The 56,628-nt window shown below is 60.1% G+C and carries 51 protein-coding genes, 6 tRNA genes and 3 pseudogenes (2 of these 60 only partly in view); 19 read left to right on the forward strand and 41 right to left on the reverse strand.

The genetic code is table 11. The features are described 5' to 3' along the window. Positions 1-191 carry the beginning of a YceD family protein gene (locus LOY43_RS20675; protein ID WP_038364482.1) on the reverse strand. Its footprint begins 337 nt before the window's first position, so the window shows 191 of its 528 coding nt (coding positions 1-191); its start codon is at positions 189-191; the stop codon falls past the left edge of the window. 105 nt (positions 192-296) lie between these two features. Here LOY43_RS20675 and LOY43_RS20680 point away from each other — a divergent pair, with 105 nt between their 5' ends. After that, on the forward strand, positions 297-875 hold the full coding sequence (locus tag LOY43_RS20680; RefSeq protein WP_258708667.1) for a nucleoside triphosphate pyrophosphatase: 579 nt from the start codon (positions 297-299) through the stop codon (positions 873-875). 86 nt (positions 876-961) lie between these two features. Here the strand turns inward: LOY43_RS20680 and LOY43_RS20685 are convergent, their stop codons facing one another. Genes LOY43_RS20685 through rluC form a run of 3 tightly spaced genes read right to left on the reverse strand, consistent with a single transcriptional unit; the run spans position 962 to position 3,584 of the window. After that, positions 962-1,951 carry a S49 family peptidase gene (locus tag LOY43_RS20685; RefSeq protein ID WP_093435437.1) on the reverse strand — a complete coding sequence of 330 codons (990 nt, stop codon included), beginning with the start codon at positions 1,949-1,951 and terminating at the stop codon, positions 962-964. A 24-nt stretch (positions 1,952-1,975) separates the two neighbouring features. Further along, positions 1,976-2,638 carry an HAD-IA family hydrolase gene (locus LOY43_RS20690; protein ID WP_099756910.1) on the reverse strand — a complete coding sequence of 221 codons (663 nt, stop codon included), beginning with the start codon at positions 2,636-2,638 and terminating at the stop codon, positions 1,976-1,978. Further along, complete coding sequence (gene rluC, locus LOY43_RS20695; RefSeq protein ID WP_034155359.1) at positions 2,625-3,584, reverse strand: 23S rRNA pseudouridine(955/2504/2580) synthase RluC; 960 nt, start codon at positions 3,582-3,584, stop codon at positions 2,625-2,627. The genes LOY43_RS20690 and rluC overlap by 14 nt, the downstream gene beginning before the upstream one ends. Before the next feature lie 699 nt (positions 3,585-4,283). Here rluC and rne point away from each other — a divergent pair. After that, positions 4,284-7,193, forward strand: coding sequence for a ribonuclease E (gene rne / locus LOY43_RS20700; RefSeq protein WP_408980810.1), 2,910 nt, complete (start codon positions 4,284-4,286; stop codon positions 7,191-7,193). Next, positions 7,190-7,522: a hypothetical protein gene (locus tag LOY43_RS28900; protein WP_408980811.1), complete on the forward strand. Its 333-nt coding sequence runs from the start codon at positions 7,190-7,192 to the stop codon at positions 7,520-7,522. Before rne ends, LOY43_RS28900 begins: the two co-directional genes overlap by 4 nt. Positions 7,523-7,791: 269 nt before the next feature. Here the strand turns inward: LOY43_RS28900 and LOY43_RS20705 are convergent, their stop codons facing one another. From LOY43_RS20705 to LOY43_RS20760, 12 genes and pseudogenes are all read right to left on the reverse strand, one after another. Beyond that, positions 7,792-8,388: a nucleotidyltransferase family protein gene (locus tag LOY43_RS20705; protein ID WP_220556711.1), complete on the reverse strand. Its 597-nt coding sequence runs from the start codon at positions 8,386-8,388 to the stop codon at positions 7,792-7,794. Further along, a complete protein-coding gene (locus LOY43_RS20710; protein WP_095048619.1) occupies positions 8,385-9,365 on the reverse strand; it encodes an XdhC family protein in 981 nt (326 codons plus the stop codon). Before LOY43_RS20710 ends, LOY43_RS20705 begins: the two co-directional genes overlap by 4 nt. Beyond that, complete coding sequence (locus LOY43_RS20715) at positions 9,365-11,686, reverse strand: xanthine dehydrogenase family protein molybdopterin-binding subunit (RefSeq protein ID WP_095125206.1); 2,322 nt, start codon at positions 11,684-11,686, stop codon at positions 9,365-9,367. Before LOY43_RS20715 ends, LOY43_RS20710 begins: the two co-directional genes overlap by 1 nt. Next, positions 11,683-12,153: a (2Fe-2S)-binding protein gene (locus tag LOY43_RS20720; protein ID WP_258708668.1), complete on the reverse strand. Its 471-nt coding sequence runs from the start codon at positions 12,151-12,153 to the stop codon at positions 11,683-11,685. The genes LOY43_RS20715 and LOY43_RS20720 overlap by 4 nt, the downstream gene beginning before the upstream one ends. Positions 12,154-12,398: 245 nt before the next feature. Continuing rightward, a complete protein-coding gene (gene murB / locus LOY43_RS20725) occupies positions 12,399-13,418 on the reverse strand; it encodes a UDP-N-acetylmuramate dehydrogenase (RefSeq protein WP_095125207.1) in 1,020 nt (339 codons plus the stop codon). Then, positions 13,415-13,879: a low molecular weight protein-tyrosine-phosphatase gene (locus LOY43_RS20730; protein WP_093435454.1), complete on the reverse strand. Its 465-nt coding sequence runs from the start codon at positions 13,877-13,879 to the stop codon at positions 13,415-13,417. Before LOY43_RS20730 ends, murB begins: the two co-directional genes overlap by 4 nt. Continuing rightward, complete coding sequence (gene kdsB, locus LOY43_RS20735; RefSeq protein WP_095125208.1) at positions 13,879-14,643, reverse strand: 3-deoxy-manno-octulosonate cytidylyltransferase; 765 nt, start codon at positions 14,641-14,643, stop codon at positions 13,879-13,881. Before kdsB ends, LOY43_RS20730 begins: the two co-directional genes overlap by 1 nt. Beyond that, positions 14,640-14,825 (reverse strand): Trm112 family protein, encoded by a 186-nt coding sequence (locus LOY43_RS20740; protein ID WP_003174668.1) that lies wholly within the window; start codon positions 14,823-14,825, stop codon positions 14,640-14,642. The genes kdsB and LOY43_RS20740 overlap by 4 nt, the downstream gene beginning before the upstream one ends. 21 nt (positions 14,826-14,846) lie before the next feature. Next, positions 14,847-15,857: a tetraacyldisaccharide 4'-kinase gene (gene lpxK / locus LOY43_RS20745; RefSeq protein WP_258708669.1), complete on the reverse strand. Its 1,011-nt coding sequence runs from the start codon at positions 15,855-15,857 to the stop codon at positions 14,847-14,849. Next, the gene (locus tag LOY43_RS20750) at positions 15,857-16,285 is read right to left on the reverse strand and encodes a biopolymer transporter ExbD (RefSeq protein ID WP_093435463.1); all 429 of its coding nucleotides are present in this window, start codon (positions 16,283-16,285) and stop codon (positions 15,857-15,859) included. The genes lpxK and LOY43_RS20750 overlap by 1 nt, the downstream gene beginning before the upstream one ends. Further along, a pseudogene (locus LOY43_RS20755) lies at positions 16,282-16,916 on the reverse strand (MotA/TolQ/ExbB proton channel family protein). Before LOY43_RS20755 ends, LOY43_RS20750 begins: the two are co-directional and overlap by 4 nt. A 101-nt stretch (positions 16,917-17,017) precedes the next feature. After that, a pseudogene (locus LOY43_RS20760) lies at positions 17,018-19,251 on the reverse strand (DNA internalization-related competence protein ComEC/Rec2). A gap of 136 nt (positions 19,252-19,387) precedes the next feature. Between LOY43_RS20760 and LOY43_RS20765 the strand changes: the two are divergent. Beyond that, a complete protein-coding gene (locus tag LOY43_RS20765) occupies positions 19,388-19,906 on the forward strand; it encodes a DUF2062 domain-containing protein (protein WP_095048627.1) in 519 nt (172 codons plus the stop codon). A 143-nt stretch (positions 19,907-20,049) separates the two neighbouring features. On the opposite strand, the gene LOY43_RS20770 is transcribed toward LOY43_RS20765, so the two are convergent. The 4 genes from LOY43_RS20770 to LOY43_RS20785 all read right to left on the reverse strand — a co-directional run bounded on the left by LOY43_RS20770 (position 20,050) and on the right by LOY43_RS20785 (position 23,208). Next, complete coding sequence (locus LOY43_RS20770; RefSeq protein WP_008087860.1) at positions 20,050-20,829, reverse strand: ABC transporter permease; 780 nt, start codon at positions 20,827-20,829, stop codon at positions 20,050-20,052. Beyond that, the gene (locus LOY43_RS20775; RefSeq protein WP_093435472.1) at positions 20,826-21,758 is read right to left on the reverse strand and encodes an ABC transporter ATP-binding protein; all 933 of its coding nucleotides are present in this window, start codon (positions 21,756-21,758) and stop codon (positions 20,826-20,828) included. Before LOY43_RS20775 ends, LOY43_RS20770 begins: the two co-directional genes overlap by 4 nt. Positions 21,759-21,881: 123 nt before the next feature. Continuing rightward, positions 21,882-22,505 carry a glutathione S-transferase family protein gene (locus tag LOY43_RS20780; RefSeq protein ID WP_095048628.1) on the reverse strand — a complete coding sequence of 208 codons (624 nt, stop codon included), beginning with the start codon at positions 22,503-22,505 and terminating at the stop codon, positions 21,882-21,884. A 43-nt stretch (positions 22,506-22,548) separates the two neighbouring features. Beyond that, entirely contained in the window at positions 22,549-23,208 is a 660-nt protein-coding gene (locus LOY43_RS20785) for a transglutaminase family protein (protein ID WP_093435478.1), read from the reverse strand. Between the two features lie 248 nt (positions 23,209-23,456). On the opposite strand from LOY43_RS20785, the gene LOY43_RS20790 reads away from it, so the two are divergent. Both LOY43_RS20790 and LOY43_RS20795 read left to right on the forward strand, forming a co-directional pair. After that, positions 23,457-25,904: an acyl-CoA dehydrogenase gene (locus tag LOY43_RS20790; protein ID WP_093435481.1), complete on the forward strand. Its 2,448-nt coding sequence runs from the start codon at positions 23,457-23,459 to the stop codon at positions 25,902-25,904. Positions 25,905-25,978: 74 nt separating this feature from the next. Beyond that, the gene (locus tag LOY43_RS20795) at positions 25,979-26,386 is read left to right on the forward strand and encodes a PA2817 family protein (RefSeq protein WP_095048630.1); all 408 of its coding nucleotides are present in this window, start codon (positions 25,979-25,981) and stop codon (positions 26,384-26,386) included. Positions 26,387-26,494: 108 nt separating this feature from the next. Here LOY43_RS20795 and LOY43_RS20800 read toward each other — a convergent pair whose 3' ends face one another. Then, positions 26,495-27,493 (reverse strand): LysR family transcriptional regulator, encoded by a 999-nt coding sequence (locus LOY43_RS20800; RefSeq protein WP_095048631.1) that lies wholly within the window; start codon positions 27,491-27,493, stop codon positions 26,495-26,497. Between the two features lie 90 nt (positions 27,494-27,583). On the opposite strand from LOY43_RS20800, the gene LOY43_RS20805 reads away from it, so the two are divergent. The 3 genes from LOY43_RS20805 to LOY43_RS20815 all read left to right on the forward strand — a co-directional run bounded on the left by LOY43_RS20805 (position 27,584) and on the right by LOY43_RS20815 (position 29,709). Then, entirely contained in the window at positions 27,584-28,210 is a 627-nt protein-coding gene (locus LOY43_RS20805) for a hypothetical protein (RefSeq protein ID WP_095048632.1), read from the forward strand. 88 nt (positions 28,211-28,298) lie between these two features. Next, positions 28,299-29,069, forward strand: coding sequence for a 2OG-Fe(II) oxygenase (locus LOY43_RS20810; RefSeq protein WP_258708670.1), 771 nt, complete (start codon positions 28,299-28,301; stop codon positions 29,067-29,069). Between the two features lies 1 nt (position 29,070). Then, complete coding sequence (locus LOY43_RS20815; protein ID WP_095048634.1) at positions 29,071-29,709, forward strand: LysE family translocator; 639 nt, start codon at positions 29,071-29,073, stop codon at positions 29,707-29,709. A 127-nt stretch (positions 29,710-29,836) separates the two neighbouring features. On the opposite strand, the gene LOY43_RS20820 is transcribed toward LOY43_RS20815, so the two are convergent. The 6 genes from LOY43_RS20820 to LOY43_RS20845 form a co-directional block, all read right to left on the reverse strand. Next, positions 29,837-29,912 (reverse strand) — tRNA-Gly (locus tag LOY43_RS20820). Between the two features lie 2 nt (positions 29,913-29,914). Continuing rightward, positions 29,915-29,990: transfer RNA gene (locus LOY43_RS20825), tRNA-Glu, on the reverse strand. A gap of 57 nt (positions 29,991-30,047) precedes the next feature. Then, positions 30,048-30,123, reverse strand: a tRNA-Gly gene (locus tag LOY43_RS20830). A 3-nt stretch (positions 30,124-30,126) separates the two neighbouring features. Beyond that, positions 30,127-30,202, reverse strand: a tRNA-Glu gene (locus LOY43_RS20835). A 104-nt stretch (positions 30,203-30,306) separates the two neighbouring features. Then, positions 30,307-30,382 (reverse strand) — tRNA-Gly (locus LOY43_RS20840). Between the two features lie 2 nt (positions 30,383-30,384). Next, a tRNA-Glu gene (locus LOY43_RS20845) sits at positions 30,385-30,460 on the reverse strand. 383 nt (positions 30,461-30,843) lie between these two features. Here LOY43_RS20845 and LOY43_RS20850 point away from each other — a divergent pair. Continuing rightward, complete coding sequence (locus tag LOY43_RS20850) at positions 30,844-31,602, forward strand: hypothetical protein (protein ID WP_176471267.1); 759 nt, start codon at positions 30,844-30,846, stop codon at positions 31,600-31,602. 631 nt (positions 31,603-32,233) lie between these two features. Here LOY43_RS20850 and LOY43_RS28905 read toward each other — a convergent pair. The 4 genes and pseudogenes from LOY43_RS28905 to LOY43_RS20865 all read right to left on the reverse strand — a co-directional run bounded on the left by LOY43_RS28905 (position 32,234) and on the right by LOY43_RS20865 (position 36,663). Further along, the gene (locus LOY43_RS28905) at positions 32,234-33,115 is read right to left on the reverse strand and encodes a methyl-accepting chemotaxis protein (RefSeq protein WP_371917961.1); all 882 of its coding nucleotides are present in this window, start codon (positions 33,113-33,115) and stop codon (positions 32,234-32,236) included. Next, positions 33,095-34,378 (reverse strand): annotated as a pseudogene (locus tag LOY43_RS28910) (HAMP domain-containing protein); the annotation flags it as partial. The gene LOY43_RS28905 and the pseudogene LOY43_RS28910, both read right to left, overlap by 21 nt. Beyond that, positions 34,311-35,711, reverse strand: coding sequence for a PLP-dependent aminotransferase family protein (locus LOY43_RS20860; protein ID WP_095048637.1), 1,401 nt, complete (start codon positions 35,709-35,711; stop codon positions 34,311-34,313). The gene LOY43_RS20860 and the pseudogene LOY43_RS28910, both read right to left, overlap by 68 nt. Before the next feature lie 190 nt (positions 35,712-35,901). Continuing rightward, complete coding sequence (locus LOY43_RS20865; protein ID WP_016983635.1) at positions 35,902-36,663, reverse strand: SDR family oxidoreductase; 762 nt, start codon at positions 36,661-36,663, stop codon at positions 35,902-35,904. Positions 36,664-36,900: 237 nt separating this feature from the next. On the opposite strand from LOY43_RS20865, the gene LOY43_RS20870 reads away from it, so the two are divergent. After that, positions 36,901-37,905, forward strand: a complete 1,005-nt coding sequence (locus LOY43_RS20870; protein ID WP_095048639.1) for an NADP-dependent oxidoreductase — start codon at positions 36,901-36,903, stop codon at positions 37,903-37,905. A gap of 125 nt (positions 37,906-38,030) precedes the next feature. Here the strand turns inward: LOY43_RS20870 and pyrF are convergent, their stop codons facing one another. After that, positions 38,031-38,729 carry an orotidine-5'-phosphate decarboxylase gene (pyrF, locus tag LOY43_RS20875; RefSeq protein WP_176471268.1) on the reverse strand — a complete coding sequence of 233 codons (699 nt, stop codon included), beginning with the start codon at positions 38,727-38,729 and terminating at the stop codon, positions 38,031-38,033. Positions 38,730-39,013: 284 nt separating this feature from the next. Between pyrF and LOY43_RS20880 the strand changes: the two genes are divergently transcribed. From LOY43_RS20880 to xopAW, 3 genes are all read left to right on the forward strand, one after another. Beyond that, positions 39,014-39,775: a response regulator gene (locus LOY43_RS20880; RefSeq protein ID WP_095048649.1), complete on the forward strand. Its 762-nt coding sequence runs from the start codon at positions 39,014-39,016 to the stop codon at positions 39,773-39,775. Then, positions 39,775-40,824, forward strand: coding sequence for a HAMP domain-containing sensor histidine kinase (locus LOY43_RS20885; RefSeq protein WP_095048641.1), 1,050 nt, complete (start codon positions 39,775-39,777; stop codon positions 40,822-40,824). Before LOY43_RS20880 ends, LOY43_RS20885 begins: the two co-directional genes overlap by 1 nt. A 235-nt stretch (positions 40,825-41,059) precedes the next feature. After that, positions 41,060-41,911, forward strand: a complete 852-nt coding sequence (xopAW, locus tag LOY43_RS20890) for a XopAW family type III secretion system calcium-binding effector (protein ID WP_258708672.1) — start codon at positions 41,060-41,062, stop codon at positions 41,909-41,911. A gap of 572 nt (positions 41,912-42,483) precedes the next feature. Here xopAW and LOY43_RS20895 read toward each other — a convergent pair. The 9 genes from LOY43_RS20895 to LOY43_RS20935 all read right to left on the reverse strand — a co-directional run bounded on the left by LOY43_RS20895 (position 42,484) and on the right by LOY43_RS20935 (position 50,660). After that, a complete protein-coding gene (locus LOY43_RS20895) occupies positions 42,484-43,536 on the reverse strand; it encodes an AI-2E family transporter (RefSeq protein ID WP_258708673.1) in 1,053 nt (350 codons plus the stop codon). Between the two features lie 69 nt (positions 43,537-43,605). Continuing rightward, positions 43,606-44,412 (reverse strand): DUF4892 domain-containing protein, encoded by an 807-nt coding sequence (locus tag LOY43_RS20900; RefSeq protein ID WP_093442271.1) that lies wholly within the window; start codon positions 44,410-44,412, stop codon positions 43,606-43,608. Between the two features lie 115 nt (positions 44,413-44,527). Continuing rightward, on the reverse strand, positions 44,528-45,382 hold the full coding sequence (locus tag LOY43_RS20905) for an alpha/beta hydrolase (protein WP_095051072.1): 855 nt from the start codon (positions 45,380-45,382) through the stop codon (positions 44,528-44,530). Beyond that, positions 45,379-46,185 (reverse strand): alpha/beta fold hydrolase, encoded by an 807-nt coding sequence (locus LOY43_RS20910; RefSeq protein ID WP_095051071.1) that lies wholly within the window; start codon positions 46,183-46,185, stop codon positions 45,379-45,381. Before LOY43_RS20910 ends, LOY43_RS20905 begins: the two co-directional genes overlap by 4 nt. A 291-nt stretch (positions 46,186-46,476) precedes the next feature. Continuing rightward, positions 46,477-46,920 carry a hotdog fold thioesterase gene (locus tag LOY43_RS20915; RefSeq protein WP_095051070.1) on the reverse strand — a complete coding sequence of 148 codons (444 nt, stop codon included), beginning with the start codon at positions 46,918-46,920 and terminating at the stop codon, positions 46,477-46,479. A gap of 31 nt (positions 46,921-46,951) precedes the next feature. Beyond that, positions 46,952-48,607, reverse strand: coding sequence for an AMP-binding protein (locus tag LOY43_RS20920; RefSeq protein ID WP_258708674.1), 1,656 nt, complete (start codon positions 48,605-48,607; stop codon positions 46,952-46,954). A gap of 209 nt (positions 48,608-48,816) precedes the next feature. After that, the gene (sixA, locus tag LOY43_RS20925; protein WP_095051068.1) at positions 48,817-49,269 is read right to left on the reverse strand and encodes a phosphohistidine phosphatase SixA; all 453 of its coding nucleotides are present in this window, start codon (positions 49,267-49,269) and stop codon (positions 48,817-48,819) included. Further along, complete coding sequence (locus LOY43_RS20930) at positions 49,266-49,613, reverse strand: DUF4389 domain-containing protein (protein ID WP_008087808.1); 348 nt, start codon at positions 49,611-49,613, stop codon at positions 49,266-49,268. Before LOY43_RS20930 ends, sixA begins: the two co-directional genes overlap by 4 nt. Positions 49,614-49,634: 21 nt before the next feature. Beyond that, complete coding sequence (locus LOY43_RS20935; RefSeq protein ID WP_258708675.1) at positions 49,635-50,660, reverse strand: NAD(P)H-dependent glycerol-3-phosphate dehydrogenase; 1,026 nt, start codon at positions 50,658-50,660, stop codon at positions 49,635-49,637. 196 nt (positions 50,661-50,856) lie between these two features. On the opposite strand from LOY43_RS20935, the gene LOY43_RS20940 reads away from it, so the two are divergent. From LOY43_RS20940 to fabB, 5 genes are all read left to right on the forward strand, one after another. Next, positions 50,857-52,980: a TonB-dependent siderophore receptor gene (locus LOY43_RS20940; protein WP_220556847.1), complete on the forward strand. Its 2,124-nt coding sequence runs from the start codon at positions 50,857-50,859 to the stop codon at positions 52,978-52,980. 1 nt (position 52,981) lies between these two features. Then, positions 52,982-53,914, forward strand: a complete 933-nt coding sequence (locus LOY43_RS20945) for an ABC transporter substrate-binding protein (protein WP_258708676.1) — start codon at positions 52,982-52,984, stop codon at positions 53,912-53,914. Further along, positions 53,911-55,815, forward strand: a complete 1,905-nt coding sequence (locus LOY43_RS20950; RefSeq protein WP_095125218.1) for an ATP-binding protein — start codon at positions 53,911-53,913, stop codon at positions 55,813-55,815. The genes LOY43_RS20945 and LOY43_RS20950 overlap by 4 nt, the downstream gene beginning before the upstream one ends. A 247-nt stretch (positions 55,816-56,062) precedes the next feature. Continuing rightward, positions 56,063-56,578: a 3-hydroxyacyl-[acyl-carrier-protein] dehydratase FabA gene (fabA, locus tag LOY43_RS20955; RefSeq protein ID WP_003227150.1), complete on the forward strand. Its 516-nt coding sequence runs from the start codon at positions 56,063-56,065 to the stop codon at positions 56,576-56,578. A gap of 11 nt (positions 56,579-56,589) precedes the next feature. Further along, on the forward strand, positions 56,590-56,628 hold the beginning of the coding sequence (gene fabB / locus LOY43_RS20960; RefSeq protein WP_007968959.1) for a beta-ketoacyl-ACP synthase I. Its footprint extends 1,182 nt past the window's final position; only the first 39 of its 1,221 coding nucleotides appear in the window; its start codon is at positions 56,590-56,592; its stop codon lies beyond the right edge, outside the window.

The following is a 56,628-nucleotide window of genomic DNA, read 5'->3' on the forward strand; positions in this document are numbered from 1 at the left end:
AAGCTGTGGATCACCACAGATTTACGTTCATCTCGTTCAAAAACGAATTTCGCCTGCACCGTACCGACATCGTCGGAAAGCGGGTCGCAGAGTCTCTTCAAATCGGCCAGCAGCAGTTCACCTTGAAGGGTGGTGCCACGGTCAGCCAATTTGCGCGGGTCAACGTGAGGTGGAATCGGGTCATTCAACATAGGCGCAGCATTATAGGGATGCACCCACCCATGTCAAAGGAAATTGTGCCCTGTCCGTCACTTGCGTGCCTCCGCTAGAATTCGCACCTGCCTCAGGAGACGCGAATGCTGCCTTTATTACTCGCTTCAAGCTCGACCTATCGTCGGGAATTGCTCGCCCGCCTGCACCTGCCGTTCGTCTGCAGCTCGCCGGATATCGATGAAAGTCACCGCCCGGGCGAATCGGCGATCGAACTGGTCAAGCGCCTCGCCGAACAAAAAGCCCGGGCATTGGCTGACAGCTATCCCGCCCATCTGATTATCGGCTCGGACCAGGTTGCCGTGCTCGGCGAGCAGATCATCGGCAAGCCGCACACCTTTGAGAAGGCGCGCGAGCAACTGATGGCCGCCAGTGGCGCCAGCGTGACATTCCTGACCGGCCTTGCGCTGCTTAACAGTCAGACCGGCCAGTGCCAGGTCGATTGCGTGCCGTTCACCGTGCACATGCGCCAACTCGATGAGGCGCGCATTGAGCGCTACCTGCGACTGGAGCAACCCTACGATTGCGCGGGCAGCTTCAAAGCTGAAGGACTGGGCGTGAGCCTGTTTCAATCTACCGAAGGCCCTGATGCCACCAGCCTGATCGGACTGCCGCTGATTCGCCTGATCGACATGCTACTGGTTGAAGGCGTACAGATGCCTTAAAGCAAAAGATCGCAGCCTGCGGCAACTCCTACACCGATCTCTGTAGGAGCTACCGCAGGCTGCGATCTTTTGATCTTTACAACGAACTAACGCAACGAAGGTCCGTGGAAACCCATCCACATCGCCAATTGCTCTGCCACGCTGGCACCGAGCTTCTTCGAGAAACGATCGAACGGCGACTCCTGAACAGTGAAGTCGACCAGCTCTTTCTCGCCAATCACATCACGCGCCACCGAACTGGTATTGCCCAGACCATCGATCAAGCCCAGCGGCAGCGCTTGCTCACCCGACCAGACCAGCCCGGAGAACAGCTCCGGATGCTCTTTGTCTTTCAGACGATCGCCACGGCCCTGCTTGACGCTGTTGATGAACTGCTTGTGCGTGGTGTCCAGCACCGTTTGCCAGAACGCCGTTTCATCAGACTTCTGCGGCTGGAACGGGTCAAGGAACGACTTATGCTCGCCCGAGGTGTACGTGCGACGCTCGACACCCAGTTTCTCCATGGTGCCGACAAAGCCGTAACCGGCCGCCGTCACACCAATCGAGCCAACCAGACTCGCCTTGTCGGCATAGATCTGATCCGCCGCACTGGCAATGTAATAAGCACCGGAAGCGCCCAGATCGGAAATCACCGCGTAAAGCTTGATCTCCGGATGCAGACCGCGCAGACGCTTGATCTCGTCATACACATAACCCGATTGCACCGGGCTGCCGCCAGGACTGTTGATGCGCAGGATAACGCCTTTGACCTTCTTGTCCTCGAACGCCGCCCGCAGGCTGCCAACAATGTTGTCGGCACTGGCGGGCTCTTTGTCGGCGATCATGCCGGTGACGTCGATCAACGCGGTGTAGTTCGGCCCGCGCGTGGCGCTCTTTTCCATGTCCATCAGCGGCGTGAACAGGATCAGCGCCACAAACAGATAAACAAACGTCAGCAGCTTGAAGAAAATCCCCCAACGCCGCGAACGACGCTGTTCCTGAACACCAGCCAGCAGAGTCTTTTCCAACAGCTTCCAGCTTTTTTCGTCACCGCCGTCGGCACTTGCCTTGGCCGGTGCTTTCCATTCGTCGGTCATGCCATCCACCCCAGCAAAAACGTATTAGGCCTGCTTCCCCAGCCAGGCATGCAATTCGGAAAAACGGTCGATCGACAGACGTGGCTCGAATTGTTGCAGCGATTCGATCGATTGCGCGCCATAACTGACCGCGACCGAATCCATCCCCGCATTACGCGCCATCAACAGATCGAAGGACGAATCGCCGACCATCAAGGCCTGCTCCGGGCGCACACCACAATGAGCAAGGATCTGCTCCAGCATCAGAGGGTGCGGCTTGCTCGCAGTTTCATCGGCAGCGCGGGTGATATCGAAATAATCTTCCCAGCCATTAGCCTTGAGCACTCGATCCAGTCCGCGACGATTCTTGCCGGTCGCCACCGCGAGGTGATAACCCTGCTCGCGAAAGGACGCCATCGACTCGACTACGCCTTCGAACAACGGCGAAGGCACAGCTTCTGCGGCGATGTAGTGATCGGCGTAATACTCGCGAAACGCGGTCATTTCGGCGTCACTGATCTCGGGATACAGCGTGCGAATCGCCTCGGGCAAGCCCAGACCGATAATGCCTTTGACAGCAAAGTCGTCGCGCAACTCGAAACCGGAGCGCCCGGACGCCGAATGCATGGCTTCGACAATCCGATGAATGGAATCGGCCAGGGTGCCGTCCCAATCGAAAATCAGCAGTTTGTAATCAGATGGGCGCACTCAATCGCTCCACGGTCTTGGCCCACATTTCATCGACCGGCGCCTGCAAGGTCAGCTTGCCGCCATCGGGCAGCGGCACGGTCAGCATGTAGGCGTGCAGGAACAGGCGCTTGCCGCCCAGATCACGGATTTCCTTGGTGAAATCCTCATCGCCATACTTGCTGTCGCCAGCAATGCAATGACCGGCATGCAAGGTATGCACGCGAATCTGGTGGGTGCGACCGGTCACCGGTTTAGCCTCGACCATGGTGGCGAAGTCACCGAAGCGGCGCAGCACTTTGAACATGGTCAGGGCTTCTTTGCCCTCGTCATTGACTTCGACCATGCGCTCACCGGAACGCAGATTGCTCTTGAGCAATGGCGCGCTGACTTTCTTGATCGAGGTCGCCCAGTTGCCGCGGACCAGCGCCATGTAGCGCTTGTCGACGCCATCGCCGCGCAATTGCTCGTGCAAGTGGCGCAACATGCTGCGCTTTTTCGCGATCATCAGCAGGCCGGAGGTATCACGGTCGAGACGGTGCACCAGCTCCAGCTCTTTGGCATCGGGACGCAACTGACGAAAGGCTTCGATCACGCCGAAGTTCAAGCCACTACCGCCGTGAACCGCAATGCCGGCGGGCTTATTGATCACGATCAGGGCTTTGTCTTCGAAGACAATCGAAGCTTCCAGGCGCTGCAACAGACCCTGCGCCAGCGGCACCGGCTCATCGCGCTCAGGCACGCGAACCGGCGGCACGCGCACGATATCACCGGCCTGCAGCTTGTATTCGGGCTTGATCCGACCTTTGTTCACACGCACTTCGCCTTTACGCAAAATGCGGTAAATCAAGGTCTTGGGCACGCCTTTGAGCCGGGCGAGGAGAAAATTGTCGATTCGTTGGCCGGCATACTCCGGCGAGACTTCAAGCAATTGAACGCCTGGAGTCGAAGGGGCAGTAGTTGTCATGCCGCGGATGATAACAATTTTTATGGAATTGAAGCACTTAATCATTGCTGCTATAGTCGCGAACGCCGCCAAAAGCGGCCTGGACAGAGGAACCACGGTCAAAAACCGGCCCTGACCAACGCAATTCACCAGGACGCGAGGCCGTCCTACGGGGCTTTCGCTACGTAACGGTGGAGTTTGCAGTTGTAACAAGCGCAGGTGACATGAGGCCTGAATTACACCGTCGAGCAGAGTTTTTACTCGCCTGACAGGCACACATTCAAGGCCAGTTCACAAAGTGCAGTCAGCTACAGATGACCCCGAGCGAATGCTTCGGAAACAACGCCTGAATTAGCCATGATGCGTGACCTCCCCTTTCGGAGCTCACGGTAAATGCCAACCCGCTGCGGATTCTGCGCGCGGCAGCACCCGAATTATCAGGGATACGTGTAGGGTGGAGATGCACAACCGCTGGACTGTGTAGCAATAGGCTTTATCAAGACGCTTCATCTCGTCCACAGCCGCTGGTTGATTCCTCCTCCTGACTGAGTGCTTAAGTAGCCACAGCAAGCAGGACGCGTACGTCGCTATATCGGCCCAATTGGCCGCATATCGCTGGACACGGGAATGGCCAACCACTCCCGACGCACCTGACACCGACCGTGAGAAGTCGTGTGTGCCGAACGCCGTTTCCGGCAGCCCGGAAACCGACGGTACTACATGAAAAGAATGCTGATTAACGCAACTCAACCCGAAGAGTTGCGTGTTGCACTGGTAGATGGCCAACGCCTCTACGACCTGGACATCGAATCCGGTGCACGCGAGCAGAAGAAGGCCAACATCTATAAAGGCCGCATCACTCGCATCGAACCAAGCCTTGAGGCTGCCTTTGTCGATTTCGGCTCCGAGCGCCACGGCTTCCTGCCCCTCAAAGAAATCTCCCGCGAATACTTCAAGAAAGCCCCTGAAGGCCGCGTCAACATCAAGGACGTCCTGAGCGAAGGCCAGGAAGTCATCGTTCAGGTCGAAAAAGAAGAACGTGGCAACAAGGGCGCAGCCCTGACCACCTTCATCAGCCTGGCCGGTCGTTACCTCGTGCTGATGCCGAACAACCCGCGTGCCGGCGGTATCTCCCGTCGCATCGAAGGCGAAGAGCGCAACGAACTGCGTGAAGCGCTGAACGGTCTGGTCGCACCAGCCGACATGGGTCTGATCGTGCGCACTGCCGGCCTTGGCCGCAGCAGCGAAGAAATGCAGTGGGACCTCGACTACCTGCTGCAACTGTGGACCGCCATCAAAGAAGCCTCGCTGGATCGCTCCGCGCCATTCCTGATCTACCAGGAAAGCAACGTGATCATCCGCGCCATCCGCGATTACCTGCGCCAGGACATCGGCGAAGTGCTGATCGACAGCGTTGAAGCCCAGGACGAAGCCCTGACCTTCATACGCCAGGTGATGCCGCAATACGCCAGCAAGATCAAGCTGTACGAAGACAGCGTGCCGCTGTTCAACCGTTTCCAGATCGAAAGCCAGATCGAGACCGCTTTCCAGCGCGTCGTTGAACTGCCTTCCGGCGGCTCCATCGTTATCGATCCGACCGAAGCCCTGGTGTCGATCGACATCAACTCGGCGCGCGCCACCAAAGGCAGCGACATCGAAGAAACCGCTCTGCAGACCAACCTTGAAGCTGCCGAAGAAATCGCCCGTCAGTTGCGCCTGCGCGACATCGGCGGCCTGATCGTCATCGACTTCATCGACATGACCCCTGCCAAGAACCAGCGCGCCGTGGAAGAGAAAGTCCGCGAATGCCTGGAAGCCGACCGTGCCCGCGTGCAGATCGGTCGCATCTCGCGCTTCGGCCTGCTGGAAATGTCCCGTCAGCGCCTGCGTCCATCCCTGGGCGAAAGCAGCGGCATCGTTTGCCCGCGTTGCAACGGCACCGGCATCATCCGTGACGTTGAATCGCTGTCGCTGGCGATCCTGCGCCTGATCGAAGAAGAAGCCCTGAAAGACCGCACCGCCGAAGTGCGCGCCCAGGTGCCGATCCCGGTCGCCGCGTTCCTGCTCAACGAAAAACGCAACTCGATCACCAAGATCGAACTGCGCACCCGTGCTCGCATCATCATTCTGCCGAACGACCACCTCGAAACCCCGCATTTCGAAGTTCAGCGCCTGCGTGACGACAGCCCGGAAGCTGCGACCAACCAGTCCAGCTACGAAATCGCAGCTGCTGCTGCCGAAGTCGAAGAAGTCCAGCCAGCCGCTGCGACCCGCACCCTGGTTCGCCAGGAAGCTGCGGTCAAGACTGCTCCGGCACGTGCCAACGCTCCGGTTCCGACCGAAGTCGCCGCCCCGGCCGCTGCTGCACCAGCTCCAGTCGCTGCACCAGAGCCAAGCCTGTTCAAAGGTCTGGTGAAATCGCTGGTCAGCCTGTTCGCCACCAAAGAAGAACCAGCCGCTCCGGTTGTGGTTGAAAAACCAGCCACCGAACGTCCGGCCCGCAACGAAGAGCGTCGCAACGGTCGTCAGCAGAGCCGCAACCGTAATGGTCGCCGCGATGAAGAACGCAAGCCACGCGAAGAACGTGCTCCACGTGAAGAACGTGCGCCACGCGAGCCGCGCGAAGAGCGCGCGCCACGTGAAGCCCGTGAAGTCCGCGAACCACGTGAAGCTCGTACCGAAGCGCCAGTTGCCCGCGAAGAACGTGCACCACGCGCTCCGCGTGAAGAACGTGCACCACGTGCACCGCGCGAAGACCGCAAGCCACGCGGCGAGCGTGAAGAGCGTGTGCGTGAACTGCGCGAGCCACTGGACGCCGTTCCAGCCGCTGCTGCTGACGTTGCCGTTACCGCTGAAGAACGCCCGACCCGTCAGCCCCGTGAAGAACGCGCACCGCGTCCGCCACGTGAAGAGCGTCAACCGCGTGCCGAACAGGCCGCTGCTGCCGTCGCTGAAGAAGAAGTGAACACCAACGAAGAGCAACTGCCGGAAGACGGTTCGGAGAACGCCGAAGGCGATCGCCCACGTCGTCGTTCGCGCGGTCAGCGTCGTCGCAGCAACCGTCGTGAGCGTCAGCGTGATGCCAACGGCAACGTGATCGAAGGTTCGGAAGAATCCGAAGCCGGCGAAAACGCTGAAGCGCCAAGCACTGCCGATCTGGCTGCTGGCCTGGCTGTGACCGCCGCTGTTGCCAGCACCGTGATCAGTGCACCGGCTGAAGCACAAGCCCACGAGCAAGCTGAACGCGCCACCGCGGCTGTTCAGGAAACCGCTCCAGTGGAAGCGCCGGTTGTTGAAGCGACTACTCCAGTAGAAGTGGTTGCTGCTCCGGAAGTCGAAGTGGCACCGGTTCAAGAGACCCTGCCTCAGGTAGAGCCAGCGCCAGTTGTGGCTGCGGAGCCGGTGGTAGAAACCGTCGCAGAAACCGTAACCGAAAGCGTACGTGAAGTTCGCGAAGAGCAGACTGCCTTCAACTGGGTTGCCGAGCCGACTGTTGCTGAAACCCCAGCGCCAGTGGTGGAAGCACCGGTTGTTGAAGCGCCAGTGTTCGAAACCCCAGTGTTTGAAGAACGTAAAGCTGCCGAACCAGCACCTGTCGTTGAAGCACCGGTTGTCGCAGCCCCGTGGTGACCGAAGCGCCAGCCCCTGTGGTTGAAGCTGCAGCACCGGTCAGCGCTCTGACGCCAAGCGGCCGCGCGCCAAACGACCCACGTGAAGTGCGTCGTCGCAAGCGTGAAGAAGAGCGTCTGCAGAAGGAAGCTGAACTGGCTGCCGCTGCTGCGCCAGTCGCTGCCGAGCCAGCCGTGGTTGCTGAAGTGGTCGAGGCAGCGCCTGCCCCGGTGACTGAAGAAGCTGTGGTTGAGTCGGTGATTGCTGAAGCACCACGCTCCGTTCAGGACGCGGTCGAGCAGCACCAAGAGGCCGAGGAAAAAGAACACGAGCCTAAACCACTCGTGTAATTTCCAAAGCCAATAAAAAGCCCCGCCCGATTATTCAGGCGGGGCTTTTTTATGCCTCGATTTTTTGTGCTGGACTCTAGATCCAACCCCCTCACCCCAGCCCTCTCCCCGAGGGGGCGAGGGGGAAAGGGAGCAGATCTCCGTGTGTTTCAAGGCCGGAGTTCGACTCGAAGTTTCAGGTCGGTGTACCTCGAAAGAACACCTCGGTCAGTCCCCTCTCCCTCTGGGAGAGGGTTAGGGTGAGGGGCTCTCAGGAATTTACGCAGCTCTCAAGACGAAGTAAAAACCAAAGCCTCCGGCACATCGATATCCCACAACACCCCAGGATCATCCACCGCCACTTCCACCACCCTGCCCTGCTTGAACAACGGCCGAGCCCCTCGATCGCCACTCAAAGCCTGCAACCCCGCACCAAACGACCGCCCAAACCCCACAGGATGACCAAACCCCCCTTCCTGCACCGGCACGCTCACCGCATCATCAGTAATCGCCGCGACCACCCGCTCGATACTCGACGGCAAGATAAACGGCATGTCACCAAGGACAATCAACCAGCCATCGGCATCAGGGCAAGCGGCGACCCCGGCGGCAATACTGTCACCCATTCCAGTCGATTCAATCGAGACCACGTCACAGCCATAGGCCTGGGCCATGCGCATCGCCTGCGGCCGCGCCTCGGTCGTCACCAGCACGCGCCTGTCGAGGCTGCCCGGCAGATTCAACAGCACCTGCTCAATCACCGAACGCACTGCACCATCACGCCCGGTGCAGTCCGCCAGCAACTTGTCCTTATCGGCACCTGCCACCTGGCGAAAACGACTGCCCTCACCCGCCGCCAGCACAATCACTGCAATGGATCGACTCATGCGTCCTCCAAAGTTTTCTTCTGCTTCAACTCGACGCCGTTCTTGATTGCGACGATCTCCGCCAACAGAGACAAAGCAATTTCCGCTGGCGAATGACTGCCGATATGCAAACCGATCGGCCCGTGCAGTCGATCGATCGCCTGCACCGACAAGCCTAGCTGAGCAAGATTCTCCCGACGCTTTCGGCTGTTAACCCGAGAGCCGAGAGCGCCGACATAGAAGGCCGGAGAATCCAGCGCCGTGAGCAGCGCCATATCGTCCAGACGCGGATCGTGGGTCAACGCGACAATCGCCGTACGTTCGTCGGTCTGGATACTCAACACCGCCTCATCCGGCATGCCCGAGACGAAACGCCCGTGATGCTCTTCCCAGCCGTAGACGAATTCGCTGCGCGGATCGCAGATCAGCACCTCAAAATCCAGCAACCGCGCCATATCCGCCACGTAACGCGACAACTGCCCGGCACCGATCAATAGCAGGCGCCAGCGCGGCCCGTAGATCGCTCGCAGGGTTTTGCCGTCGAACTCCAGCGAGTCGGACTTGCTGGCCGGCGACAGAAGCACTTCACCGGTTTCAATGTTCAACTCACGGGCAACGATCTCGTGTGCTTCGCACCGCGCGAGCAACTCGGCAACCCACGCGGGATCGCCGATCCGTTCTTCAGTCAGGCGCAACGTGCCGCCACAAGGCAAGCCAAAGCGCGCCGCCTCCTCGCGTGTAACGCCATAAGTGATCAACTGCACCGGCGGCCCATCGGTGGCGATGCGTCCGTCGTGCAGGCGGGCGATCAAGTCATCCTCGACGCACCCGCCCGACACCGAACCGATCACCACGCCATCCTCGCGCAAGGCGAGCATGGCGCCGGGAGCCCGGGGCGCCGTGCCCCAGGTCTGCACCACGCTGAACAGCACCACCCGCTGCCCGGCGCGGCGCCATTCAAGGACGCTGCGCAGGACATTGAGGTCGACGCTGTCCATTACGCCTCTGCCTTCTGCCAGCCCTGCAACTGGTAACGCACCGGCAGATTACGGATGCGCTTGCCAGTAGCGGCAAAGATCGCGTTACACAAGGCCGGAGCAATCGGCGGCACGCCCGGCTCGCCGACACCGCCCAAGGGCACGTCGCCCGGCGGCGTCACCAGATGCACGGCAACTTCTTTCGGCGCCAGCGACATGCGCGCCACTTCGTACATGTGGAAGTTGTCCTGCTGGACCTTGCCGTCCTTGAAGCTGATTTCGCCCAGTACTGCGTTGCCCAGGCCCATCACGCAGGCGCCTTCGAACTGCGAACGGATACGTTCAGGGTTGATCTGCGGCCCGCAATCCACGGCAATATCGGCCTTGTGCACGATCAGCGTACCGTCGTCCTTGACCTCGACTTCGATCACCGCCGCCACGTACGTGACGAAGCTGTAATGCACCGCCAGACCCAGACCACGGCCCTTCGGCAGTTTGCGCCCCCAACCGGCTGCTTTCGCGGCGGTTTCCAGCACGGTGCGCATGCGCCCGGTATCGATCGGATACCGCTCGGGCGATTCGCCGTAGTTCCACTCTTCGCTCAAGGTGCGCGGGTCGATCTGCCGATCAGCGCCGAGCAGTTTGATCTGGTATTTGAGCGGATCCTCGCCGGCCTTGTGCGCCAGCTCATCGACGAAACTCTGGATGGCAAAACCATGAGGAATATTCGACACCGAGCGATACCAGCCAACCCGTGTGTGCACGGTCGCCTCGGGGTTTTCCAGGCGTACGTTGGGAATCGCGTAGGCCATGTTGGTGAAACCCATGCCCAGCTCGAAAGCCGCTTCATGGTTCATCCCCGGCGCGAACAGCGCGGTGATGCTCGGCGCCACGGTGCGATGCAACCAGCCGGACGGCATGCCGTCCTTGCCCACGCCAGCCTTCAGATACTCGGCGGACACAGTGTGGAAATACGAGTTGTGGATGTCATCTTCACGCGTCCACTGCACCCGCACGGCTTTGCCGGGGAACTCTTTGGCGAGAATCGCCGCTTCGACGACGAAATCCGGTTTCGACTTGCGACCAAAACCACCGCCAAGCAAGGTGACATTGAATGTGACATTGTCGAACGGCAGTCCAAGACGCTCGGCAATGCGCTCGCGGGTGACTTGCGGCGCCTGACTCGGTGCCCACGCTTCGCAAACGCCGTCCTTGTAGCGAGCGATGGCAACCATTGGCTCCATCGGTGCCTGGGCCAGATGCGGCAGGTAGTAGGATGCTTCAAGCGTACTTGCAGCACCGCTCAGGGCCTTGTCGATATCGCCGGTGTTGCGCACCACTTTGCCGGGTTTCAGCGAGGCGGCTTCAAGCTCTTTGCGATAGGCGATCGAGTCATAACTGGCGTTCGGACCGTCATCCCATTCGATTTTCAACGCTTCACGGCCCTTGATCGCGGCCCAGGTATTGCTCGCCACCACGGCCACACCACCCAGTGGCTGAAACTCAGAAGGCAGCGGCCGGCTTTCGATCTGCAGCACTTTGAGCACACCGGGGACTTTCAGCGCAGCGCTGTCATCCAGCGATTTGACCTTGCCGCCGTACACCGCCGGACGGGCGATAGTTGCGTACAGCATGCCGTCGAAATGCACATCGGCGCCGTACACCGCACGACCGTTGACGATGTCTGCGCCGTCGATGGCTTTCGTACCTTCCTTGCCGATGTAGCGAAACTCCGACGGCTGCTTGAGGCGCAGGCTGTCACGCGCCGGTACCGGCAACGCACTGGCTGCGGCGGCCAGTTCGCCATAGCCCAGCTCACGGCCAGACGGTTTGTGAATGACTTTGTGCAGTTGCGCGTGGCACTCACCGACCGGCACTTTCCACTGCGCAGCGGCGGCCTGTTCAAGCATGGTCCGCGCCGCCGCACCGCAACGCCGCATTGGTTCATACCAATGGCGCATGCTGCGCGAACCGTCGGTGTCCTGGTTGCCGAAGCGCACTTCATCACCCGGCGCCTGCTGCACTTTGACGCGCGCCCAATCGGCTTCCAGTTCATCAGCAACAACCATGGTCAAACTGGTGCGCACGCCCTGGCCCATCTCGGAACGGTTGCACACCACAGTGACCGTGCCGTCAGCGGCAATGCTGACGTAGACCTTCGGATCGTCGATCCAGCCATTGGGCATGCCATCGGCGCCGAATTGCTTCGGTTTGTCTTCAGCCAACGCATCCTGCCAACCCCAACTGGCGGCCAGCACCAGCGCGCCGGTGGCGCCGACGCCTTTGAGGAAACCGCGACGGCTGAGATTGCTCAGGGCGAAATCATTCGGAAGGCGACTCATGCCTTGGCCTCCTTCAAGTGAGTGGAAGCCTGGCGGATCGCAGTCTTGATCCGGTTGTAGGTGCCGCAGCGGCAAATGTTACCGACCATGGCTTCTTCGATCTGCTCGTCGCTCGGGTTCGGGTTGGTCTTGAGCAACGCGGTAGCCGACATGATCTGCCCGCCCTGACAGAATCCGCATTGCGCTACAGCGGTGTCGAGCCAGGCTTGCTGGACCACCTGCCCCACCGGGTCGGCGTGCAGGTTGTCGATGGTGGTGACGTTCTGGCCGACCACCGAACCGATCGGCGTGATGCAACTGCGCGCCGGCAAGCCGTCGATATGAATGGTGCAGGCGCCGCACAGCCCCATGCCGCAGCCGAACTTGGTGCCGTTATAACCGGCGACATCACGAATCGCCCACAACAGCGGCATGTCGTCGGTGACATCGAGAGGATGGTCTTGACCGTTGAGTTTCAGGGTAATCATGGGCACGCCCGCATATTTTTAGTGGTTATGGGGTCGAGCAATCTGCCGCCGTTGAATCGGCGGTGGTTCACGCAGATCGACTCAGGCTAATCAGGCTCTCTTGTGCCGACGCGAACGTCTGCACCGGGCCTTTGGTGGAGCAAATGACGGTTATCGTTAGCTCGCTAAGTTAACCCAGCGTTAACAAAAAAGCCCTGCACTTTTTTTCAGTGCAGGGCTTTGGATGGCGCTTTGAAAGCGTAGCCTCAATAGCGATTAGGCTCCATCTCCAGGTCGACATTGAAACGTTCGGCAATGTCTTTCTGGATGCGTTGCGCCAGATCGAGCAGTTGCAGCCCGGTTGCCGCGCCGTAGTTGACCAGCACCAGCGCTTGCAATTTATGCACGCCGGCATCGGCTTCACGGAAACCTTTCCAGCCGGCACGCTCGATCAGCCAGCCTGCCGCGAGCTTCATTTGTCCGTTCGGCTGCGCGTAGGCGACCACATCCGGATGCTGTTCCTTGATCCTCGCGACGATGGCCGCCGACACCAGCGGATTCTTGAAGAAGCTGCCGGCATTGCCGAGTACCGCCGGATCCGGCAGTTTTTCGCTGCGGATACTGCAAATCGCACGGCTGACGTCGGTAGGCGTCGGCTGCTCGATGCCCTGCTCGGTCAGGCGCTGACGCACCGGGCCGTATTCCAGATGCAAATGCGCGATGCGGTCGAGTGCAAAGCGCACGCGCAGAATCAGCCAACGCCCCGGCTGCTGCTTGAACAAGCTGTCGCGGTAGGCGAAGTTGCATTCTTCGAGGGTGAAATCGCGCAGCTCGCCGGTCTGGCGATCCAGCGCGGTGAGGCCGGCGAATACATCCTTGATCTCGACGCCGTAGGCACCGATGTTCTGCATCGGCGCAGCGCCAACCGTGCCGGGAATCAGGCTGAGGTTTTCCAGCCCGGAGAGTCCTTGCGCCAACGTGTGCTGCACAAACGGATGCCACGGCTCGCCCGCTTCCGCCTCGATCACCACACGGTTGCCGTCATCGCTGATCACACGAATCCCGCGCGTGGCCATGCGCAGCACCAGCGCCGGAATATCTGCCGTTAGCAGCAAGTTGCTGCCACCGCCGATCACCAGCAACGGCACATCATGAGCAACGGCATAGGCCAGCGCTTCACGGACATCGGCATCGCTGTGGGCTTCGGCGAACAGTTGCGCGCGCACATCCACGCCAAAACTGTTGAACGGTTTCAGGGAAACCTGCGGTTGCACCTGCAAACTCATAACCGGCCCTTCACTTCGATCAACAATTGGTCACAGGCTGCTTCGATCAGATCCAGCACTTGCTCGAAACCCTGATCGCCGTCGTAATACGGATCCGGCACTTCATCGACGACACCGGCATAACGGCGCAAAAACAGGTCCAGCTCGGCTTTGCCGGTGGACGGCTGCAACGCCTTGAGGTTGCGCAGGTTGCTGTTGTCCATGGCCAGAATCAGGTCGTAACTGGCGAAATCGGCACGGCGGACCTGCTGCGCGCGTTGCGCCGACAGGTCATAGCCACGCACTTTGGCGGCAGCTTGGCTGCGCTTGTCCGGCGGATTGCCGACGTGCCAGTCACCGGTGCCGGCGGAAGCCACTTCGACTTGATCCGCCAGCCCCGCTTCACGCAGTTTGTGGCGCAACACGCCTTCGGCCGTGGGCGAGCGGCAAATGTTGCCCAGGCATACAAACAGAACGCGCATCAGGCCCCCAGCAGGCGACGAACGCGCTCGAGATCTTCAACCGTGTCAACGCCGGTTGGCGGTGCGATCAGCGCGTCGGCAACGTGAATGCGCACACCGTGCCACAGGGCACGCAGCTGTTCGAGGGATTCAGTGTTTTCCAGCCAGCACGGGCCCCAACTGACGAAGTCCTGAAGGAAACCGGCGCGGTAGGCATAGATGCCGATATGGCGACGGTATGGCACGCCCTCCGGCAATTGCTCGCGGCTCTTGGCAAACGCATCGCGCGCCCATGGCAAAGTCGCACGGCTGAAGGTCAGCGCCAAACCGTTGAGATCACTGACGACCTTGACCACGTTCGGATTGAACAGGGTATCTACGTCTTCGATCGGCTCGGCCAGCGTGGCCATGCGCGCTTCGGTGTGGGCAGCCAGATTGGCGGCGACCTGATCGATCACGCTCGGCGGAATCAGCGGCTCGTCACCCTGCACGTTGACCACGATCGCGTCGGGTTCAAGACCCAGTTTCGCCGCGACTTCGGCCAGACGATCGGTGCCGGAGTTGTGATCTTCACGGGTCAGCACCACTTCGGCACCAAAAGCCTTGCAGGCCTCGACGATGCGCGCATCGTCAGTCGCGACGACCACACGGCTGGCGCTGCTTTTGCTCGCCTGTTCCCAGACGTGCTGGATCATCGGCTTGCCGGCGATGTCGAGCAGCGGTTTGCCGGGCAGGCGGGTCGAGGCGAAACGCGACGGGATGACAACGGTGAAGGCAGTGGTCATTTATCCAGACGCTCGTCGGTGGTCAGGGTGCGGGCTTCGCTTTCGAGCATGACCGGGATGCCATCGCGGATCGGGTACGCCAGACCGGCGCCCTTGCTGATCAGTTCAGTTTTGTCGGCGCTGAGCTTGAGCGGGCCTTTGCAGATCGGGCACGCGAGGATATCGAGCAATTTGGTGTCCATGAACATTCCCTGAGTAAAGAGTTAAGGCAAAAGACGATCCGGCAACAGGCGCATCAGCTGCGTGTCGAACCAGGCCACAAAGGCCGGCGACGGCAGCGCATCGACCGCCAGATACCACCAGTCGTCAGCCGCAAAGGCACGGCACTTCACCGCGTCCTTTTCGGTCATCACCAACGGCAATGACGGTGTGAAATTCAACGCCTGCACGCTGTATTCGGCGTGGTCGGCAAACGCATGGGGGACTGCTCGCCAGTCTAGCGCTTCGAGGGTATTGAAGAAACGTTGCGGATTGCCGATCCCGGCGACCGCGTGCACGGCCTGGCCGGGTGGAAAATGATCGAGCGACTTGCGCTCGCTGCTGCGCAGATTGACCAGCGCGGTCGGTTGCAGACGGAAAGCGAAACCGTCATCGCGATCCTCGGTGGCACCATTGAACAGCACGCCGTCGACACTTTGCAGGCGCTCGATCGGCTCACGCAACGGCCCTGCCGGCAAGCAGCGTTTGTTGCCCAAACCACGGGCGGCGTCGATCAGCACCAGCTCCAGATCCCGCGCCAGACGATAATGCTGCATACCGTCGTCGGAGAGGATCAGATCCAGTGGTTCACTGGCGAGCAAGGCTTTGACCGCTGCGCTGCGATCGGGGTCGATCATCAGCGGCACGCCGGTGCGCTGGACGATCAGCAACGGTTCGTCACCGGCGATGTCAGCGGTTTGCTCGGCCGCAACGCGCCACGGCAGTTGCGGTGGTTTGGCGCCGTAACCACGACTGACCACGCCGACGCGCAAACCGCTGCGCCGGCAATGTTCGATCAACCAGAGAATCATCGGCGTCTTGCCGGTGCCACCGACGGTGATGTTGCCGACCACGATCAACGGCACCGATGGCTGGTAGATCTGACCTTCACCGGCAAGAAAGCGCTGGCGCTTACCCACCACCACGCGGCGATAGAGCATTTCCAGCGGCCGCAGCAGCGTCAGGGCCGGGTGCCCCTGATACCACGCGGCGAGCAAACGATCGGACAGGCTCATCAGGATTTGGGCGCCGCCTCGACCGTGGTCATGCGCAGATGGCTGAAACCGAGCTTGCCGGCCGCGTCCATGGCAGTGATCACGGATTGATGCTGAGTCTTGCCATCGGCACTGATCGACAACGGCATGTTGGTATCGCCGTTGGACTCTTTCTGCATGGCTTCCATCAGGGTCGCCAGGTCGTTCTTCGGCAGAATCTTGTTGTTCACCGAAAACACGCCTTCGGCGCTGATGGCCACGTCGATCTGCTTGACTTGCTGGTCTTCGGCCGGGGAGCCGCTGACCGCTTCCGGCAGGTCAACACGCAACTGGGTTTCGCGAGTGAACGTGGTGGTCACGACGAAAAACAGCAGCAGAATGAACACCACGTCGATCAGCGACGCGAGGTTGATGTCCACGGTTTCCCGGGGTTTGCGACGGAACTTCACGCGCGGCCCTCGGCCAGGTCGACATCACGGTCGCCCTGTACCACTTCAACCAGCTTGATCGCTTCCTGCTCCATGCCCACCACCAATTCATCGATACGGCGTTGCAGGAACCGATGGAAGAACACCGCCGGAATACCGACCATCAGGCCCGCAGCGGTGGTGATCAGCGCCTTGGAAATACCGCCCGCCAACACCGAGGCATTGGTGGTCATGCCGGAGCCGGTGAACGCGCTGAAGATATCGATCATACCCAGCACGGTGCCAAGCAGACCCAGTAATGGCGCCATGGCTGCGATAGTGCCGAGAGCATTGATATAGCGCTCGAGTTCATGAATGACCCGGGCGGCGGCCTCTTCGATGCACTCTTTCATGATCTCGCGACCATGCTTGGAGTTGGCCAGGCCCGCCGCGAGGATTTCCCCAGCGGCGAATTGGCGCGCAATTCCTTGAGTTTTTCTTTATTGAGCTGCTTGTCCTTGATCCAGACCCAGACCTGGCCCAGCAGATGCTCGGGGGTAACGCGACTGGCGCGCAGGGTCCACAGGCGTTCGGCGACAATCGCCATGGCCGCGATGGAACTCAGAATGATCGGCAACATCATCCAGCCGCCGGATTTGACCAATTCCCACACAGTGACAGTCCCCTCGAAAAAGTGCGCCACTTTACCATACCGATCCACGATTAAGACCCGCCGCCCCGACGACCGTGACGCCCCATCAACCCACGTCCCGATCAGCGGGCCAGTGCGGGCGGATCACGCCAGAAACGCCGCTGATGACGCATCGTGCGTGGCGCCCTGAAGGTGCCCAGTTGCAGATGAATGGCGCCCTGCTCGGCACTGTCGTAAATGTGCAGGCCCAGTTTGCGATAACGCGCCAGCACGGTCGGGTGCGGATGGCCAAAAGAGTTGCCATGACCTCGAGAGATCAGCACGGACTCGGGTTTCAAGACGTTGAGCAGCGCCATTGACGATGAACTGCGGCTGCCATGATGGGGCGATTGCAGCCATTGCGTCGGCACGGCCAGTGGACCGTCGAGCAGCACGCGTTCGGCATGGCTGTCGATGTCGCCGGTCAGCAGCAGGCGCTCGCCATTGGCCTCGATCTGCAATACGCAGGAACGCTGATTGCTGTCGTCAGCGTCCGCCCACTGCCAGAGTTGAAAACGTACGCCGTCCCATTGCCATTGCTGGCCACTTGCACAGGCTTCGGCGTTCAATTGCGCGGGCAGCCCGCCGGGTCACCGCTGATTACCTGATCGACAGTCAAACCCCGGCTGATCGCCAAAGCGCCGCCGGCGTGATCGGCGTCGGCATGGCTGAGCAGCATCAAATCGAGTTTTTCCACGCTCAGTTTGCGCAATGAAGGCAGCACCACACGCTCGCCGAGATCGAACTCACCAAAGCGCGGCCCCGCATCGTAGAGCAACGCGTGATGGCGGGTCCGGATCAGGATGGCCAAGCCTTGGCCGACATCGAGCTGCCAGATATCGGCCAATCCTTCATCTATCTGATCGCATGGCGGCACGACCAGAAGCAACAACAACGGCCAGCCCAATGGACGCAGCGGCACGCCGCGCGGCAATAGCAACAACCCGGCGCCGAGGCTGCCAATGGCCCAGACCCAAGCGGGTATCGAGGGTGCGATCCACGCCGGCCAATGCCCGGCAATCGTCGCCAGCGCGTGAAACAACCCATCGATCAAACCGCCGGCCAGCCACAGCAGGCCGGCGCCGACAAAAGGAACAGGCAGCAACACGGTTCCAAGCAGCGCCGGCGGTAACACCGCAAGACTGACCCAAGGCACTGCAAGCAAATTGGCCAGCGGCCCGCTGAGGCTGATCGGCAGATTCAGCGCCAGCAACACCGGACATAAGCCGATCGCGATCAACCACTGCGCCCGCGTCCAGGTCTGCCACCAGCGCCACGCACCCAAGCGGCCGCCAAAGGTAAAGATCAACACCGCCACCGCCGCAAACGAGAGCCACAAACCCGGACGCAAACTGGCGAGCGGGTCCAGCAACAGCACAGCGTTGAACGCCAGCAACAACGGCCATCCTGCGCCAAGATGACGAAAGCGCAGGCGCCACAACAGCACCAGCCCGACCATCACGCAGGCGCGCTGCACCGGCACGTCGAACCCGGCAAGCAGGCCATAACCGAGCGCTGCCGCGAACCCCAGACCACAGGCCCACGGCAGCCACGGCCAGCGCAGCGGCCACAGGCCATATCGCGCCATGCCGGCGACCAGCCCATACATCAGCGCCGCCAGCAAACCGATGTGCTGACCGGAAATCACCAGCAAGTGCACGGTGCCGGTGTCCTGCAGAGTCTGCCAGTCCTCGCGACTGAGCCCCGAGCCGTCACCCAGCACTAACGCCGCCAATGCGCCATTTCGCCCCTGCGCATCCACGCTCAGCAAACGCTGGCGAATACTGTCACGCCAGGCCCAGCGCGCTTCGCTCAAGCGCTGGCCGTCCTTGATTGTGCCGGTGGCGCCAATGCGTTGCGCCAGCAGCCAAGCCTCGTAGTCGAAGGCCTCGGGATTGCGCAATCCACTGGGACGCTTGAGCTTGACCGCCAAGCGCCAACGCTCGCCGCTGTTGACCGGCGGCCCGGCGTACCAGGCAAGCCGCATCAGCGATGGCAGTTTTTCATGACGCGAGTGCGCATCAGCCAATTCGAAGCGCACCACGCCGTCGCTGTTCTGCGGCAAACCGACGACCCGCCCTTCAACCCACCGGGTTTCGCCATCCAGCCCGGCCGGCAAACGATCATTCAACGCCCATTGCGCACCGACGCTGGCCCACGTGAAGCCAAACAGCAAAAACGCCAGCGGATAGCTGCGAAACGGCAGCAGCATCAAAGCCACGACCGGCAACAACAGCATCAACCAGACCGGCGGTAATGCCGGCATAAAAACCGCGACCAGCAGACCGACTGCGAGCGCCATCATCCCTGTGCGCATAAGCCCGTCCTTGAGAGTCCCGCACTTAGGCATAGCGGTTGTCGGTTACACGCGTCGTCAACAATTGTCACAAAGTCTGAATAGGCGCTTCGTAGAATCCAGACATACTTGCCGCCTTAACCGACCGAGAAGCCTTATGCCCCGGCGCTTATTCAAACGTTATATGCCCGACCCGACGAGCATCAGGGAACACAAATCCTTACGCTTTCTCGGCAAGTTGCTGCATGACCCGAACCTCTGGCACCTCAATCGTCACTCGGTCGCCCGGGCGATGGCGGTTGGCCTGTTCGCCGCGTTCCTGCCGATCCCGGCGCAGATGCTGGTGGCCGCCGCCCTCGCCGTCACGGTGCGCGGCAACATGCCGATTGCGGTCAGCCTGGTCTGGCTGACCAATCCGATCACCATGCCGGCGGTGTTCTTCTGCACCTATCAGGCCGGGGCGTTTTTGATGGATGTGCCCGCCCGACATCTACCGGACGAGCTGACCTGGGAGTGGATCAGCGGCGAGTTGTCGACGTTGTGGCAGCCGTTTCTGCTCGGCTCGGTGGTAGTCGGACTGGTACTCGGTGCCCTCGCCTACTGCATTGTGATGATGTATTGGCGTTGGTGGGTGGCGCGCCAATGGGCGCGGCGTAAGAAGAGTCGCATGCGCTGAACGCAAAACGGCCTCCGCAGTGGGAGGCCGTTCTGATTTGTGGCGTCTGGATTGGCCCCATCGCAAGCAGGTTCACTCCTACATTGGAATGCGTTCCCCTGTAGGAGTGAGCCTGCTCGCGATGGCCACGACTCGGTCTGGAGTCAGGTACGCATCCCGCGCCCGCTTACCAGCAACCGAGCACAACCGAGATACAGCACCACCGTCGCCACCAGCATAAAGGTGATCGCGATGCCGATCTTGATATCCGACACACCCAGAATGCCGTAACGGAAGGCGTTGACCATGTGCAGCACCGGGTTGGCCAACGACACGGTCTGCCAGAACGGCGGCAGCAAGGTGATCGAGTAAAACACCCCGCCCAGGTACGTCAGCGGAGTCAGCACAAAGGTCGGGATGATCGAAATATCATCGAAGTTGCGCGCAAACACTGCGTTGATGAAGCCCAGCAGCGAGAAAATCGTCGCCGTCAGTACCACCACCAAAATGGTCACGCCTAAGTGATGCACCTGCAAATGGGTGAAGAACAGCGACAGAATGGTCACGATCACGCCAACCATCAGACCACGCAACACGCCGCCAATGGTGAAACCGATCAGAATCGTGTGCGGCGACACCGGCGACACCATCAGCTCTTCGATGGAGCGCTGGAACTTGCTGCCGAAGAAACTCGAGACCACGTTGCCGTAGGAGTTAGTGATCACCGACATCATGATCAGCCCCGGCACGATGTACTCCATGTAAGTGAAGCCACCCATGTCGCCGATCTGCCGACCGATCAGGTTACCGAAGATCACGAAATACAGAACCATGGTGATCGCCGGCGGCAGCAGCGTCTGCGGCCAGATCCGCGTGAAGCGTTTGACCTCGCGGTAAACAATGGTCTGCAGGGCGACGAGGTTGGGACGGAATTCGGAACTCATACCGCCACCTTCGACAGATTTTTCTCCACCAGGGACACGAACAGCTCCTCGAGGCGATTGGTTTTGTTACGCAGGCTCAGCACTTCGATGTTCTGCTGCGCCAACTGGGTGAACAACGCCGTGATGCCCATGGATTTGTCGACCTGGACTTCCAGGGTATGGCTGTCGATCAACCGGGCAGGGTAGCCGAGCAATTGCGGCGCGGCGTTCAAGTCGTTTTTCAGGTCCAGCAGGAAGGTCTCCACGTGCAACTGGCCCAGCAATTGTTTCATGCTGGTGTTCTCGACGATGGTGCCGTGGTCGATGATGCCGATGTTGCGGCACAACTGCTCAGCCTCCTCCAGATAGTGCGTGGTGAGGATGATGGTGATGCCTTTCTGGTTCAGCTCGGTGAGGAACGTCCACATCGAACGGCGCAACTCGATATCGACGCCTGCGGTCGGTTCATCGAGGATCAGCAGACGTGGTTCGTGCACCAGCGCACGGGCGATCATCAAGCGCCGCTTCATGCCACCGGACAACGAACGCGACGGCACGTCACGTTTGTCCCACAGGCCCAGTTGGGTCAGGTACTGCTCGGCGCGTTCCTTGGCGATCTTCGCCGGAATGCCGTAGTAACCGGCCTGGGTCACGACGATGTCGAAAGTCTTTTCAAACTGATTGAAGTTGAATTCCTGGGGCACCACGCCGATCGAGCGCTTGAGCTGCGCAGGATTTTTGTCCAGGTCATGACCAAAGATATTCACTGTGCCGCTGGTCTTGTTCACCAGGGTCGAGAGAATGCCGATGGTCGTGGATTTGCCAGCACCGTTGGGGCCGAGCAAGGCGAAAAAGTCACCTTCGGCGACGTCCAGATCGATACCACTCAAGGCCTGGAACCCGTTGCCGTAGGTTTTGGTTAGCTGCCGGATGGACAGAGCGGAACTCATATCTGATTTACGCACCATTGAAGGGAAAAAGGAGACGGCGGCGAAGGATCGAACCGCAGCGCAAGTGCGCAATGGTGCTTGCCGCCGCCGTACAAGTACAGTCAAGTGTGTCGATAGTAGGTATTAAGTCAACGCGGTCATGACGGCTTTCTGGTAGGGCGGACGCTGCTTCAAGCGCTCGTACCAAGCTTGCAGATGCGCTTGTGGTGCGCGTTCGATGGGCATCTCGAACCAGGCATAAATGAAACTGCCCAATGGGATATCGCCCATGCCGATGTCTTGTCCAGAGAGATAAGGCTGACTGGCCAAGGCATGGTCGGCCATGCTCAGCAACTCATTGCATTCCTTGATCGCAGCGTTGATCGCAGCCCAGTCCTGCTTGTCCGCCGGGGTGCGCAACACGCCCCAGAAAACCGTGCGGAACGGGCCGGCAAAACTCGACGTGGTCCAGTCCATCCATTTGTCGGCGATGGCGCGAACTCGCGGATCTGCCGAATACCAGTTGCTGTCGGGCGCATGCTTAGCCAGCAGATAGCGGACGATGGCGTTGGACTCCCACAGCACGAAACCGTCGTCTTCGATCACCGGCACCCGGCCATTCGGGTTCATCGCCCGGTACTCGGGTGTGTCGACTACGCCGAATGTGCCACCGGCATCGATTGCCTCGTAGGCCAGGCCAAGCTCTTCAGCCGCCCACAATGGCTTCCTGACATTCGATGAGTTTTTCCGTCCCCAGATCTTCAGCATGAGCGCCTCTTTTCAAATGAGTGGGCAGGCAGCATACGCCGGATCAGGTACGGCTCAAATCACTCTGCATATCGCCCAGCCGTTGCGGCTGCTGATCAGTGAATAGATGCGGATAGCACTTTTGCAAATGTTCGAAGAAGAACGTTTCCGGGACATCGGCGAATTGGCCGTGATCGACCAGATACTCCATGAGCTGCGCGCCGTCGCGATTGAATGGGTGGAAAACGCTGTCGTTGATACCGTCGAACTCCAGCGGTGCTACGTTGAACAATTCGCAAAGCTTCTGATTGAACGCCGGCGTGGCTTTGACCCAGCGTCCATTGAGGAACAGTTCGGTGTACCCGTGCATGGCGAACATGTCGCTTTTCAGCAACTCAAGCAGACGTGGCGTCGATAAGTGATTTTTTACGTCGGCCAGACCGATGCGCGCCGGGATCCCGCAATGCCGGGCACAACCGGCAAGCAGCGTGGCTTTGGGCACGCAATAACTCTCCCCCGTCGTCAGCGCATAGCTGCCACGCAAAGTCTGCGGATCGCGACTGAAGGTGTAGGGGTTGTAGCGCACCGCCTCACGCACCGCGTAATAAAGATTTATCGCCCGCTCGAGCGGATCGCGGCTGGCACCCCGATGTTGTTCGGCGAACTCCACCACTGCCGGGTGGTCACTATCGATGAAGCGGCCGGGACTCAGATACTCGCGCATGACGACAATCTCCTGGGTGAGCCCCGAGTCTAGCGACAGCGTCAGCACAGAGATAACGACGTTTCGGCCAAACTTGGACGCAAAGACGCGGGATCAGCGAACGATTTCCCACACGTGTTGCCCACCGAACCTACGAAAACCATCCGGGGTTTCCCACGATTTCAATCACCTTGGTCTGACCACCCGGTTTTACAGATGCCGTCTAAGCTCTGGAGGGTCGATTTGCCTTGGTTCACGGAGGACTGAATATGCTGTTGTTGTGGATACTGGTTTTGATCGTTGGTGTGGCGTATCTCGCCCACCGGCGTATTTCACCTCTGCCTGCGTTGGGCATCGTGGCCGTCTACCTGCTGGCGATGGGTATTTTCAGTCATGCGCCGGGCTGGCTGTTGCTGGTGTTCTGGGTGCTGCTCGCGGTGGTCGCTGCTCCGCTGCTGCTGCCTGATCTGCGTCGCAAGCATTTCACTGCGCCGTTGTTCAACTGGTTCCAGAAAACCCTGCCACCCATGTCGCAGACCGAACGCGACGCAATCGACGCCGGCACAGTGTGGTGGGACGGTGAGCTGTTCAGCGGCCGCCCGGACTGGGACAAACTGCTGGCCTATCCCAAGGCGCAATTGAGCGAGGAAGAACAGGCGTTCATCGACGGCCCGACCGAGGAACTCTGCGCGATGGTCACTGACTGGCAGATCGGCCAGTCGATGGACCTGCCACCCGAAGCCTGGGCGCATATCAAGGAACACGGTTTCTTCGCCCTGATCATCCCGAAAGAATTTGGCGGCAAAGGCTTCTCGGCTTACGCCCACTCGCAGGTGGCGATGAAACTCGCTACGCGTAGCGGTGACCTCGCCTCCACCGTGATGGTGCCGAACTCCCTCGGCCCGGCCGAACTGTTGCTGCATTACGGCACCGACGAACAACGCAATCACTACCTGCCGCGCCTGGCTCGGGGCGATGACATCCCGTGCTTCGCCCTCACCGGTCCGCTCGCCGGGTCCGATGCCGGTGCGATGCCCGACACCGGGATCATCTGCAAAGGTCAATGGGAAGGTCAGGAAGTCATCGGCCTGCGCCTGAACTGGGAAAAACGCTACATCACCCTCGGCCCGGTCGCGACCCTCCTCGGCCTGGCTTTCAAGGCCTACGACCCGGAGCATCTGCTGGGCGACAAGGAAGACCTTGGCATCAGCCTCGCGCTGATTCCGACCGACACCGCAGGCGTGGAAATCGGTCGTCGTCACCTGCCACTAGGCGCGGCGTTCATGAACGGCCCGAACTCGGGCAAAGATGTGTTTATCCCTCTGGACTTCCTCATCGGCGGTCAGGAGATGCTCGGCAAGGGCTGGATGATGCTGATGAACTGCCTGTCGGTCGGCCGTTCGATCTCGTTGCCGGCGGTCGGCACTGGTGCGGCCAAATTCACCAGCCTGGTCACCGGTCAGTACGCGCAGATTCGCGAGCAGTTCAATGTACCGCTGTCGGCTTTCGAAGGTATTCAGGAAGCCATGGCGCGCATCGGCGGCAACGCGTGGATGATGGACGCGGCGCGCATGCTCACTGCCAACGCGGTGGATCTAGGCGAGAAACCGTCGGTGCTCTCGGCGATTCTCAAGTATCACCTCACCGAACGCGGCCGCGAGTGCATCAGCCACGCCATGGATGTGCACGGTGGCAAGGCGATCATCATGGGCCCGAACAACTACCTCGGGCGTAGCTGGAACGGCGCGCCGATCTTCATCACTGTAGAAGGTGCGAACATCCTCTCGCGCAACCTGATGATCTTTGGTCAGGGCGCGATTCGTTGCCATCCATTCGTCCTGAAGGAGATGGCCCTCGCCGGTCGTGAGGACAAGGATCAGGCACTGAAAGAGTTCGATGGTTTGCTGCTCAAACACATCGGTTTCGCCGTGAGCAATGCCGCCAGCACGCTGGTACTGAACCTCGGCTTCGGTCACTTCGAACATGCGCCGGGCGACAAGATCAGTCAGGGTTACTTCCGCGCACTGAACCGTCAGGCAGCGGCGTTCGCCATGCTCGCCGACTTCAGCATGATGTTGCTGGGCGGCGAACTGAAACGTCGCGAGCGTCTGTCGGCACGTCTGGGTGATGTGTTGAGCAACCTGTATCTGGCCTCGGCCGCGCTCAAGCGTTATCACGATCTGGATTCGCCGGCGTACATGGAGCCGCTGTTCAGATGGGCGATGGAAGAAAGCCTCGGCCAATCGGAACGGGCGCTGGATGAATTGCTGCGCAACTTCCCGAACAAGGTATTCGGTTGCCTGCTGCGAGCCATCGTGTTCCCGTTCGGTCGTCGTCACAAAGGCCCGTCGGACAAACTCGGTGCCGAAGTGGCAGGCGTGATTGGTCGCGCCAAAGGTGATCCGGCGCTGGAAGAGTTGCTTGCCGGTTGCTATCGCCCGCAGTCGGCAGACGATGCAGTCGGCGCGCTGCAACACGCCAGTGATTTGCTGAATGCCGCGCAGCCACTGCACAAAAAACTGCACACGTCGCTGAAAAGCGGTCAGGTCAAACCGGTCGCAGGTGAGCACGCCATCGATGCGGCGCTTGAGGCCGGGGTGTTGCAACCGGGAGAAGCACAGAGCCTGCGCGATGCCGAAGCCGCACGACGCAAGGTGATCGACGTGGATGACTTCGACAAAGAGGAACTGAAACTGGCAGAGGGCAAAGTCCGCTGATCCTGACAACCATGTCCAAGAGGGCGCGGGAGCTTTATACTCCCGCGCCCGTTTTGCTCTTGAGGACTTATCTCGTGTCCAACGTCGTTGCCGATCATCTTGTTTTGCTCGACCACCTGCGCAGTATCCTGGTCGCCGTAGGTGAGGCCGAACAGGTTCCCGAAGAAAGCCATGCCTTGTTCCTGGAGCGCTTCGACGAACTGCTGGCATCGCTGCCGATCGATCCGATCGAAAGCCAGTACCTGGGCCAGGACATCCTGACTCAAGTGATTACCCGTTATCCGCAAATCGCCCACCTGATCCCGCGCGATCTGTTGTGGTTCTTCGCCGGCGACTGCCTGCATTACTTGTCCGATGAAGAGATCGACCTGTATCAGTCACTGGAAGAACGTCGCTACGAAGCCGAACAGAACGATGAACCGTTCGACTGGAACCAGGAAAAACAACTGCTGGCGATGTCCGCTCAGGACAGCAAGCACTGATTTAACAGTGGGTTGAAGATCAAAAGATCGCAGCCTTCGGCAGCTCCTACAGTGGACTCACGCAATCCCCTGTAGGAACTGCCGAAGGCTGCGATCTTTTGCTTTGCGCTACAACAACCCTTCGCTTTCGGGCAATTCATACGCCATCGCCGCGTTGCTTTCCCCCACTGATTTGCCCGGTTTGCTCAAGGTCGGCTCTTTCTCCAGGCACTCCACCAGATAGTCGATGAACACCCGCAACTTGGGTGGCAGATAGCGCGTCGGCGAGTGCAGTAACCACAGTCCGCCGTGATAGGACGCGAGGAACGTCCAGTCCGGCAACACCTGCACCACCAACTTTTGCTCAAGCGCGTAACGGGCGGTGAAATACGGCAGGCTGCCGATGCCGATGTGCTGCAACACCGCGCCCAGCCGCACACCGGTGTGATTGGCGGCATACCGACCGCGGACACCTACCGTCACCGCCTTACTGCCCTTCTTGAATTTCCAGCGCGCATCACTCGGGGTTTCCCCAAGATAAATACAACTGTGATTGAGCAGATCATGCGGGTGAGTCGGTATGCCGTGCTCGGCCAGGTACTGCGGCGTGGCACAGAGCAAATGGTCGATGGTCAGTAACTGCCTGCCGGCCAGCCCGGCCGGTGGTCGATCCGTAATACGAATGGCCAGATCGACATGGTCGTCGATCAAATCGACCTGACGATCCTCCAGCAACAACTCGACATCGACCTTGGGATAACGCCGCAAAAACTCGGGCATGTGCGGATGAATCACGAAACGCCCCACCGCTTTCGGCACACTGACGCGCACCAGTCCTTCCGCTTCATGGGTGAACTGGCCGCTGATTTCCATCACCGACTTGGCCGCGCTGACCATCTCCTGGCAGCGTTTGAATACCTCCTCGCCGCCGTCACTCAAGCGCAGCTTGCGCGTGGTGCGCTGCAAGAGTCGCGTGGCCAGGGCTTTTTCCAGCCGCGAAATACTGCGACTCACCGCTGACGGCGATGAACCCAACTGCCGAGCCGCTTCAGAGAAGCTTCCGGTCTCGACGACCTTGACGAAAATCGCCATTTCACCAAGCAGCGGTAGCGGCAGATTGATGCTCACAGCGCACAAGTCCTTTGATGTTTGAACGGATTATCACGTTATTGCACGATTCATATAATAAAAAAAGAAACTTTAATAAGGGCATGGAATATGACGCTTCGCCTCTTTTTCCATAGTGATGACCTCAAGGCCAATGTGGAAGTCCTCGACTGCACGCCCCAAGAGAACGAATTCGCCGTGGTCTTGCGCGCCACGCTGTTTCACCCGCAGGGCGGTGGTCAGCCGTGTGATACCGGCTGGATCGGCGAAAGCCAGGTACTGCGTGTAGTGCAGGAACCGGACCGGATCATTCATTTTGTCGACCGACCGGTAAAGCTCGGCATGACCTGCATCCGCATCGACGAACAGCGCCGCCAATTCAATACACGCATGCATTCGGCCGGGCACCTGATCGGGCATTTCGTCCAGGCGCTGGGCTGGATGCCGATCAAAGCCCATCACTGGCCGGATGAAGGCCGAGTGCAATTCAAACCCGGCGACACCGCGCAGGAAGTCGATGCAGAGACCGTTCAACACGGGATCGACCAGTGGATCGAGCACGACCTGCCCCGCCTGACCTCGCTACGCGAAGGTGCGCGGGAAATCGGTTTTGGTGAACTGCCCGCCTATGGCTGCGGTGGCACCCACGTACGCAGCCTGAAGGATCTGGGCACAGTCACGATCGCGTCCCTTTCGCAGAAGAAAGGCACGTTATCCGTCCACTACAACGTGGATTGAGCATTTCGGGCGCTGCTTCAGGCAGCGTCCGACGCCGGGGAACCGCATTCGCAGGTTCCGTTGACTATCGATAGATGGACCTAAAAAAATGATGCTAGACGTCGAGCGTCTCGATGAGACGTGCATAAAAAAACTGGCCAACGAAGAAGTCCTCGCCATCCGCATCAAAGGCTTTTTGCCTGAGCCGCTGGCCATTCAGATTGGCGACAAGATTCTCGCTCCAGGCTTCGAGGGTTACATCAACGCACCGAGTATCGGCCGCATCGGCATGGCGTTTTACGAGGCGGAAAACCAGCCGCTGCTGATTGAGGACTACTTCGAACGCGCCACCAGCAACATCGCTGAACTGCGCAATCGCTGCGCGCCCTACTCCTCACCGATCGACACCTTGCGCTGCATGCTCGACGAATCCTGGCCGGCCGGCGCGCACCTGGAAAACCTCTACGGCCGGAAAATGTATGTCGGCCTTTCGCGCGTGGTGAAGCCCGGGGTGTGCTTCCTCGCCCATCACGACATCTTCGCCAAGGACGCTCCGGACAGTTTCCAGGCCCGCAGCCTGGAGGCGCAGTTCGCCTGCAATGTCTACCTGAACATGCCGACCGAGGGCGGTGCGTTGCAGATGTGGGACGACGACATCACCCCGGATCAATTCGACGAGATGCGCGGTGACAGTTACGGCATCGAACCGGCACTGCTCGGCCCACCCGCGCTGGAAGTCCGACCGCAACCCGGCGATTTCATCATGTTCAATTCGCGGCGCATGCACTCGGTGACCCCGGGCGTGGCCGATCCGCGCTTGAGCCTTTCCTTTTTTGTCGGCTATCGCGGCAATGCTTCACCCCTGACCTATTGGAGCTGAGATGTATTCGAATTATCTGGGCGAGTTTCTGGCGCTGGCAACCATTCACTTTCTGGCTGTGGTTGCTCCCGGCCCGGACTTCGCAGTCACCATTCGCCAAAGCGTACGGTTCGGCCGATTGGTAGGGATCTGCACGGCGCTGGGTATCGGCGCGGGGATTTCCGTGCACGTGCTCTACACGTTGTTGGGTGTCGGGGCATTGATGCACACCACCCCGTGGTTGCTGACCGTCGCCAAGGTGATTGGCGGTGCCTATATCCTGTATCTGGGCGTCAGCCTGTTGCGCAGCAAACCCAAATCGGCCGTTGAAGGTGAAAAAGCTGCGGATGAACCCGTGGTCGAACAAACCCTGTTCAAAGCTTTCAGCACCGGTTTTCTGACCAATGCAACCAACCCCAAGGCCACGCTGTTTTTCCTGGCCATCTTCACCACGATCATCAGCGCCAGCACGCCCCTGCAGATCCAGGCCTTTTACGGGCTGTGGATGTGCTTTGTGAATGCGCTGTGGTTTGTCGTGGTCGCGCTGTTCTTCTCAAGCAATCGGGTTCGCCTGCTGTTCATGCGCATGGGCCATTGGTTCGAGCGCACCATGGGCGTGGTGCTTATTCTGTTTGCTGGCCGACTGATGCTGTCCTGGTAAGCAGACGCAAAATGCAAAAAGGCCCGCCGAATCGCTTCGGCGGGCCTTTTTCTTTATGACAGATGACACAACCACAAATCGCGCGCATACAAAAACGCCGCTCTGTTGAGCGGCGTTTTTGTGAATATGGAGCGGGAAACGAGACTCGAACTCGCGACCCCGACCTTGGCAAGGTCGTGCTCTACCAACTGAGCTATTCCCGCAATGGCGTCCCCTAGGGGACTCGAACCCCTGTTACCGCCGTGAAAGGGCGGTGTCCTAGGCCACTAGACGAAGGGGACACAGGCTACAACTTTCACTAATAAAAACGCCGCTCACTGAGCGGCGTTTTTAGAATTTGGAGCGGGAAACGAGACTCGAACTCGCGACCCCGACCTTGGCAAGGTCGTGCTCTACCAACTGAGCTATTCCCGCAAATGGCGTCCCCTAGGGGACTCGAACCCCTGTTACCGCCGTGAAAGGGCGGTGTCCTAGGCCACTAGACGAAGGGGACACGCTACCCGGAACACATGGTGTGTGTTTCGGTGTCCAGATCCGTATCCGAAGACTTGGTTCTGGTTTCACTCAGCACCGCCCGAAAGCGCTACTGTTTAAAATTGGAGCGGGAAACGAGACTCGAACTCGCGACCCCGACCTTGGCAAGGTCGTGCTCTACCAACTGAGCTATTCCCGCATTGGCGTCCCCTAGGGGACTCGAACCCCTGTTACCGCCGTGAAAGGGCGGTGTCCTAGGCCACTAGACGAAGGGGACACACTACAACATTCACTCCCTGCCGCGCTTCGCTGTGTGCTTTACGCTGCAAGTGGCGCGCATTCTATGGATGGATTGAGAGGTCGTCAACCCCCTGATATAAATTTATTTAAATCAATGACTTCGACGACCTTTACGGCGGCAATCAGGCTTTTCCGTCGCCCGACGATTGACGCCTATATTCCGCCACTCGCCAAGACGCTATAGTCCACCCACAGTGATGGCAATCTGCACTCGCAGCGCCAGCATTCATATAAGCAGCGTGCGGCCGATACAGATTGAACCTGCCGATCCAACTCGTCGAGCGGCGCTAGGCGACTAAATGCCCAGCCACTACACTCGCATGCGAACCCTATAAAGAGGTCTTACCGGTGACACCACTCATGATCACCCTGCTAGTCGTAGCCGGGATCGCAATTCTGATCGCCATTGGCTACATGAACCATGTGGTGGAAAACAACAAACTGGAGAAGGCCCGCACCAAGGTCGAACTCAACGACCGCCTGCGCCGTTGCGGCGAACTGACCGAAACCTTCCCCGGCCAGTTCATGACCCCGGCGCTCAAGCTGCTGCTGACCCGTCTGGAACTGAACGTCTGCCAGCGCCTGCTGAACCTGGAAAAAACCAGCGCCACCACCAAAGCACGCATCACCGAACTGAGCGCCCTGGTCGCCCAAGGCGAATCGATCCCGGTCAACAACCCACCGGCACCGATCCTGACCGAAGCCAAAGCCAAAGACGTGCGCTTCCTGCTCGAAGCCCTCCACGGCCAGATCACCCGCGCCGCCCACGATGGTTTCCTGCCACCGAATGAAGCCAAACACTGGATCCGCGAAGTCCGCCACATTCTGGTGCTGCTGCACATCGAATTCTTCAACAACCTCGGCCAACAGTCCCTGCAACAAAACCAGCCCGGCCAGGCCCGCCTCGCCTTCGAACGCGGCGTGCAATACCTGCGCAAACAGCAGGATCCGCAGATGTACGCAGAACAACTGCAATACCTGGAAAAACTCCTGGCCCGCGCGAACGCCCAGGTCATGGACAAGATTGCACCGGTTGAAGGTGAAGAGAACCAACTGACCGCCGGCCTCAAAGATGTCGAGGCCGATGCGGACTGGAAGAAGAAAGTGATTTACGACTGAATGCAGAGGTTGAAAGAGAAGCCACCGAGAGGTGGCTTTTTTGTGGGCTCGCGGGAGTGAACCTGATAGATACCCGGTGGATGTGAGGCCGTCATCGCGAGCAGGCTCACTCCTACATTGGGACTGAGTACATCCGATAGCGGATTGGTCGGCTGTCAGGCCGCCTTCGCGAGCAGGCTCGCTCCCACAGAAAAGCAAAAGCAACGCCCACCTCACAACCGCATCTGCTTCTCACCACTCAACAGGATGAGCGTTAGCTCGGCTGCCGCTCTTGATCTTGATCTGAAAGCCCGTCGGCAGGCTGAGTGGAAGGATTGATCCGGGGGTGGGAGCGCAGCGACCGTTCGACGAAGTCGAACACATCGAGAGGAGGTGCAGCGAAGCAAACCGTAGGCGATGCCCCCGGAGCGATCCCGGAGCGAAGGAACCCCGAACCCCAGCGAGCGGGCCGAACGTCAGGGCGAAGACCTTTTGGTTACTTTTGGGGCGTTTGCCAAAATTGACCCGCCGTAAGGGCGGAACCCTAATCAGCAACACCCGCAGCAACGGATATCCCCCCAAAACCCCAAGAACCTGGTCGGCCCAAAGGCCGCCAAGCGTCAAAGCGTCAAAGCGTCAAAGCGTCAAAGCGTCAAAGCCGAAAATGCCCAACCATCCCGCGCAACTCACTCCCCAACTGCGCCAACTCAACACTCGAAGCCGCATTCCCACGCATCGCAATCGACGACTGATCCGCACTCGCACGAATACTCGTCACACTGCGATTGATCTCCTCCGCCACCGAACTCTGCTCCTCCGCCGCCGCCGCAATCTGCTGATTCATCTGCTGAATCAACGACACCGCCGCCGCAATACTCCCCAGCGCACTCTCGGTCTGCAACGCATCACTCACCGCCAGCTTCACCAACTCGCCGCTGCTCTGAATCTGCTGCACCGACGAATGCGCCGCCAAGCGCAAAGCACTGACCAGCCGTTCAATCTCCTCAGTCGATTGCTGCGTGCGCCGAGCCAGCGCGCGCACCTCATCGGCCACCACCGCAAAGCCCCTGCCCTGCTCCCCGGCCCGCGCCGCCTCGATGGCGGCATTCAGCGCCAATAGATTGGTCTGTTCGGCAACACTTTTGATCACCCCGAGTACCGTGCCGATATTCTGGATTTCAGCACTGAGGCTTTCGATGCTCGAACTGGCCGAAGTCGCCGAATCAGCAAGTTGCTCGATGCGCGCCATACTCTGGCGCACCACCTGCTGCCCACTCTCGACTTTGTCATCCGCCGTTTGCGCGGCCAGCGCCGCTTCTTCGGCGTTGCGTGCAACGTCGTGAACGGTGGCGGTCATCTGGTTCATCGCCGTGGCAACCTGCTCGGTTTCTTCCTTCTGACTGCTGACCTCAAGGTTGGTCTGCTCGGTGACCGTCGACAACGATTGCGCCGAACTGGCCAGTTGCTCGATCCCCGCCTGCAAACCACTGACGATGGTACTCAGACCCGCGCCCATCTGTTGCATCGCCAGCATCAACTGGCCAATCTCGTCGCGACGGGTCACTGCCACAGTCGCACTCAAGTCACCGGCGGCAATCTGCTGCGCGACCTGAATCACACTGCGCAATGGCGCGACGATAAGTCGGGTGATCAGCCACGCGGCGAGTAATCCCACCAGCAATGCCAGCGCCGATGAGCCGATGATCAGCAGCGAGTTTTTCTTCAGTTCTGCCTGCATCGCGCCGTCTTCAGCGACATACGCCTGATTCACCCGCTCAACCACTTGGTCGGCACGCTGGTGCAATTGCTCGTAGACGGTTTTTTCCTGCGCGAGCAACCCGGTGTATTCGGCCAATTTGTCGTTGAAACCGGCGATGTGCCCGGACACTTCATTGAGCACGGTCAGGTAGCCCTCGTCCTTGACCGTGGTTTTTAATTCTTCGGCCTGCGCCTGCGCCTGCGCGGCCTGTTCGATATTGCCCTTGCCGGCACTGTCGGCATCGCCCTTGCGGCTTTGATCGAGGCGAATTCGCGCTTCATTCATCGCTTGCAGCATCAACCGCGAAACCTGGCTGACCTGACTGGCCTGCTCGATGAACTGCGCGCCATCCTTGCCCTCGGTGTCCTTCAAGGTATAAGCACCGTCGTCGGCAAGCCCGGCCTGCAATACGTCGAGGTTGTTGGCCACACTGGACACCGACCAACTGGCCATTTCCAGCGCCAGGTCCTTGGCCTGAGTCAACGAGACAAACTCGTCGAACGCCTTACGATAAGCGCCCAGCGACTGCTGCACATCATTCATTACCGGCCCATTCGCCGCTGACTGCGTCTTGAGCTGATCAGCCAGAGCAACCAGTTCGTCGACGCCCTTACGCAGGGCATCGGCCGTCTTCGGATCGCCCCGCAAGGCATATTCCTGCTCGAGCAGGCGCACCTTGAGCAAACCACTGTTGAGCGAAGACATCTGTTTCAGCCCGTCGAAATGCTGACTGATGGTTTGCAGGGACCAAACGCCGATGGCCGCCACCAGCGCGGTCAGAAGCAAAACCAGCACAAACCCGATACCCAGTTTTTTCGCCATACCGAGGTTGGCAAAACGTCCTTGCATGGCCGAAATCATTGCGCGTAGTCCCCTGCCATTGTCAGTAGAGCGAAGAGTCGCAACGGCCATGAAGCAGCACAAGTCTCTGGCGTCGGAATAATGGCAAAAAGCTACGCTTGCGTCGTTTTCAGAACACTTGAGGTCGATCCGAACCGGTGTTGCGAAAAAACTGCCGGGCGCGTGGATCACAAGCATAGGCGACGTTGATGCGCAGCCAGTCGCCCGACTCGCCACTGGGGCTGAACGCCTCAGACGCTGAGAGCAATACGCCGCAGCGTTGAGCCTGCCGACGCACCCGAACCTGATCGGCCATGCGCGAGCGGGCCCAGATGAACAAGCCACCCGCAGGCTTGCCGAAAACCTCCCAATCGGCGTCCTCCAGCGCCTGCAATGCGGCCGCGCGATCGGCATTCAGGCGTTGACGCTGGCGCTGCACCAGTTTGCGGTAAGCGCCGCTGACCATCAGGCTGGCCAGCACCGCTTCGGTAAACCTTGACGCCCCCAGACCGCTGATCATCTTGACCTGCGCCAGCCGTCTGACCATGTCGCTGTCGGCAAAAACGAAACCGACCCGCAACGAGCTGCTCAGCGTCTTGGAAAAACTGCCCACGTAAAGGACTCGCCCCTCATTATCCAGAGCCGCCAGGCGCGTGCCGTTGCCGGTGTGCAAGTCTGCGTAGACATCGTCTTCGATCACGCGCAAATCATAGGTCTTGCTCAGTTGCAGGATGCGTTGCGCTACGCTCGGCGACAGGCAACTGCCGGTGGGGTTGTGATGATGGCTGTTGATGAATAACGCGCCGGGGCGAAACTGTTGTAGCAAAGTCTCCAGCGCGTCGATATCCGGCCCGTTCGGGGTGCGACGCACCTCGAGCATGTGCACGCCGTGCATCCGCAGGAGATCGAACAACGGCGCGTAACCGGGCGTCTCGACCACCACACAGTCTCCAGCCTTGAACAAGGTGCGCACGATCAGATCAAGCGCATGGCTGGCGCCGCAGGTACTCAGCAACTGCGCACTGCGGGCCTCGATACCGAACAGTTTCAGGCGCTTGGCGATTTGCTCGCGCAACGCTGGAAGCCCCAAGGGCGTGCTGTAGTTGAACAGGCTGGCCATGTCGGTGCGCGCCACCTCGCGCAGCGCATAGCTGAGGTCGTCAGGCTCGCGCCAGCTTTGCGGCAGGCTACCGGCACCAAGCTTCAAGCCACCTGCTGTATCGCACACGGCATCGCACCAGGCAAACCGGCCCTCGAATGGCGCCAGTTCGTCCTCTGCGCCGGGTGTCGATGGCGAGGCGGCGACAACGAAACCGGTGCCTTGGCATGAGTTCAGAACGCCCTGCGATACCAACCGTTCACACGCCTCGACCACGCACGACTGGCTGAGCAGATTGCCCCGGGCGATTTGCCGCACGGACGGCAAACGGGTGGCCGGCGGTACGCCACTTTGCAGGATCCACTCGGTCAGTCCGTCAACAATCTGCTGCACGACCGGCACCATTGCCTGTCGATCAATTCTCAATTCCATGAGCAAGCAAACTCCTGTCCGTTTTGCTGGCGGCAGTAAATCACAGCCGCGCCGGACAGGCTGTGCGACAACGCCGCCAAAAGCGACCGTTCTAACCGTTTGATACACATTGTTTAAGAGGCTTCACGGAACTGACCGCTGCCCACAAAAAAGCCCGCAACGAATGCGGGCTGTTGTTCTTGGGCGTGATTCAGAAAGCGGTGACGCCGCCATCCACTGCCAGCGAGTGGCCGGTGGTGAATGCCGCACCGTCGCTGCACAGGTACAACACGGCACTGGCGATTTCCTCGACTTTGCCGATGCGCCCGACCGGGTGCATGGCGTTGGCGAACTCACCCTTCTTCGGGTCGGCCTCGTAAGCACGGCGGAACATGTCGGTATCGATCACCGCCGGACACACAGCGTTGACACGGATTTTCTTCTTCGCGTATTCGATGGCCGCCGATTTGGTCAGACCGATCACCGCATGCTTGGACGCCGCGTAGATGCTCATCTTCGGCGCCGCGCCCAGTCCCGCTACCGAGGCGGTGTTGACGATCGCCCCGCCGCCCTGCGCCAGCAACAGCGGCAGTTGATACTTCATGCACAGCCAGACGCCTTTGACGTTGACGCCCATGATCGCGTCGAATTCATCCATCGAGCCGTCGGCCAGTTTGCCTTTTTCGATTTCGATGCCGGCATTGTTGAAGGCATAGTCGAGACGGCCGTAGGTGTTGATGACCTCGTCCATCAGATTTTTCACTTCGCTTTCGACGGTCACGTTGCAGCGCACGAAGGTCGCTTCGCCGCCGGCTGTACGAATCAGCGCCACCGTGCCCTCGCCCCCTGCCGCGTCCAGGTCGGCGACCACCACTTTCAGGCCTTCGGCGGCGAACGCCTGGGCGGTCGCACGGCCGATGCCGTTGGCCGCGCCAGTGACTACAGCAACCTGACCGGAAAACGTCATGCTCATTGTTATGTCCTCGAAGGGATAGATGCAGGGGATGTATGGAATGGCAGCATAGCCATTGGGGTCTGCCGTGCGTCAGCACTATCCAATGGCTGTTTATGTGCCCATGCGTCGCAGTGATAGAACCATCCCAGTGATCATCACTGCACTGGATCGGCGTGCATTCGCCGCATCAGCCAACCTTGCGCCAATGCCGGCGAAGGTCTATCAACAAGGCTTCATTCCGTTCGAGTGCCTGCCATGTCCAACCACACCAATCGCCAGTTCCTGCTCGCCAAACGCCCGGTGGGTGCGGCTACCCGCGAGACCTTCACCTATCAGGAAGTACCGGTCGGCGAACCGGCGGCGGGCCAGATTCTGGTCAAGAACGAATACCTGTCCCTCGATCCGGCGATGCGTGGCTGGATGAACGAGGGCAAGTCCTACATCCCGCCGGTCGGTATCGGTGAAGTCATGCGCGCGCTGGGCGTAGGCAAAGTCATTGCTTCGAACAACCCTGGCTTTGCGGTCGGGGACTACGTCAACGGCGCCATTGGCGTGCAGGATTATTTCCTCGGCGAGCCAAGAGGTTTCTACAAAGTCGATCCGAAACTGGCACCGCTGCCGGTGTACCTGTCAGCGCTGGGCATGACCGGCATGACCGCCTACTTCGCCCTGCTGGATGTCGGCGCACCGAAGGCCGGCGACACCGTGGTGTTGTCCGGTGCAGCGGGCGCAGTGGGCAGCATCGCCGGGCAGATTGCCAAGCTCAAAGGCTGCCGCGTGGTTGGCATTGCCGGCGGCGCCGACAAGTGCAAATTCCTTATTGATGAGTTGGGTTTTGACGGTGCCATCGACTACAAGTCCGAAGATGTCGTGGCCGGGCTTAAACGCGAATGCCCGAAAGGCGTCGATGTGTATTTCGATAACGTTGGCGGCGACATCCTCGATGCGGTGTTGAGCCGTTTGAACATGAAGGCGCGGGTGGTTATCTGCGGCGCGATCAGCCAGTACAACAACAAGGAAGCGGTCAAAGGCCCGGCCAACTACCTGTCGTTGCTGGTCAACCGTGCGCGGATGGAAGGTTTTGTGGTGATGGATTACGCGGCGCAATACGCCAGCGCCGCGCAGGAAATGGCCGGCTGGATGGCCAAGGGGCAGCTCAAGAGCAAGGAAGATATCGTCGAAGGCCTGGAGACCTTCCCGGAAACGCTGATGAAATTGTTCAGCGGTGAGAACTTCGGCAAGTTGGTGCTGAAAATCTAAAACCACCACAAAACAAATGTAGGAGTGAGCCTGCTCGCGATAGCGGTGTGTCAGTCAACATTAACGTTGTTTGACACACCGCTATCGCGAGCAGGCTCACTCCTACAGGGTTTTGCGGTGCCTGATCAGGCGATTTCGGCGACAACCGAAGCCAGTGCCTTGGCCGGATCCGCCGCCTGGCTGATCGGACGGCCAATCACCAGATAATCGGAACCGGCATCCAGCGCCTGACGCGGAGTCAGAATGCGGCGCTGATCGTCCTGCGCGCTGCCGGCCGGACGAATTCCCGGGGTCACCAGTTGCAGCGAAGGGTGCGCAGTTTTCAGTGCAGAGGCTTCCAGCGCCGAGCACACCAGACCGTCCATGCCAGCCTTTTCGGCCAGCGCGGCCAGACGCAGCACTTGCTCTTGCGGCTCGATATCCAGACCGATACCAGCCAAGTCTTCACGCTCCATGCTGGTCAGCACGGTCACGCCGATAAGCAACGGCTGCGGGCCGCTGCGTTTATCCAGCTCTTCACGGCAAGCGGCCATCATGCGCATACCACCGGAGCAATGCACGTTGACCATCCACACGCCCATCTCGGCAGCGGCTTTCACGGCCATCGCGGTGGTGTTGGGAATGTCGTGGAATTTCAGGTCGAGGAATACTTCAAAACCCTTGTCACGTAGGGTGCCGACAATTTCGGCGGCGCAACTGGTGAACAGTTCCTTGCCCACTTTGACCCGGCACAGTTTCGGGTCCAACTGGTCGGCCAGCTTCAGTGCGGCGTCACGGGTAGGGAAATCCAGGGCGACGATGATAGGAGTCTGGCAGGCGGACATGAATGGGCTCTCAGGCAGGTCGAAATCGGCGCGCATTGTAGCGGAACCGGCGGCAGCGCGGCACCCGATGATCGGTAAATCGTCGCGCTGGCCGTGATCAGCATAGCGCTCGCTGCTATTGTGTCGACTCCGATACACAACCGACACGCCAGCAACAAGCACCCGCGCTAGCCTCGCCAGCCGCAATACGTCCTTACATCAGCACTTCCCGCCTCACGGCCGGACGCCTATGCTGAAACCACAACCTCGCAGCCCATCTTTTGTGGTTGGCGGCCTACTGGCAGATGAACAGCCTCATGCACAACACCCAAATGACCGCGACGGATGAGCCTAAAGACGACAAGCGCTGGAGCATTCGCGCGCTGATCGTCGATGATGACGTGCCGATCCGCGAGCTGATGATTGACTACCTCGCGCGTTTCAATATCCACGCCAGCGGCGTCACCGACGGCGCGGCGATGCGTCAAGCGATGCAGGCCGAACATTTCGACGTTGTCGTGCTGGATCTGATGCTGCCCGGCGAAGACGGCTTGTCGCTATGCCGCTGGCTGCGCGCTGAATCGGACATCCCGATCCTGATGCTCACCGCACGTTGCGAACCGACCGACCGCATCATCGGCCTGGAACTGGGCGCCGATGACTATATGGCCAAACCGTTCGAGCCACGCGAACTGGTCGCGCGCATTCAAACCATTCTGCGCCGGGTGCGCGACGATCGAACCGAACAGCGCGCGAACATTCGTTTCGACAACTGGCGTCTGAACAGCGTCCTGCGCCAGTTGATCGCCGACGATGGTCTGGTGGTGCCGCTGTCCAACGCCGAATTCCGCCTGCTGTGGGTGTTTATCGAACGTCCGCGTCGGGTACTCAGCCGCGAGCAACTGCTCGATGCGGCCCGGGGTCGCTCGATCGAAGCCTTCGACCGCAGCATCGACCTGCTGGTCTCGCGTCTGCGGCAGAAACTCGGCGACGACCCGAAAGCACCGCAGTTGATCAAAACCGTGCGCGGTGAGGGTTACCTGTTCGACGCGCGAGACATCGGCTGATGCGGGCGCGCTTCGACACGCTGTTCGGGCGCCTGTTTGGCGTGCTGTTCGTGGCGATTGTCCTGGCGCACCTGCTGGCGTTCGCCTGGTTCCGCCTCTACGGGCCACCGCCGCCCCCGCCGCCACCGGAGTTCTCTCAAGGCGCCGAAGGGCAACCGATGGCACATGATCCGCGCTACCCGCCACGGCCACCGCGTCCGTGGTTCGGTGGCCCGGTGGTGCCGCTGACCTTTCAGTTCATCACGCTGATGATCGCGGCCTGGTACGGCGCCAAACTGCTCAGTCGCCCGATCCAGCGCCTGAGCGACGCCGCCGAACGTCTCAGCGAAGACCTCGACAGCCCGCCACTCGACGAGTCCGGCCCGCGGGAATCGCGACAAGCCGCCTACACCTTCAACCTGATGCAGCAACGCATTCGCGAACAGGTGCAACAGCGCGCACGGATGCTGGGCGCGGTCTCACATGACCTGCGCACACCGCTGTCACGCTTGAAACTGCGCCTGGAGAACATCAGCGATGAAAAGCTGCAAGGCCAGATGCGCCAAGACCTCGACGACATGATCGGCATGCTCGACGCCACCCTCACCTATCTGCACGAACAGCGCACCAGCGAAGCCTTGCAGTTGATGGATGTGCAGGCGCTGGTCGAATCGCTGTGCGAAAACGCTCAGGACCAAGGTGCCGACGTGCAGGTCAGCGGCCATTGCGCACCTCTGCCGGTGCAGCCGATGGCGCTGCGTTCGTGCCTCAACAACCTCATGGACAATGCCCTGCGTTATGCCGGCCAGGCACGCATCGAATTGCAGGATCAACGCGAGCAACTGCTGATCCGCGTGATCGACCACGGCCCGGGGATTGCCGAGGACAAGCGTGAAGCGGTGTTTGAACCGTTTTATCGCCTGGAAGGCTCGCGCAATCGCAACTCCGGCGGCGTCGGGCTGGGCATGACCATTGCCCGCGAAGCGGCGCAGCGTCTGGGTGGTCAGCTCAACCTCGAAGAAACCCCCGGCGGCGGCCTTACCGCCATCATTCGCCTGCCGCGCACCTGAGAACACCACCGCCCCCCTGTGGGAGCGAGCCTGCTCGCGAAGGCGTCAGTTGATCCAATATCTCCTTTGAATGTAACGTCCTCTTCGCGAGCAGGCTCGCTCCCACAGGGTTCGGGGGTGTTCATTGCATCGTGTGTACTCACCGGTACAAACCCCACATACCCCCGACAACTTGCGCCCCGACGCTGCATAAGCCGGTACACCCACCGGTTTTCCATTCCAGGGAGTGAGTCCGATGATTGGTAGCGTCAGCAACTACACGAGCTATACCAGCACCAGCAGTACCTCCACGCAAAACGCCCGTAGCCAGCAACTGCAAAAAGAACTGTTCGCCAAACTCGACAGCAACGGCGACGGCGCGGTGGATCAGGACGAACTGAAAAGCGCCCTGTCGCAGAAGAACGACGACGGTCTGCTGGTCAACCTGAGTAAACAATTCGGTGATCTGGACAGCGACGCCAGCGGCAGCCTCAGCGCCGAAGAAATGACCGCCATGGCGCCCCCGCCACCGCCACACGATCAAGCACCGGACACCGACCTCGCCGACGCCCTGATCAGCGCCCTCGACAGCGACGGTGACGGCGCCATCAGCAGCGACGAACTGAGCAGCGGCCTGACCAGCGCCGGCAGCACTGCCGACAGCAACGAAATCTTCTCCGCCCTCGACAAGAACAAGGACGGCACCGTCAGCCAGGACGAACTCACCGCCAGCCTGACACCGCCACCTCCACCGCCGCCACACATCAACAGCGACGAACTGTTCAGCCAACTTGATGCGGATGGCGACGGTAGCGTGACGGCTAACGAATTAAGCAGCGCTCTGCAGACCAGCAACAGCACCTCATCGACCAGTACCGACACCAGCACCGCGCTGCTCAAGGTGCTCGATAGCGACAACAGTGGTGGCGTGAGCAGTGATGAGCTGAAAGCGGCTTTACAGGCAGGGCGAGAACGGCCGGATGAAGAACAGACCGCTTCTACCCAGAGCACCACCGAAGCCCTGAACCGCATGATTGCCAATCTGAGCAAACAGTACTCGCTGGAGAAAACGGCGTCGGTGGGCAAGTATTTGAATGTGGCGACTTGAGTCGAAGACACTATTTGCCGCGGACAATCAAAAGCCCCTCACCCTAGCCCTCTCCCAGAGGGAGAGGGGACTGACCGAGGTGTTTGGGAGAGGCACGCCGACGTGCGATACCGCGTCGAACTGAGGCTTTGAAAAGCACACATTTCGGCCCCCTCTCCCTCGGGAGAGGGCTGGGGTGAGGGGCAGCTACAACGCAAATCAAACGCCGAACACTCCACGCTCTTCACCACTCAACAGGATGAGCGTTAGCTCGGCTGCTGCTCTTGATCTTGATCCACCAGCGACGTCGGAAGGCTGAGTGGAGGGATTGATCCGGGCGTGGGAGCGCAGCGACCGTTTGGCGCAGCCAAACACAGCGGGAGTAGGTGCAGCGAAGCAAACCGGAGACGCTGCGCCCGGATCGATCCCGCAGCGAAGGAACCCCGAGCCCCACCGAGCGGGCCGCACGTAGGAGCAAGCCTTTTGGGTTACCTTTTCGGCGTTTGGAAAAGGTGACCCGCCGTAAGGGCGGAACCCTAAGCCGCCGTTACCGCAGCAACGGATATTCACCCAAAACCCAAAACCCAAAACCGCTAGCGCCGCTCCTCAACCCGAGACTGACTCTTACTCCAATCCGTCAACAAACTATAAGCCACCGCCAACAACGTAGGCCCGATAAACAACCCGATAAACCCAAACGCAATCAATCCGCCAAACACCCCAAGCAACACAATCACCAACGGCAAATTCCCCCCGCGGCTGATCAAATACGGCTTGAGCACGTTGTCCACGCCACTGATGATGAACGTCCCCCAGATCCCGAGAAACACCGCCATCCCGTACTCACCCTTCCACGCCAGCCAGGCCGTCGCCGGCACCCACACCAACGGCGGCCCCATCGGAATCAGACTCAACAGGAAGGTGACAATCCCGAGCACCAGCGCCCCCGGCACCCCGGCAATCAAAAACCCGATCAACGCCAGAACCGCCTGCGCCGCCGCCGTGCCGATCACCCCGTTGACCACCCGCTGCACCGTACCCGCCACCAACTCGATGTAATACCCGGCACGATCCCCGATCAAGCGCTCCAGCAGACTGTGCACAAACGCCGCCAGTCGCGGTCCGTCACGATAGAAAAAGAACACAAAGACAATGCTCAACGTCAGCTCGAGAATCCCGCCACCAATCTGCGCACTGCGCGCCAGCAGCCAGTTACCGACCTGCCCCAGATAAGGTTTGATCGACACCATCAGCGCGGCGCCCTGCTGATCGATGCTGTTCCACAGCCCGACCAGGCGCTCGCCCACAAACGGCAAAGTCCCCAGCCACACCGGCGCTTCCGGCAGACCGTCGACCTGCACATCCTTGATGAACGCCGTGGCATCACGCACATGATCCCCCACGTTGAACCCCAGCCAGACCAGCGGCGCGGCCACCAGCAGCATCCAGCCCAGCGTCAGAATCCCCGCAGCCAGCGACTCACGGCCATTAAGCCAGCGGGTCAACAGACGCATCAGCGGCCAACTGGCGAATGCCAGCACCGCGCCCCAGAACAGGGCCGACCAGAACGGCGCCATCACCCAGAGGCTGGCACCAAACAACACCAGCAGCAGGATCTGCACCAGCAGGCGATCGTTATTGAGCATGTAAGGTCTCGAAAAAGTCAGTCAGGCAAAGAGTAGGCGAACACGCGGTTCGTGCTCGCCCGAAACAGCTTAACGCAACAGATCGATGCGCAGGCCAGAGCCTTCGACACTGCCGGTCTCCATGCGTGCCGCCCGCACACCCTGATTGATCAGGGCCTGTCGCCAGGCCTCGGCTTTCGGCCCCGACACCGTTACGCGCAACGTCGTGTCGAGATTAAGTCCACGGGAAATCAGGCGTAGCCAGGTGTCATCCGGGTCATTCACGCGATCAGGAAAATCCAGCTCACCGGTGCTTTTCAACTGACGCAACAGGGTCGCCGAGGTCGGCAGCAGCTCACCCAACGGTGCAGCCGCCTCGAACTGTTCGACATGCAGATAGGCTTTGCGGTTGCCGCGCGTGATGCTGTAAAGCGCCACCAGCGTGTTGTCACGCGGTGCGGCCAGTCTCAACAACAGATACGCCTGTTGTTCGTCAGCACCGTACAACTTGGCGTTGCCGAACACCTCGTTGGCCCACAGGCTGCTTTCGCCGCAATCACGCGCCTGACACCAGAACAGCAATTCGGCGTCCTGCTTTTGCAGGGCTTCACGAGCGGCGGTAAAAGCTTCGGTGGCGGAGTGTTCGGGGGGTAACTCGTAGGTCACCGAAGTGGTCTGGCCACGGGCGGTGACCTGGCCGTCGAAACGCAGCTGCCCGCTGATCTTGCGGATCGAACCCAGCGGATAGATCCGCTCAAGCTCCACAGGCGGGCGGTAGTCGACGATCTGTGCATCGGCCAGACGCGGCACGATCTGCAGATCCTGACTGCCCGGCACATCGGCGGCGAACGAAACGGTACTGAAACAGCACAGTGCCAACAGACTGAGTGACCGCATAGTCAGGCTCATCGGATCGGCATGACTGGGTAATTCGAGGTCGCAGCGGTATAGAAATCCATCGTAGTTGTCTCCCATTTCAACCCGCCCAGCCTCGACAGTTGCCCGCAGCAAGTCAAGGAATGGCGAAGAACCGATTGAAACAGTCTGCGACAAGGATCGCCCCGGCCTCATCGTTCAGGTGCAAATGGTGCCCGCCCGCCAACTGTTCCCGGCTAAAGGGTAGACGCTCCAGCAGCTCCGGATGTTTGGCCAGCATGCCGTCAGCCGCGACCACTAGCTGCGCCGGACAACTGACCCGCAGCGCGAAAGCCATTGCCTGTTCCTGGGTCAGACGCAGCGGCGATGGCAGGGTCAGGCGATTGTCGGTGCGCCAGGTGTAACCGCCGGGCACCGGCATCAAACCGCGCTGGGCCAACAATTCAGCCGCCTCACGGCTGACCGCCACCAGACCTTTCATGCGCGCTTCGATGGCACGGTCGAGGGTGCTGTAAACCGGTTTGCGCTTCTCGCGCAGATCCAGTTGCGCTTGCAGGGCCATGCCCATGCGCTCGGCGGCGTTTTCGCCTTTGTCTGTAGGAGGAATGACGCCGTCGATCAGCGCCAGATGGCTGATGCGTTCCGGCAGCGACCCCGCCAGCACCATGGAAACGATGGCACCCATCGAATGCCCAAGCAGGCCGAAACGCTTCCACCCCAGTTGTTCGGCGACTTGCAGCACGTCATGGGCGTAATCCCACAGCGCATAGCCGGCGCCGTTCGGCCGATGCCCGGAATGACCGTGCCCGGCCATGTCCAACGCAATGATGCGCAAGCCTTTGAGTTTGGGCGCCAATCGGGCAAAGCTGTTGGCATTGTCGAGCCAGCCATGCAGTGCAATCACCGGCAGACCGTCCTCGGGGCCGAACAAATGCGCGGCCAGCTCGATATGCGGCAGGCTCAGGCGCACTTCTTCGAAAGTCGGGCTCATGCGCAATCCTTGTCCTGACGGTTTTCCCAGCGAGTAAACAGATTCTTCAATAGTCGTGCGGTGTCCTGTGGCCGCTCAAGCGGGAACATGTGGCCGCCAGGCATGCTCAGCGCCTCGCCCTGGGCCAGACGCGAAACGAAACGGGTGTGATGACGCATGACCACGCGACTCTTGTGCCCGCGCACCACCGCCAGCGGTACCTGTAATTGGCGGGTACGACCAGGGCTGGTATGCGGCACGCCACGATAGATGCTGATTTCGGTCGCCGGATCGAAGCGCAGGCGCAGCTTGTCGCCGACCTGGTGCAAACCATGTTGCAGGTAGGCATCGAAGCATTCCGGATCGAAACCACGGAACAGTGTCTTGCCAGCAAAATAGCTGCGCGCACTGTCGAGGTCGGCGAACTCTTCCCGCCGGCCCAGGGTGCGGCCGGCCGGGGTCAGTCTGTCGATGAAGCCAAAGCGCTTGGCCGCGCGAATCACCCATTGATCAGTGCGGGTCAGCACCGGCGAATCGAGCATCACCACGCCGCGATACAGCTCAGGGCAACGCAGCGCCGCGTGCAAATGCAGTACGCCGCCGAACGAATGGCCGACGCCCCACACCGGCTGATCCTGCTGCTGCAAATGGTGGATCAACTCGTCGACGAGGTTGTACCAATTGTCATCCGCCGGGAAACGCGGGTCATGGGCATGCTGCTCCAGATGCGCAACCCGGTACTCGGGCGCCAGCGCCGCGAACAATTTGCCATAGGTGCCCGAAGGGAAGCCGTTGGCGTGGGCGAAAAAGATCGGTTGCGACATGCTGGCAAATCCATGAGCGAGAAACGTGGCGTTGATTGTCCGTAAGACCGCGCCTTACAGCAATGACCGTAACTGCCAGGAATGATGACAGTCCGGTCAGCGTGATGGTGTGTCAGGGAGATCGCTTCCCCCTCACCCCAGCCCTCCCGAAACGTCGGACCGCCCCCAAGGGGGCGAGGGGGAAAGGGAGCCGATCTGCATGCTTTTCCGAATCTGTATTCGACTCGGTATCTCAGGTCGATGTACTTCGAATAAACCACTCGGTCAGTCCCCTCTCCCTCTGGGAGAGGGTTAGGGTGAGGGTGGCTGCTCACCCAGCGGTACCACCGCCATGGTCAACCGCGACACACAACTGGCCTTGCCTTCATCGCTGGTCAAACGGATATCCCACACATGAGTCGTGCGACCGATGTGAATCGGCTTAGCCACCGCCGTCACCCGCCCACTGCGCAAGCCGCGCAGATGGTTGGCGTTGATCTCAAGTCCCACGCAGTAAAACTTGCTGGCATCGATGCACAGATAGCTGGCCATCGAACCGACGGTTTCCGCCAGTACCACCGAGGCGCCGCCGTGCAACAAACCGTAGGGCTGATGGGTACGATGGTCGATGACCATGCTCGCGGTCAGCGATTCTTCGTCGAACGCTTCGAAGCGGATGTCCAGCACTTCGCCGATGGTGTTCTTCTGGATTGCGTTCAACTGCTCGATGTTCGGAGTGGTACGCCACAAGCTCATCGCAGACTTCCTTTATTGTTTTAGTGGTCGCTCAATCCTGCCACAGCACCGCCTCGCTGCGCTCGCTCCATTCTTCGAAACGCGCGCCATAGGTGTCTTCGATGACGTTGCGCTTGATCTTCAGGGTTGGCGTGAGGAAGCCGTTTTCCACCGCCCAACTGTCCTTGACCACCACCAACCGGCGCAGGCGTTCATGCTTGTCGAGTACGGCGTTGACCTCCTCCAAGAGTTTTTCCAGGCTCGAGTGCAGGCTCGCCCGGCCCTCTTCCTGATTGACCGTGGACAGCACACACAAACCCAGCGGCGCACTCAGGCCATCACCGACCACACACACCTGTTCGATCCGCGAATGCACGGCCAAGCGATTTTCGATCGGTGCCGGGGCAACATATTTGCCCTTGCTGGTCTTGAAGATCTCCTTGAGTCGGCCAGTCAGGCGCAGGCGCCCTTCAGCATCCTGTTCGCCCTTGTCACCGGTGCGCAGAAAGCCGTCCTCGGTCAACGTTTCGGCGGTTTTCTGCGGTTCCTTGAAATAGCCGAGCATGTTCGCCTGACTGCTCACCTGCACCTCGCCCGACTCATCGATGCGTACTTCGACATCCGGACACGGCTTGCCGATCCAACCCTGCTTGTATTGCCCCGGCAGACAGATGTGCGAGTAGCCGCAACTCTCGGTCATACCGTAGACCTCCAGCACATCCAGGCCAAGTTTCTGATACCAGGCGAGCAAGGTCTGCGGCACCGGCGCGGCGCCGGATAACGCCACGCGCAAAGCATCCAGCCCCAGGCCTGCCAGTACCTTGTGACCAACGCGCTTGCCAATGAATGGCAGGCCGAGAAGAAAATCCAGACGTTTCGCCGGGATCTTGCTGTACACGCCCATCTGGAATTTGGTCCAGATGCGCGGCACACCGAACATCGCGGTCGGCCGTGCTCGCTGCAGGTCAGTGATGAAGGTCTCAAGGCTCTCGGCGAAGAAAACCGTCTGCCCGGTGTAGATCGACGCCAGTTCCACGAACATGCGCTCGGCGACGTGGCACAGCGGCAAGTACGAGAGCAATCGATCGTTCTCGTTAAGCCCGAACAGTTGCGTGCCGCGGGTGGTGGCGAAACCGAGATTGGCAAAACTGTGCATCACGCCTTTGGGCAGGCCGGTGGTGCCGGAGGTGTAAATGATCGTCGCCAATTGCTCGGCCGCCGGACGTGGATCGTCCTGAATTGGCGAGCTGCGCTGCAAGTCCGCCCAACTGAAATCGAAATCCCCGGGCGGGTGCAGTGGCAGACTAATGGTCGGCAGATCCGCCGGCACGCCTTTGCACATGCCCGGCCAGTCGTCGAGCTTGCCGATGAAGGCCAGCGCGCTTTCCGAATGATTGAGCACTTGCGCAACGGAGTCGGCAGTGAGGTTGGGATACAACGGAACCGAGACGTGCCCGGCCATCCAGATCGCCAGGTCGGCGATGATCCAGTGCGCGCAGTTTTTCGAGATCAGGGCGATATGGCTGCCCTGCGGCAACTCCCGCGCACGCAACCAATGTGCGGCGCAGCGGGCCTGATGGCCGACATCCGCCCAGCTCAGCGTCTCGACCTGGCTGCCGCCAATGGGCTGCACGAGGAAGCGCTGGCGCGGGTACCGGGCTTCACGTTCGTAGAACACGTCCAGCGGCAAACGGAAGGCGGCAGACATGCGACTCGCTCCTGTTTTTTGGGTCTGGAGCAAGCGTAGTCAACCAAGCAAGTGCTTGGTTGGAAAATTCACACAAATAATTTCATGGTGTACGCAGTACCTGTAGGCCTTCGCCTGCTCGCGATAGCGGGTTGTCAGTCGACATAAATAGCGACTGATATACCGCTATCGCGAGCAGGCGAAGGCCTACAGGGTCGGTGTTTACAACTTCAGGGATGTTTGAGGCTGTTGAGGTTCATCGAGCCGATCAGCAGTTCAGGGCTTTCCAGCTCAGCCAACCCGGCAGTACTGACCTTCTCCGGCGGATACCCGGCGCCATGTTGCAGATAACTCAGCAGATTGCCCACCAGCGGGTTGTGACTGACCAGCAGGACGTTGCTCACCGACACCAGTTGATCGGTGACCTTGTCCGGATCAACCTCCGGCGTCAGCCACTCGACCGTGCGAATCTCCGGCTCAAAACCCAGCGCCTCACGAACTATCTGCGCAGTCTGTTGCGCGCGCAGATAAGGGCTGGCGTAGATCGCCGTCAGCGGTTGGCCGATCAAATGGGCCGCGCTGTTCAAGACTTCTTTACGGCCGTGATCGGTCAGTTCCCGTTCGGAGTCGGGGCACGAGCCGTAAGGCACGGCTTCACCGTGACGTAATACCCAGAGTTTCATAGCTTGGGTTCCTCATCTCGAACCGGATGCGGTGCCGGTGCGACGGCGTGCGGCGCTTCACCTTCCGGAGTACGCGGGGTTGGCCAGTCGGCGAACGGCCACGGTTTCTGGTCGCTGTGGAAACTGCCGAAACGGCCGATCTGCGCCAGAAACTGGCTCAGGCTGTCGCCGAAATTCATCAGGCTGGCGCTCGGGGCGCCATAGATCAAACGATAGATCAGTTGCACCAGCACCACCGCGCCGAGGATGAACTGCGCCACTTGCCAGACCAGCACGTAGACGATCATCCACAACACGCGCAGAAGGATGGATTCGTACTTGGCTTCGGTTTTCGGATCGTTCATGGCTTGCTACTCCCGGCTCACTCAGTTGAAACCACTGGTGGAAATAAAGTCGACGTCGGTTTTCGGCTCGGCCCGCATCAGTAGACCGATCACCTGCTCCAGCGTGCGTCCTTCAAAGAGGATCGCATGCAGCCCGGCGACCAGTGGCATGTACACGTCGACTTCCTGAGACTTGGCCTTGAGCACCTTCAAGGTGTTGACCCCTTCAGCGACTTCACCGAGACGTGACACCGCTTCGTCGAGACTCAAGCCCTGACCCAGCGCAAAACCGACTTGATAGTTGCGACTCTTCGGCGACGAACAGGTCACGATCAGATCGCCGACACCGGCCAGACCGAGGAAGGTCATGGGGTTAGCGCCCTGATTCACCGCAAAACGGGTCATTTCCGCCAGTGCCCGGGTGATCAGCATGCTCTTGGTGTTCTCGCCCATCTCCAGCGCCACCGCCATGCCGGCGATGATCGCGTAAACGTTTTTCAACGCTCCGCCCAACTCGACACCGAAACGGTCAGCACTGGCGTAAACGCGGAAGGTACGACCGTGCAGCGCGGCTTGCACGGCTTTACACAGTTCTTCATCTTCGCTGGCGACCACGGTGGCGGTCAGTGCGTGTTCGGCAATCTCGCGCGCCAGGTTCGGCCCGGACAACACGCCGATGCGCGCCTGCGGGGCGATCTCTTCGAGAATCTGGCTCATCAGTTTGAAGGTCTGGGCTTCGATGCCCTTGGTCAGGCTGACCAGCATCTTGCCGCTCAACCGCTCGGCGTGGGCGGCAAGCACCGTGCGCAACGCGCTGGACGGCAGCGCGACAAAGCACAAATCGCAGGCGTCGAGGGTTTCCTGCAGGTCGGTGACGGCAGTCACCCCCGGCAGAATCTTGATGCCTTTGAGGTAACGCGGGTTTTCGCGATTGACCCGGATGGCCTCGGCCTGCTCGGGGTCACGCATCCACTGCCGGACTTGATGGCCGTTCTCGGCCAAAAGATTGGCCACGGCGGTACCAAAACTTCCGCCTCCCAGGACCGCAATCGGGCGCTGTTCAGTCATATGCAATCCGTTAATCCATACCAGTGGCGATGCCGGCATTATACGGGGCGGCCAACGCGCGGCCAGCCCCAGCAACAATTACCGACACTTGTAGGAAGAAGACCAATAAAACCTAGGAAAATGCCTGCAACGTGACTGGAAAAGTCACTGCCCTCGGTTAACATGCGCGCCAATTCTTCGCTATCAAGGTTGTGTCGTGTCTTTTGGCTCTGCGTCCCCGCGTTCGTCCGTCTTACTGGCGCTGCTGTTCAGCCCGCTAGTGCTGGCCGACGACCTGTTCATGGACAACGAAGCACTGCCACAGGTGCTGACTGCCACGCGCCTGAAACAAACCCCGGCGGAAGTGCCAGGGAGCATGACCGTAATTGACAACGAACTGATCCACGCCAGCGGCGCCCGCGATGTCAGCGAACTGCTGCGCCTGGTGCCGGGGATGATGGTCGGCAACATCAGCGGCAATCAGGCGGCGGTCAATTACCACGGCACCAACGCCAGCGAAGCACGGCGCATGCAAGTGCTGATCGACGGCCGCTCGGTGTACCGCGCCGGTTTGTCCACGGTGGACTGGAGCGATATTCCGGTGGCCATGGAAGACATCGAGCGCATCGAAGTTTTTCGCGGCCCCAACACTGTCAGCTATGGCGCCAACGCGCTGATGGCGGTGGTCAATATCATCACGCGAAACCCGGCGGACAGCCACGGTACACGGCTGAAGTACACCCGTGGTCAGCGCGGCATCAACGATTTCTACGCCAGCCAGGGCACCGGCTGGAATGGCGGCGATCTGCGCCTGTCGCTGTCCGGGCAAGAAGACGACGGCTTCGACAGCGATCGCAGCGGCGCCGATTATCGTGACAGTCGCCGCTTGAACCGTTTCAGTCTCGCGGTCAGCCACACCCTCAGCGATAACCAAAGCCTCGACTGGCAGGTCAATGCAAAGGACGGCAGCAACCAGCGGCCCTACACCTATCGTCCGGTGTTCTCAGGGATTACCGCCGCCGGGAACAATTCCGACGTAGTCGCCAAAGATTACGCCGGCTCGGTGCGCTGGAACCTCGATATCAACCCGGAGCACAGCCTTTATATACAAGGCTCGGCGCAACACTGGGATCGCCAGCAAACCTGGCGCGCCTGTGATGCCGAGGTGTCATTCAGCCCCGAGCTGACGCAACTGTGGCAGCTCAATCCGAATTACACCGAACGTCTGGCGCGCAACATCACCCGCTTCACCGGCCCCGGCGCGGCGCCCGGCACTCCGCAAGAAATGGCCCTAGCCAATCAGGTGCTCGAGCAATGGCGTAACGGCGCCAGCCGCACCCTGTGCGGCGACATCGACCAGAGCGCGCGGGAATCGCGTTACGACCTCGAATTGCAGGACACCCTCAGCCTGTCCGACAGCCTGCGTCTGGTCAGCGGTATGAACTATCGTTACGACCGCGCCGACTCCGAAACCTACTTCAACGGCACACTGGACGACACCACGTGGCGCGCGTTCGGCCAACTGGAATGGCGCGCCACGGAGCACTGGCTGTTGCAGGGCGGTGCGATGTTCGAAAACACGCAACTGATCGGCAGTTCGCTGACCCCGCGATTTGCCGTCAATTACCTGATCAACCCGCGCCACGGCCTGCGCGCGGTTTACTCGGAAGCGATCCGCTCGCCGGACATGTTCGAGAACAACGTCAACTGGAGCTATCAGGTCAGCAACCTGCGGCCTTCGGCTTACGGCCAGTCGTCGGCGCGTTACTTCGTCAAGACACGCGGCCCGGGCGATCTCGATCAGGAGCACATGCGCTCACGGGAGCTGGGCTACAACGGCTATTTCGCCGAGCTGGGTCTGGCCCTGGATGTGAAGCTGTTCTACGACGAGATCACCGGAATGATCAGTGAGCCGCTGCGTAACAACCAATACATCGCCAGCAACGCTAACAGCTCGCGGTTTCGTGGCGCCGAAACCCAGCTCGACTGGCGCGTGAGCCTGGCCGACCGCTTGCGGTTCACCTACGCCTTCGTCGATGCCGAAGCGAGCAATCCGCTGGATCAACAATTCACCTCACGCAATAGCGGTTCGGCCGGTTGGCTGCGCGATTGGGGCCATGGCTGGAACAGCGCCCTCTTCTATTACGGCGACAACGCGCTCAATGGCTACCGTTTCGAGCGGGTCGACACACGCATCGCCAAACGCATCCCGCTGGGCAAAGCCCAGCTGCAACTGGCCGGCGTGCTGCAACAGCGCCTCGACCATGAGCCGACCACCTTCGTCGACAATAATTACGACGAGCGTCGGGTGATGTATTTCAGCGCTGAGCTGGAGTTCTAGGATGCGCTACGGGCCGTCACGGAAGCTGCCAACCCTTGGCCACTGGCTGGCCGGGGTTTGCCTGTTTCTGACCGCATGGCTGCATGGCATGGCGGTGCAAGCCGCCGATATTCTGTTGACCGGTGCCGAGGAAAGTCCTGGCGTGCAAGCATTCGTCCAGGCACTCAGCGAATTGCGTCCGACTGACAACGTGCGTTTCCAGCCGTTGGCCAGTCTGCCGGCACCGGGAAAACTGCCTGCCAGTCTGCGCCTGATTCTGCTCGACCTGCCGAGCCTCGACTGGCGCCTGCAAGACCCCCAAGGCCCGGCAACGCTGGTGCTGCGCATCAGTCGTCTGCAAGCGCGCCAGCGCCTCGGCAGCGCGCAACCGGCGCACCTGAGTTTGCTGTGGAGTGATCCACCGCTGAGCCGCCAGTTGCAGTTGATCCGACGCATTCTGCCCCAGGCCCAGCGGATCGGCGTGCTGTTCGATCAACACAGCGAATTCCTCCTCAAGGAACTCAATCTCGCCGCCGAACCACTGAACCTGCAAATCGTCAGCCAGCGCTGGGACAACATCCACGACAGCCGCCCGCTGCAAACCGTGCTGAAGAACAGCGATGTGTTACTCGGCCTCGACGACCCCGATCTGTACAACCCGAAAACCGCGAAAAACCTGCTGCTCAGCAGCTATTCACGGCAAGTCGCGCTGGTCGGTCCCAACGTGGCGTTCGTCCGCGCCGGCAGCCTGGCGAGTACCTACAGCGATCAGAACGACTGGCTGGCCGTGCTCGATCATTTGCTCGACCAATCGCCGGCCAGTTGGCCGCGAACGCTTTACCCCGCACGTTTTAAAGTCTCAAGTAATGCGCAGGTCGCTCGTTCCCTAGGGATCGAGCCGCTAAATGAAGCGTCTGTCGCCCAAGCGCTGGCTGAAGGAGAACGCCGCCCATGAGTTTTCGTCGCCGTTGGGACATCAACACCCGCACCCAGCTGATCAGTCTGGGCCCGGCGCTGTTGTTGACCCTGTTGTTGATCAGCTTCTTTACCTTTGTGCGCATTCAGGATTTGCGCCAGGAGCTGAACCACACCGGCCAACTGATCGCCAACCAACTGGCACCCGCCACTGAATACGGGGTGATTTCCGGCAATAACGAAGTGCTGGAAAGCCTGCTCAAAGCGACACTGGCCACGCCCAACGTGCGCTTTCTCGAAATACAGGACAGCGCCAACCGGATTCTGGTGTACGTCGAACAGCCCGCCGCCGCGCACAGCCGCCCGCATCAGGTTGAAGTGTTTCAGGCACCGGTGCGCCTGCAACGCATCGCCCTGCACAATGATTTCTTTCAGGACGGCAAGGTCAGCAACGGCGGGGCCAGCGAGGACTATCTGGGCCGAGTGATCGTCGGCTTATCCAACGATGCCTTCAGCCAGCGCCAGCAGGAGATTCTGTTCAAGGCCGGGATTCTCGCGCTGTTCGCCCTGCTCTTCACTTTTGTATTGGCACGACGCCTGGCCGGCAGCCTGTCGCAGCCGATTCGCGACATCGGCGATGCGGTCAAGGCGATTCAGGACGGAGATTACAAAACGCCGCTACCGATTGTCGATGACACCGAACTGGGCGCGCTGTCGCAGCACATCAATAACCTCGCTCAAGCGCTGGAACAGGCCAGCCGTGAGCAGCATCAAGCCATGGCGCAACTGATTCAGACCCGCGAAGAGGCGGAAAAGGCCAACAACGCCAAGTCGGACTTCCTGGCGATGATGAGCCACGAACTGCGCACGCCCATGAACGGCGTGCTGGGTATGCTGCAACTGCTGGAAACCACCGAGATGACCGAGGAGCAGGTCGAATACGCCGCACTCGCCTCGGAATCCACCGAACACCTGCTGAAAGTCATCAACGATATTCTCGACTTCTCGCGCATCGAACGCTCGGAGCTGGAACTGGAGCACATCCCCTTCAACCTCGCCGAACTGATCAGCGCCTGCGCGCAGTCGTTCCAGCACAGCGCGGTACAGCGAGGGCTGGCGCTGAATCTGCGGATCCCGGACGACATGCGCGGTTTGCAGGTGCAGGGCGATCCGACGCGGATCCGGCAGATTCTGGTCAACCTGGTTGGCAATGCGCTGAAATTCACCGAACAGGGCCGGGTCAGCATCGAGGCGCAGTGGCAATCGCTGGATCACGAATTGCTGTGGTTCACCTGTTCGGTGCGTGACAGCGGCATCGGTATCTCTTCTGAAAGTCTGGAGTTGATGTTCAATGCCTTCCAGCAGGCCGACAGTTCGATTTCACGGCGCTATGGCGGCACCGGTCTCGGTCTGCCGATCGCCCGCACGCTGGCCGAACGCATGGGCGGCACCTTGCGCGCGCAGAGCGAGGAAGGTCGCGGTTCGGTATTCACTCTGGAAATTCCGCTGGCACTCTATAAGCAGGCGCTGCCGCCCCTGGCTGCGCCGCGTGCACTGAACGGAAAAGAGCATGGTGAAGGACGCAATGTCTTGCTGGTCGAAGACAATCCAGTGAACCAGACAGTTATTGAAGCGATGCTGCGCAGTCTGGGCTTTACTGTCAGTGTTGCTACCGATGGCGCACAGGCCGTGCGCAGCGCCGAGGGCAGCGACTTCGAAGTGATTCTGATGGATTGCCGTTTGCCGATCATCGATGGCTATGAGGCCACCCGACAGATCCGTTGCCTACCCGGACGCAGCGAAGTGCCGATCATCGCGCTGACCGCCAACGCCTTGCAGGGCGACCGGGAAACCTGCCTGTCGGCGGGCATGAACGATTATCTGGCGAAGCCGTTCAAACGTAATGATCTGCAGCAGATTCTGCAGCGCTGGGTGTCGTAGTGTGGGCCTTTCGACCATCTGCGACTGGCGTGAAAAGCGAAAGTGCGGCAGTCTTAGGCACCCGAACGAGCCTCAAAAGGGGCTTGAATAAAAATTTCAGTGCACAAGTGTACATTCATGTCCTTGGTGCTGTGACTTTCACCACAACGCAATAGTCTATGAGTAGGCTGCCGGTTCGAGGCATGAACGCTTCGAACGGTCGGGAAGATTTGCCCCACCTGCCGCATGGGATTATTGAGGAGCTCGCATGACCAAACAAAACGCCTTTACTCGGGAAGATCTGCTGCGCTGCAGTCGCGGTGAGCTGTTCGGCCCAGGTAACGCGCAACTGCCCGCCCCGAACATGCTGATGGTCGATCGCATCACCCTGATCAGCGAAGAAGGCGGCAAGTACGGCAAAGGTGAATTGGTCGCCGAGCTGGATATCAACCCTGACCTGTGGTTCTTCGCGTGCCACTTCGAAGGCGATCCGGTGATGCCGGGCTGTCTGGGTCTGGATGCCATGTGGCAACTGGTCGGTTTCTTCCTGGGCTGGCAAGGCCTGCCGGGCCGTGGCCGTGCGCTGGGTTCAGGCGAAGTGAAGTTCTTCGGTCAGGTGCTGCCGACCGCCAAGAAAGTTACTTACAACATTCATATCAAACGCGTCCTCAAGGGCAAGCTGAACCTGGCCATTGCCGATGGTTCGGTGACTGTCGACGGTCGCGAAATCTACACCGCCGAAGGCCTTCGCGTCGGCGTGTTCACCTCCACTGACAACTTCTAAGGGTTATTCGCATGCGCCGCGTCGTTATCACTGGTCTGGGCATCGTTTCG

It is taken from the genome of Pseudomonas sp. B21-041, from assembly GCF_024748675.1.
GTDB lineage: Bacteria > Pseudomonadota > Gammaproteobacteria > Pseudomonadales > Pseudomonadaceae > Aquipseudomonas > Aquipseudomonas neuropathica.

Coding starts and splice junctions, on each gene's coding strand:
- LOY43_RS20705 (WP_220556711.1), bottom strand. CDS start 8,388: ATGAGTCGATCCATTGCAGTGATTGTGCTGGCGGCGGGTGAGGGCAGT.
- LOY43_RS20930 (WP_008087808.1), bottom strand. CDS start 49,613: ATGAACGATCCGAAAACCGAAGCCAAGTACGAATCCATCCTTCTGCGC.
- LOY43_RS20935 (WP_258708675.1), bottom strand. CDS start 50,660: ATGACTGAACAGCGCCCGATTGCGGTCCTGGGAGGCGGAAGTTTTGGT.
- LOY43_RS20780 (WP_095048628.1), bottom strand. CDS start 22,505: ATGCTGAAGATCTGGGGACGGAAAAACTCATCGAATGTCAGGAAGCCA.
- LOY43_RS20860 (WP_095048637.1), bottom strand. CDS start 35,711: ATGGAATTGAGAATTGATCGACAGGCAATGGTGCCGGTCGTGCAGCAG.
- LOY43_RS20765 (WP_095048627.1), top strand. CDS start 19,388: ATGCCCCGGCGCTTATTCAAACGTTATATGCCCGACCCGACGAGCATC.
- LOY43_RS20785 (WP_093435478.1), bottom strand. CDS start 23,208: ATGCGCGAGTATCTGAGTCCCGGCCGCTTCATCGATAGTGACCACCCG.
- LOY43_RS20740 (WP_003174668.1), bottom strand. CDS start 14,825: ATGGACACCAAATTGCTCGATATCCTCGCGTGCCCGATCTGCAAAGGC.
- LOY43_RS20715 (WP_095125206.1), bottom strand. CDS start 11,686: ATGAGTCGCCTTCCGAATGATTTCGCCCTGAGCAATCTCAGCCGTCGC.
- LOY43_RS20710 (WP_095048619.1), bottom strand. CDS start 9,365: ATGGACAGCGTCGACCTCAATGTCCTGCGCAGCGTCCTTGAATGGCGC.
- LOY43_RS20915 (WP_095051070.1), bottom strand. CDS start 46,920: ATGAGCTTGTGGCGTACCACTCCGAACATCGAGCAGTTGAACGCAATC.
- LOY43_RS20815 (WP_095048634.1), top strand. CDS start 29,071: ATGTATTCGAATTATCTGGGCGAGTTTCTGGCGCTGGCAACCATTCAC.
- LOY43_RS20895 (WP_258708673.1), bottom strand. CDS start 43,536: ATGCTCAATAACGATCGCCTGCTGGTGCAGATCCTGCTGCTGGTGTTG.
- LOY43_RS20790 (WP_093435481.1), top strand. CDS start 23,457: ATGCTGTTGTTGTGGATACTGGTTTTGATCGTTGGTGTGGCGTATCTC.
- LOY43_RS20880 (WP_095048649.1), top strand. CDS start 39,014: ATGAACAGCCTCATGCACAACACCCAAATGACCGCGACGGATGAGCCT.
- LOY43_RS20730 (WP_093435454.1), bottom strand. CDS start 13,879: ATGCGCGTTCTGTTTGTATGCCTGGGCAACATTTGCCGCTCGCCCACG.
- lpxK (WP_258708669.1), bottom strand. CDS start 15,857: ATGAGCCTGTCCGATCGTTTGCTCGCCGCGTGGTATCAGGGGCACCCG.
- xopAW (WP_258708672.1), top strand. CDS start 41,060: ATGATTGGTAGCGTCAGCAACTACACGAGCTATACCAGCACCAGCAGT.
- LOY43_RS20680 (WP_258708667.1), top strand. CDS start 297: ATGCTGCCTTTATTACTCGCTTCAAGCTCGACCTATCGTCGGGAATTG.
- LOY43_RS20950 (WP_095125218.1), top strand. CDS start 53,911: ATGAGTTTTCGTCGCCGTTGGGACATCAACACCCGCACCCAGCTGATC.
- LOY43_RS20810 (WP_258708670.1), top strand. CDS start 28,299: ATGATGCTAGACGTCGAGCGTCTCGATGAGACGTGCATAAAAAAACTG.
- LOY43_RS20720 (WP_258708668.1), bottom strand. CDS start 12,153: ATGATTACCCTGAAACTCAACGGTCAAGACCATCCTCTCGATGTCACC.
- LOY43_RS20770 (WP_008087860.1), bottom strand. CDS start 20,829: ATGAGTTCCGAATTCCGTCCCAACCTCGTCGCCCTGCAGACCATTGTT.
- LOY43_RS20870 (WP_095048639.1), top strand. CDS start 36,901: ATGTCCAACCACACCAATCGCCAGTTCCTGCTCGCCAAACGCCCGGTG.
- LOY43_RS20850 (WP_176471267.1), top strand. CDS start 30,844: ATGATCACCCTGCTAGTCGTAGCCGGGATCGCAATTCTGATCGCCATT.
- LOY43_RS20885 (WP_095048641.1), top strand. CDS start 39,775: ATGCGGGCGCGCTTCGACACGCTGTTCGGGCGCCTGTTTGGCGTGCTG.
- pyrF (WP_176471268.1), bottom strand. CDS start 38,729: ATGTCCGCCTGCCAGACTCCTATCATCGTCGCCCTGGATTTCCCTACC.
- LOY43_RS20865 (WP_016983635.1), bottom strand. CDS start 36,663: ATGAGCATGACGTTTTCCGGTCAGGTTGCTGTAGTCACTGGCGCGGCC.
- LOY43_RS28905 (WP_371917961.1), bottom strand. CDS start 33,115: ATGCTGGCGATGCAACAGATGGGCGCGGGTCTGAGTACCATCGTCAGT.
- LOY43_RS20945 (WP_258708676.1), top strand. CDS start 52,982: ATGCGCTACGGGCCGTCACGGAAGCTGCCAACCCTTGGCCACTGGCTG.
- LOY43_RS20910 (WP_095051071.1), bottom strand. CDS start 46,185: ATGTCGCAACCGATCTTTTTCGCCCACGCCAACGGCTTCCCTTCGGGC.
- fabA (WP_003227150.1), top strand. CDS start 56,063: ATGACCAAACAAAACGCCTTTACTCGGGAAGATCTGCTGCGCTGCAGT.
- LOY43_RS20775 (WP_093435472.1), bottom strand. CDS start 21,758: ATGAGTTCCGCTCTGTCCATCCGGCAGCTAACCAAAACCTACGGCAAC.
- murB (WP_095125207.1), bottom strand. CDS start 13,418: ATGAGTTTGCAGGTGCAACCGCAGGTTTCCCTGAAACCGTTCAACAGT.
- LOY43_RS20685 (WP_093435437.1), bottom strand. CDS start 1,951: ATGACCGACGAATGGAAAGCACCGGCCAAGGCAAGTGCCGACGGCGGT.
- sixA (WP_095051068.1), bottom strand. CDS start 49,269: ATGAAACTCTGGGTATTACGTCACGGTGAAGCCGTGCCTTACGGCTCG.
- rluC (WP_034155359.1), bottom strand. CDS start 3,584: ATGACAACTACTGCCCCTTCGACTCCAGGCGTTCAATTGCTTGAAGTC.
- LOY43_RS20805 (WP_095048632.1), top strand. CDS start 27,584: ATGACGCTTCGCCTCTTTTTCCATAGTGATGACCTCAAGGCCAATGTG.
- LOY43_RS20920 (WP_258708674.1), bottom strand. CDS start 48,607: ATGTCTGCCGCCTTCCGTTTGCCGCTGGACGTGTTCTACGAACGTGAA.
- LOY43_RS20905 (WP_095051072.1), bottom strand. CDS start 45,382: ATGAGCCCGACTTTCGAAGAAGTGCGCCTGAGCCTGCCGCATATCGAG.
- rne (WP_408980810.1), top strand. CDS start 4,284: ATGAAAAGAATGCTGATTAACGCAACTCAACCCGAAGAGTTGCGTGTT.
- kdsB (WP_095125208.1), bottom strand. CDS start 14,643: ATGACCACTGCCTTCACCGTTGTCATCCCGTCGCGTTTCGCCTCGACC.
- LOY43_RS20900 (WP_093442271.1), bottom strand. CDS start 44,412: ATGCGGTCACTCAGTCTGTTGGCACTGTGCTGTTTCAGTACCGTTTCG.